This is a genomic window from Streptomyces sp. NPDC053432, from assembly GCF_055585365.1.
Genome location: NZ_JBVJKF010000026.1, coordinates 53,193 through 109,000, shown reverse-complemented (window position 1 = coordinate 109,000; position 55,808 = coordinate 53,193). Strand labels below are relative to the sequence as shown.

General features: G+C 71.8%; 51 protein-coding genes, 1 tRNA gene and 1 pseudogene (2 of these 53 cut by a window edge). 27 read left to right on the top strand and 26 right to left on the bottom strand.

Translation table 11 applies throughout. The annotated features are described in order from the left end of the window. Together ACZ6Y1_RS32270 and ACZ6Y1_RS32265 are read left to right on the top strand one after the other, a co-directional pair. Positions 1-338, top strand: the 3' portion of a protein-coding gene (locus ACZ6Y1_RS32270) for an MBL fold metallo-hydrolase (protein WP_469638167.1). 319 nt of this gene lie to the left of the window's left edge; the window shows 338 of its 657 coding nt (coding positions 320-657); its start codon lies beyond the left edge, outside the window; the stop codon is at positions 336-338. Positions 339-501: 163 nt separating this feature from the next. Beyond that, the gene (locus tag ACZ6Y1_RS32265) at positions 502-1,812 is read left to right on the top strand and encodes an MFS transporter (protein WP_469638198.1); all 1,311 of its coding nucleotides are present in this window, start codon (positions 502-504) and stop codon (positions 1,810-1,812) included. Positions 1,813-1,824: 12 nt separating this feature from the next. On the opposite strand, the gene ACZ6Y1_RS32260 is transcribed toward ACZ6Y1_RS32265, so the two are convergent. The 4 genes from ACZ6Y1_RS32260 to uvrB all read right to left on the bottom strand — a co-directional run bounded on the left by ACZ6Y1_RS32260 (position 1,825) and on the right by uvrB (position 7,819). After that, positions 1,825-2,808, bottom strand: a complete 984-nt coding sequence (locus tag ACZ6Y1_RS32260; protein ID WP_469638164.1) for a TerC family protein — start codon at positions 2,806-2,808, stop codon at positions 1,825-1,827. A 232-nt stretch (positions 2,809-3,040) separates the two neighbouring features. After that, entirely contained in the window at positions 3,041-4,963 is a 1,923-nt protein-coding gene (locus ACZ6Y1_RS32255) for a TerD family protein (RefSeq protein ID WP_469638160.1), read from the bottom strand. Positions 4,964-4,993: 30 nt separating this feature from the next. Beyond that, positions 4,994-5,572 (bottom strand): TerD family protein, encoded by a 579-nt coding sequence (locus ACZ6Y1_RS32250; RefSeq protein WP_384587249.1) that lies wholly within the window; start codon positions 5,570-5,572, stop codon positions 4,994-4,996. Between the two features lie 90 nt (positions 5,573-5,662). Then, a complete protein-coding gene (gene uvrB / locus ACZ6Y1_RS32245; RefSeq protein ID WP_469638156.1) occupies positions 5,663-7,819 on the bottom strand; it encodes an excinuclease ABC subunit UvrB in 2,157 nt (718 codons plus the stop codon). A gap of 265 nt (positions 7,820-8,084) precedes the next feature. On the opposite strand from uvrB, the gene ACZ6Y1_RS32240 reads away from it, so the two are divergent. The 3 genes from ACZ6Y1_RS32240 (at position 8,085) to ACZ6Y1_RS32230 (ending at position 11,084) form a co-directional block, all read left to right on the top strand. Then, positions 8,085-9,005 (top strand): glycerophosphodiester phosphodiesterase, encoded by a 921-nt coding sequence (locus ACZ6Y1_RS32240; protein WP_469638153.1) that lies wholly within the window; start codon positions 8,085-8,087, stop codon positions 9,003-9,005. Between the two features lie 35 nt (positions 9,006-9,040). Next, on the top strand, positions 9,041-9,604 hold the full coding sequence (locus ACZ6Y1_RS32235) for a methylated-DNA--[protein]-cysteine S-methyltransferase (protein ID WP_469638149.1): 564 nt from the start codon (positions 9,041-9,043) through the stop codon (positions 9,602-9,604). A gap of 172 nt (positions 9,605-9,776) precedes the next feature. Beyond that, complete coding sequence (locus ACZ6Y1_RS32230) at positions 9,777-11,084, top strand: MFS transporter (protein WP_469638146.1); 1,308 nt, start codon at positions 9,777-9,779, stop codon at positions 11,082-11,084. 11 nt (positions 11,085-11,095) lie between these two features. Here ACZ6Y1_RS32230 and ACZ6Y1_RS32225 read toward each other — a convergent pair whose 3' ends face one another. Further along, positions 11,096-11,473, bottom strand: a complete 378-nt coding sequence (locus ACZ6Y1_RS32225) for a cupin domain-containing protein (RefSeq protein WP_469638143.1) — start codon at positions 11,471-11,473, stop codon at positions 11,096-11,098. A 167-nt stretch (positions 11,474-11,640) separates the two neighbouring features. Here ACZ6Y1_RS32225 and ACZ6Y1_RS32220 point away from each other — a divergent pair, with 167 nt between their 5' ends. Beyond that, on the top strand, positions 11,641-12,573 hold the full coding sequence (locus tag ACZ6Y1_RS32220; protein ID WP_469638140.1) for a pseudouridine-5'-phosphate glycosidase: 933 nt from the start codon (positions 11,641-11,643) through the stop codon (positions 12,571-12,573). Next, positions 12,570-13,463, top strand: a complete 894-nt coding sequence (locus tag ACZ6Y1_RS32215; protein WP_469638137.1) for a carbohydrate kinase family protein — start codon at positions 12,570-12,572, stop codon at positions 13,461-13,463. The genes ACZ6Y1_RS32220 and ACZ6Y1_RS32215 overlap by 4 nt, the downstream gene beginning before the upstream one ends. Positions 13,464-13,503: 40 nt before the next feature. Here the strand turns inward: ACZ6Y1_RS32215 and ACZ6Y1_RS32210 are convergent, their stop codons facing one another. From ACZ6Y1_RS32210 to ACZ6Y1_RS32200, 3 genes are all read right to left on the bottom strand, one after another. Next, on the bottom strand, positions 13,504-14,187 hold the full coding sequence (locus ACZ6Y1_RS32210; protein WP_469638134.1) for a hypothetical protein: 684 nt from the start codon (positions 14,185-14,187) through the stop codon (positions 13,504-13,506). A 149-nt stretch (positions 14,188-14,336) separates the two neighbouring features. Further along, entirely contained in the window at positions 14,337-14,981 is a 645-nt protein-coding gene (locus ACZ6Y1_RS32205; RefSeq protein WP_469638131.1) for a nucleoside/nucleotide kinase family protein, read from the bottom strand. A gap of 10 nt (positions 14,982-14,991) precedes the next feature. Next, entirely contained in the window at positions 14,992-15,426 is a 435-nt protein-coding gene (locus ACZ6Y1_RS32200; RefSeq protein ID WP_469638128.1) for a cupin domain-containing protein, read from the bottom strand. A 138-nt stretch (positions 15,427-15,564) separates the two neighbouring features. Here ACZ6Y1_RS32200 and ACZ6Y1_RS32195 point away from each other — a divergent pair, with 138 nt between their 5' ends. Beyond that, positions 15,565-16,221 (top strand): DUF2293 domain-containing protein, encoded by a 657-nt coding sequence (locus ACZ6Y1_RS32195; protein WP_469638125.1) that lies wholly within the window; start codon positions 15,565-15,567, stop codon positions 16,219-16,221. Here the strand turns inward: ACZ6Y1_RS32195 and ACZ6Y1_RS32190 are convergent. After that, entirely contained in the window at positions 16,208-16,858 is a 651-nt protein-coding gene (locus ACZ6Y1_RS32190; protein ID WP_469638122.1) for a chaplin, read from the bottom strand. The genes ACZ6Y1_RS32195 and ACZ6Y1_RS32190 overlap by 14 nt on opposite strands. 166 nt (positions 16,859-17,024) lie before the next feature. Between ACZ6Y1_RS32190 and ACZ6Y1_RS32185 the strand changes: the two genes are divergently transcribed. Further along, positions 17,025-17,573, top strand: coding sequence for an HAD domain-containing protein (locus tag ACZ6Y1_RS32185; protein ID WP_469638119.1), 549 nt, complete (start codon positions 17,025-17,027; stop codon positions 17,571-17,573). Here ACZ6Y1_RS32185 and ACZ6Y1_RS32180 read toward each other — a convergent pair. Beyond that, on the bottom strand, positions 17,554-18,759 hold the full coding sequence (locus ACZ6Y1_RS32180; RefSeq protein WP_469638115.1) for an SWIM zinc finger family protein: 1,206 nt from the start codon (positions 18,757-18,759) through the stop codon (positions 17,554-17,556). The genes ACZ6Y1_RS32185 and ACZ6Y1_RS32180 overlap by 20 nt on opposite strands. Beyond that, a complete protein-coding gene (locus ACZ6Y1_RS32175) occupies positions 18,756-21,593 on the bottom strand; it encodes a DEAD/DEAH box helicase (protein WP_469638112.1) in 2,838 nt (945 codons plus the stop codon). The genes ACZ6Y1_RS32180 and ACZ6Y1_RS32175 overlap by 4 nt, the downstream gene beginning before the upstream one ends. Positions 21,594-21,734: 141 nt before the next feature. On the opposite strand from ACZ6Y1_RS32175, the gene ACZ6Y1_RS32170 reads away from it, so the two are divergent. Continuing rightward, entirely contained in the window at positions 21,735-22,001 is a 267-nt protein-coding gene (locus tag ACZ6Y1_RS32170) for a DUF6343 family protein (RefSeq protein ID WP_469638109.1), read from the top strand. Between the two features lie 3 nt (positions 22,002-22,004). Here the strand turns inward: ACZ6Y1_RS32170 and ACZ6Y1_RS32165 are convergent, their stop codons facing one another. The 4 genes from ACZ6Y1_RS32165 to rpsA form a co-directional block, all read right to left on the bottom strand. Then, positions 22,005-22,388, bottom strand: a complete 384-nt coding sequence (locus tag ACZ6Y1_RS32165) for a tetratricopeptide repeat protein (RefSeq protein WP_469638106.1) — start codon at positions 22,386-22,388, stop codon at positions 22,005-22,007. Positions 22,389-22,453: 65 nt separating this feature from the next. Beyond that, complete coding sequence (coaE, locus tag ACZ6Y1_RS32160) at positions 22,454-23,098, bottom strand: dephospho-CoA kinase (RefSeq protein ID WP_469638103.1); 645 nt, start codon at positions 23,096-23,098, stop codon at positions 22,454-22,456. A gap of 82 nt (positions 23,099-23,180) precedes the next feature. Beyond that, positions 23,181-24,119, bottom strand: coding sequence for a PAC2 family protein (locus ACZ6Y1_RS32155; protein WP_469638101.1), 939 nt, complete (start codon positions 24,117-24,119; stop codon positions 23,181-23,183). Between the two features lie 192 nt (positions 24,120-24,311). Continuing rightward, positions 24,312-25,820 carry a 30S ribosomal protein S1 gene (gene rpsA, locus ACZ6Y1_RS32150; RefSeq protein ID WP_327413389.1) on the bottom strand — a complete coding sequence of 503 codons (1,509 nt, stop codon included), beginning with the start codon at positions 25,818-25,820 and terminating at the stop codon, positions 24,312-24,314. Between the two features lie 396 nt (positions 25,821-26,216). Between rpsA and ACZ6Y1_RS32145 the strand changes: the two genes are divergently transcribed. After that, positions 26,217-27,107 (top strand): class I SAM-dependent methyltransferase, encoded by an 891-nt coding sequence (locus tag ACZ6Y1_RS32145; RefSeq protein ID WP_469638097.1) that lies wholly within the window; start codon positions 26,217-26,219, stop codon positions 27,105-27,107. A 4-nt stretch (positions 27,108-27,111) separates the two neighbouring features. Further along, positions 27,112-29,970, top strand: coding sequence for an ATP-dependent RNA helicase (locus ACZ6Y1_RS32140; RefSeq protein ID WP_469638093.1), 2,859 nt, complete (start codon positions 27,112-27,114; stop codon positions 29,968-29,970). On the opposite strand, the gene pgfA is transcribed toward ACZ6Y1_RS32140, so the two are convergent. Both pgfA and ACZ6Y1_RS32130 read right to left on the bottom strand, forming a co-directional pair. Then, the gene (gene pgfA / locus ACZ6Y1_RS32135) at positions 29,960-30,934 is read right to left on the bottom strand and encodes a cell envelope lipid trafficking protein PgfA (protein ID WP_469638089.1); all 975 of its coding nucleotides are present in this window, start codon (positions 30,932-30,934) and stop codon (positions 29,960-29,962) included. The genes ACZ6Y1_RS32140 and pgfA overlap by 11 nt on opposite strands. 15 nt (positions 30,935-30,949) lie before the next feature. Next, positions 30,950-31,090, bottom strand: a complete 141-nt coding sequence (locus ACZ6Y1_RS32130; RefSeq protein WP_469638086.1) for an SPW_0924 family protein — start codon at positions 31,088-31,090, stop codon at positions 30,950-30,952. Positions 31,091-31,335: 245 nt separating this feature from the next. On the opposite strand from ACZ6Y1_RS32130, the gene ACZ6Y1_RS32125 reads away from it, so the two are divergent. Then, positions 31,336-32,184, top strand: coding sequence for a DUF4184 family protein (locus tag ACZ6Y1_RS32125; protein ID WP_469638083.1), 849 nt, complete (start codon positions 31,336-31,338; stop codon positions 32,182-32,184). A 33-nt stretch (positions 32,185-32,217) separates the two neighbouring features. Here ACZ6Y1_RS32125 and polA read toward each other — a convergent pair whose 3' ends face one another. Then, a complete protein-coding gene (polA, locus tag ACZ6Y1_RS32120) occupies positions 32,218-34,941 on the bottom strand; it encodes a DNA polymerase I (RefSeq protein ID WP_469638080.1) in 2,724 nt (907 codons plus the stop codon). A 268-nt stretch (positions 34,942-35,209) separates the two neighbouring features. Here polA and ACZ6Y1_RS32115 point away from each other — a divergent pair, with 268 nt between their 5' ends. From ACZ6Y1_RS32115 to ACZ6Y1_RS32075, 9 genes are all read left to right on the top strand, one after another. Then, positions 35,210-37,525 (top strand): FdhF/YdeP family oxidoreductase, encoded by a 2,316-nt coding sequence (locus tag ACZ6Y1_RS32115; RefSeq protein WP_469638077.1) that lies wholly within the window; start codon positions 35,210-35,212, stop codon positions 37,523-37,525. 54 nt (positions 37,526-37,579) lie between these two features. Continuing rightward, positions 37,580-38,038 (top strand): PaaI family thioesterase, encoded by a 459-nt coding sequence (locus tag ACZ6Y1_RS32110; RefSeq protein ID WP_469638074.1) that lies wholly within the window; start codon positions 37,580-37,582, stop codon positions 38,036-38,038. A 56-nt stretch (positions 38,039-38,094) separates the two neighbouring features. Then, positions 38,095-38,484: a hypothetical protein gene (locus ACZ6Y1_RS32105; protein WP_469638073.1), complete on the top strand. Its 390-nt coding sequence runs from the start codon at positions 38,095-38,097 to the stop codon at positions 38,482-38,484. After that, positions 38,481-39,113 (top strand): Tat pathway signal sequence domain protein, encoded by a 633-nt coding sequence (locus tag ACZ6Y1_RS32100; protein WP_469638070.1) that lies wholly within the window; start codon positions 38,481-38,483, stop codon positions 39,111-39,113. The genes ACZ6Y1_RS32105 and ACZ6Y1_RS32100 overlap by 4 nt, the downstream gene beginning before the upstream one ends. Positions 39,114-39,413: 300 nt before the next feature. Then, the gene (locus tag ACZ6Y1_RS32095) at positions 39,414-40,646 is read left to right on the top strand and encodes a branched-chain amino acid ABC transporter substrate-binding protein (protein WP_469638066.1); all 1,233 of its coding nucleotides are present in this window, start codon (positions 39,414-39,416) and stop codon (positions 40,644-40,646) included. A 106-nt stretch (positions 40,647-40,752) separates the two neighbouring features. Further along, the gene (locus ACZ6Y1_RS32090; RefSeq protein WP_384746521.1) at positions 40,753-41,682 is read left to right on the top strand and encodes a branched-chain amino acid ABC transporter permease; all 930 of its coding nucleotides are present in this window, start codon (positions 40,753-40,755) and stop codon (positions 41,680-41,682) included. Positions 41,683-41,687: 5 nt separating this feature from the next. Next, a complete protein-coding gene (locus ACZ6Y1_RS32085; RefSeq protein WP_469638063.1) occupies positions 41,688-43,508 on the top strand; it encodes a branched-chain amino acid ABC transporter permease in 1,821 nt (606 codons plus the stop codon). Between the two features lie 3 nt (positions 43,509-43,511). After that, positions 43,512-44,534, top strand: coding sequence for an ABC transporter ATP-binding protein (locus ACZ6Y1_RS32080; RefSeq protein WP_469638060.1), 1,023 nt, complete (start codon positions 43,512-43,514; stop codon positions 44,532-44,534). Further along, positions 44,531-45,247 (top strand): ABC transporter ATP-binding protein, encoded by a 717-nt coding sequence (locus ACZ6Y1_RS32075; protein ID WP_469638057.1) that lies wholly within the window; start codon positions 44,531-44,533, stop codon positions 45,245-45,247. Before ACZ6Y1_RS32080 ends, ACZ6Y1_RS32075 begins: the two co-directional genes overlap by 4 nt. 75 nt (positions 45,248-45,322) lie before the next feature. Here the strand turns inward: ACZ6Y1_RS32075 and ACZ6Y1_RS32070 are convergent, their stop codons facing one another. Then, positions 45,323-45,976 carry an ANTAR domain-containing response regulator gene (locus tag ACZ6Y1_RS32070; protein WP_469638054.1) on the bottom strand — a complete coding sequence of 218 codons (654 nt, stop codon included), beginning with the start codon at positions 45,974-45,976 and terminating at the stop codon, positions 45,323-45,325. Between the two features lie 99 nt (positions 45,977-46,075). On the opposite strand from ACZ6Y1_RS32070, the gene ACZ6Y1_RS32065 reads away from it, so the two are divergent. The 3 genes from ACZ6Y1_RS32065 (at position 46,076) to ACZ6Y1_RS32055 (ending at position 48,247) form a co-directional block, all read left to right on the top strand. Further along, a tRNA-Leu gene (locus tag ACZ6Y1_RS32065) sits at positions 46,076-46,148 on the top strand. A gap of 152 nt (positions 46,149-46,300) precedes the next feature. Beyond that, positions 46,301-47,023, top strand: a complete 723-nt coding sequence (locus ACZ6Y1_RS32060) for a helix-turn-helix domain-containing protein (protein ID WP_469638194.1) — start codon at positions 46,301-46,303, stop codon at positions 47,021-47,023. A 30-nt stretch (positions 47,024-47,053) separates the two neighbouring features. Further along, positions 47,054-48,247, top strand: coding sequence for a serine hydrolase domain-containing protein (locus ACZ6Y1_RS32055; protein WP_469638049.1), 1,194 nt, complete (start codon positions 47,054-47,056; stop codon positions 48,245-48,247). Here the strand turns inward: ACZ6Y1_RS32055 and ACZ6Y1_RS32050 are convergent. Next, the gene (locus ACZ6Y1_RS32050) at positions 48,244-48,381 is read right to left on the bottom strand and encodes a hypothetical protein (protein WP_469638191.1); all 138 of its coding nucleotides are present in this window, start codon (positions 48,379-48,381) and stop codon (positions 48,244-48,246) included. The genes ACZ6Y1_RS32055 and ACZ6Y1_RS32050 overlap by 4 nt on opposite strands. Before the next feature lie 134 nt (positions 48,382-48,515). Next, positions 48,516-48,641, bottom strand: a pseudogene (locus tag ACZ6Y1_RS32045) (DUF6578 domain-containing protein); the annotation flags it as partial. A gap of 142 nt (positions 48,642-48,783) precedes the next feature. Here ACZ6Y1_RS32045 and ACZ6Y1_RS32040 point away from each other — a divergent pair. Next, entirely contained in the window at positions 48,784-49,035 is a 252-nt protein-coding gene (locus ACZ6Y1_RS32040; protein WP_469638046.1) for an EF-hand domain-containing protein, read from the top strand. Positions 49,036-49,044: 9 nt separating this feature from the next. Here the strand turns inward: ACZ6Y1_RS32040 and ACZ6Y1_RS32035 are convergent, their stop codons facing one another. The 3 genes from ACZ6Y1_RS32035 to ACZ6Y1_RS32025 form a co-directional block, all read right to left on the bottom strand. Then, complete coding sequence (locus ACZ6Y1_RS32035) at positions 49,045-49,875, bottom strand: hypothetical protein (RefSeq protein WP_469638043.1); 831 nt, start codon at positions 49,873-49,875, stop codon at positions 49,045-49,047. 95 nt (positions 49,876-49,970) lie between these two features. After that, positions 49,971-51,398 (bottom strand): pyruvate kinase, encoded by a 1,428-nt coding sequence (gene pyk / locus ACZ6Y1_RS32030; RefSeq protein WP_469638040.1) that lies wholly within the window; start codon positions 51,396-51,398, stop codon positions 49,971-49,973. Positions 51,399-51,533: 135 nt separating this feature from the next. After that, on the bottom strand, positions 51,534-52,235 hold the full coding sequence (locus ACZ6Y1_RS32025) for an SIMPL domain-containing protein (RefSeq protein WP_469638037.1): 702 nt from the start codon (positions 52,233-52,235) through the stop codon (positions 51,534-51,536). 128 nt (positions 52,236-52,363) lie between these two features. Here ACZ6Y1_RS32025 and ACZ6Y1_RS32020 point away from each other — a divergent pair, with 128 nt between their 5' ends. Further along, positions 52,364-54,181, top strand: a complete 1,818-nt coding sequence (locus tag ACZ6Y1_RS32020; protein WP_469638188.1) for a bifunctional metallophosphatase/5'-nucleotidase — start codon at positions 52,364-52,366, stop codon at positions 54,179-54,181. An 85-nt stretch (positions 54,182-54,266) separates the two neighbouring features. Here ACZ6Y1_RS32020 and ACZ6Y1_RS32015 read toward each other — a convergent pair whose 3' ends face one another. Beyond that, on the bottom strand, positions 54,267-55,676 hold the full coding sequence (locus tag ACZ6Y1_RS32015; protein WP_469638033.1) for a lysine N(6)-hydroxylase/L-ornithine N(5)-oxygenase family protein: 1,410 nt from the start codon (positions 55,674-55,676) through the stop codon (positions 54,267-54,269). Further along, positions 55,673-55,808: the 3' portion of a pyridoxal phosphate-dependent decarboxylase family protein gene (locus ACZ6Y1_RS32010; RefSeq protein WP_469638029.1), read on the bottom strand. The gene runs 1,274 nt beyond the window's last position; 136 of the gene's 1,410 nt are visible here — the last part of the coding sequence; the start codon falls outside the window, past its right edge; it ends in the stop codon at positions 55,673-55,675. The genes ACZ6Y1_RS32015 and ACZ6Y1_RS32010 overlap by 4 nt, the downstream gene beginning before the upstream one ends.

Below are 55,808 nucleotides of genomic sequence, written 5' to 3'. Positions count from 1 at the left end.
AGACCGACGTCCTGGTCGCGGACGGGGACACCGTGCGCGTCGGACGGGTCGAGCTGACCGCCCGGCACCTGGTCGGCCACACGCCGGGGTCGATCGCCCTGATCTACGACGACCCGCACGGGCACGCCCACGTGTTCACCGGGGACTGCCTCTTCCCGGGCGGCGTCGGCAACACCTGGGGCGACCCGAAGGCCTTCGCCAGCCTGATCGACGACGTGCAGCACAAGCTCTTCGAGCAGCTGCCGGACGAGACCTGGGTCTACCCCGGCCACGGCAACGACACCACCCTCGGCGCCGAGCGGCCGCACCTCGCCGAATGGCGCGAGCGCGGCTGGTAGACCGGGCCCCGCCGCCCCGCATCGCGTCAATCTCCGTACGCGGTGCACTCCTTCCGGTCGTTCGTGACCGAACGCACGTCCCGGGCCAGGGGGACGGGGTACTTGCTGCACCATGCAACAAGACCCCTCCCCCGTCTCCCCTCCCCGGACCGCCGGACCCGGCATGGTGCGGCTCGCCTCGGCCGCCCTGGCCGGCACCGCGATCGAGTTCTACGACTTCTTCGCCTACGGAACGGCCGCCGCCCTCGTACTGGGCCCGCTCTTCTTCCCCTCGTTCTCCCCGCTCGCCGGAACGCTCGCCGCCTTCGGCACCTTCGGCGTCGGCTTCCTCTCGCGCCCCCTCGGCTCCGCGGTCTTCGGCCACATCGGCGACCGCTACGGCAGGCGCCCGGTGCTGCTGGGCTCCCTGCTGCTCACCGGCCTCGCGACGGTGGCGGTGGGCTGCGTGCCCACGTACGCCTCGATCGGCACGGCGGCGCCGGTCCTCCTGCTCCTGCTGCGCTTCCTGCAGGGCCTCGGGCTCGGCGGCGAGTGGGGCGGCGCGGTACTGCTGACCGCCGAGCACGCGCCCGAGGCGCGGCGCGCCCTGTGGTCGAGCTTCCCCCAGATCGGTCCGGCGGTGGGGTTCCTGCTGGCCAACGGCATGGTCCTGGCGCTGTCGGCGTCGCTCGGCGAAGCGCAGTTCAGCGCGTGGGGCTGGCGGGTGCCGTTCTGGGCGGCCGGGCTGCTGGCGCTGGCCGGGCTGTGGCTTCGCCGCTCGGTGGAGGAGACCCCCCAGTTCCGGGCACTGGCCGACACCGGGCGCCGGGCCGAGGCACCGCTCGCCGAGGTGGTGCGCGGCCACTGGCGGCTGCTGCTGCTGACGGGCGGGGCGCTCGCCGTGGGGTACGCCGTCTTCTACGCGGTCACCACCTGGTCCCTCGCGTACGCGACCGAGCAGCTCGGTGCGAGCCGGACGGTGATGCTGGCCTGCATCATGGCCGCGGTCGCGCTCCAGGGCCTGGTGACCCCGCTGGTGGCGTTGGCCGGCGACCGCTTCGGGCGGCGGCCGCTGTGCCTGGGCGGCTCCACGGCCTGCGTGCTGTGGATGTTCCCGCTGGTGGCGCTGTTGCGCACGGCCGATCCGCTGCTGATGACGCTGGGCTTCGCCGGGGCGCTGCTGGGCATGGTGACGATGTTCGCGGTGGTGGGCGCGTACCTGCCGGAGCTGTACGACCCGCGGATCCGCTGCACGGGCGCGGCCGTCGGCTACAACCTGGGCGGCGTGCTGGGCGGGGCGCTGACTCCGGTCGTGGCGACGGCGCTGGCGGACGGCGCGGGGCCGCCCTGGGGGGTCGCGGTGTACCTGAGCGGGATCGCCCTGGTCAGCGTGGGCTGCTTCGCGCTGCTGCCCGAGACCCATCCGGTGCTCGTACGGAAGCGGGCGGGCGCGGGTACGGAGACGGGGGCGGCCGAAGCGGCCGCCCCCGCGTAGCCCTCGGAGGGATCAGGCGTCGACGCTCTCCGGGCGGGCGGCGGCCTCGGCCGCCGCCTTCTTCTTCGAGGCCATCAGGCTGGTGATCGTGGTGATGACCAGGACACCGCAGATGACGCCCAGGGAGACCGGGATCGAGATCTCCGGGACGTGCACGCCGGACTCGTGCAGGGCGTGCAGCACCAGCTTGACGCCGATGAAGCCCAGGATGATCGACAGGCCGTAGCTGAGGTGGACCAGCTTCTCCAGCAGGCCGCCGATGAGGAAGTACAGCTGGCGCAGACCCATCAGCGCGAAGGCGTTGGCCGTGAAGACGATGTACGGGTCCTGGGTCAGGCCGAAGATCGCGGGGATCGAGTCCAGGGCGAACAGCACGTCGGTGGTGCCGATGGCGAGCATGACGATCATCAGCGGGGTCAGCACGCGCTTGCCGTTGCTCACGATGAACAGCTTGGTGCCGTGGTACCGGTCGGCCACGCCGAACTTCTTCTCGACGGACTTGAGGAGACGGTTCTCCTCGAACTCCTCCTCGTCCTCGTCCTTGCGGGCCTCCTGGATCAGCTTCCAGGCGGTGTAGATCAGGAAGGCGCCGAAGATGTAGAAGACCCAGGAGAAGCTGGCGATGATCGCGGCGCCTGCCGCGATGAAGACCGCGCGGAGCACCAGGGCGATCAGCACGCCGACGAGCAGGACGCGCTGCTGGAGGTGGGAGGGCACCGCGAACTTCGCCATGATCAGGACGAAGACGAAGAGGTTGTCGACGCTCAGGGACTTCTCGGTGATGAAACCGGCGAAGAACTCCTGGGAGGCCTGGCCGTTGCCGAAGAACCACAGGCCGAGGCCGAAGAGTCCGGCGAGGGCGATCCAGACGACCGTCCAGGTGCCCGCTTCCTTGATCGATACGTCGTGCGGTTTGCGGCCGATGAAGAAATCGGCGCCGATGAGGAGCGACAGACCGAGAATGGTCAGCGCCCACAGGGTCCAGGAAACTTCCATGGTGAACACGCCTCCGGCGGATGGCTCAGCACTTCGTCAGCGTCATCGCTGCCGGAGGTCTCTTCCACCCGGGCGGCCTGGAGGCCGTGGGCCGACGCCCCGGGACAGGTCACTGTCCGTATTGACGGGCACGCCGTAGCAGGAAAGCAGGAATACTCCCCTCCGCAGGCACCAGGGTACCCGCCGAGGGGAGTTTTGGTAAAGGGAAGACCAAGGACTGGTCAGCGGGAGGTCATCGGCCGCCCCAGCGGGCGGCGGCCACGCGCTCCAGCACCTCTTCGATGACCCTGCTGCCCTGCGGCGGCAGGTTCGGCTCGAAGGTCCACTGGTGGTGCACCCACGGGTCGGCGAGGTGGTCGTCCGGCACGGGCGACAGCCGCATCAGCGAGCGCCACAGCGGGTCGAGCAGGGGCCCGTACGCGGAGGCCTCGTCACGGTCCGCGACCATCAGCAGGTGCACGCCGACCGCGGCGCCCTCGTCGGCGAGGTAGCGCAGCTGGGTGACGGCCCGGTCGTCGAAGCCGTGCGGGAAGTCGTGCACGATCAGCAGCTGCTCGGCCGTGTCCACGTCCGGCGGCAGGTCCTCGGGGGCACCGGCCCGCAGGGCCATCTGTACGAGGTCCACGCGCCGGGTCAGCTTCGCCAGGGTCTCGGTGACCCCCGCGGCTCCGGCGGCGGGCGGCCCGGCCAGCACTCCGGCGCGCACGAGCGGCGCCAGGGAGGCGGATCCGGCCCCGGCCGCGTCGATGACGTGGACGGAGTACCGGTCCGCGGGGTGCACCGCGAGCAGCCGTACCGCGTAGGCGACGGCCAGGTCCATGGCGGCCCGGCGCAGCTTGTCGGCGTCCATGGCCATGGCGGCCTCGGAGCCGGTGCGGCCGTTGTCGATCCACAGACCGCGCTCCAGCGGGACCCGGACCAGCATGGGGATCCGCAGGGCGGGCCGCTCGGGCAGGTGGAGGTCGCCCAGGCGCAGGGCCAGCGGGGGCTCCTCGGGCAGCCCGGCGGAGCGGCCGGTGTGCCAGACGGGGTTGTCCCAGCGCGCGTACGCGGCCGGCAGGGCGGGCTCGACCACCTCGGACTCGGCGGCCAGCTGCGCGAGGTCCCGGTCCAGGACGGCCTGGGCCTGGGCGACGAGCTCGTCGCGACGGGCCCGCGCGGTGTCGCGGGCGGCGTTGCCGGAGCCGCCGATGCGGTGGCGGGGGTCGGACAGGGCCTCGTCGAGCTCGCGGTCCAGGCGGGAGTCGGCGAAGTCCACGGCGCTGCGGTAGGCGGCGACCGCCCGGGCCAGGTCCTCGAACATGCCCCAGACCTGGTTGTACAGGCGCTCCTCCATGGACCAGCCGCTGGCGTCGCCCGCGACCGGCGTCGGGAACTCGCCCGGCTGCTGCGGCGGGGCCGCCTGCGGGGCCGGCTCGGGCGGCTGGGTGGTGGTGCGACGGCGCGGGTGCGCGTAGTTGATCGTGGCGTCGCCGCCGGAGACCGCGGCGCCGGGGGCGTCGGCCGGGGGCGGCGTCTGCGCGGGCGCGGGGCCCGGCGTCCCCGGGTAGGGGACTCCGGAGACCGGCACCGGGTCGGGGGCGACCGGAACCGGCTCGGACGCCACGGGGGCCGCGACGCTCGCGTGCACCCGCGCCACCAGCTCGGCGGCGGCGGGGCCGGCGAGCCCGTGGTCGGCGAACAGGGCCACGAGGCCGTCCGCGTACCCCTGGCCGACCGCGCGGACCTTCCAGGCGCCCTGGCGCCGGTACAGCTCCAGGGCCACCACCGCGGTCTCGGCGTCCAGCCCGGTCAGGGTGTACTCGGCGAGCTCGGTGCCGTCCTCGGCCGCGACCGCCACGTGCGAGGCCGCGACGGCGCCGAAGCGGGCCGGACCGCCCGGGGGGAGGGAGAGCAGGACGCCGACCCGGTGCACCTCGGCGGCCACCGCGTCGAGGTCGACGGCGAACCGGTGCGAGGCGGCCGGCCCGTCGGGTGCCTCCACCCCCGGAAGGGCACGCGCACCGGGGTGCGCGATCCCGTCCGGACCGGTCACCGCGCCCTGCTCGTCCCCGAGCGTGGCCAGCGCGAGCACCGGTGTGCCCGCCGAGACCGTGATCCGCACCTGGTGTTCGGACAGGGCATGGTTCTGCCCTCGGACCAGTTCGGCCGCCATCGTCCCGTCTCCCCCCGTTCCCTCTTCGCTTTACAGGTGCGGCAGGATCGCCGGCATCAGGTCCTGGAAGGTCCGGCCGTTGGCCGGGGTGCCCAGGGCCGTCATCTGCCAGCCGCCGCCCACGCGCGACACCTTCGCCATGATCTGCGCGGTGTACTGACCGCCGCCGTTGAGGGTGTAGCGGGCCAGTTCCTGGCCGTTGGTCTCGTCGACGATGCGGCAGAACGCGTTCTCCACCTCCTGGAACGTCTGGCCGGTGAAGGAGTTCACCGTGAAGACGATCTGGTCGATGTGGACCGGCACGCGCTGCAGGTCGACGAGGATGCACTCGTCGTCCCCGCCCTGGCCGGCGCCGCCGACCAGGTTGTCACCGGTGTGCCGGACCGAGCCGTCGTCGCTCTGCAGGTGCCGGAAGAAGACGACGTCCACCGGCTGCTTGTCGGCGAAGAGCACCGCCGAGGCATCCAGGTCGATCTCCCGGGTCCGCGAGCCGAAGAGCCCGCGGCGCTTCGCCGCCTGCCAGCCGAGGCCCATCCGGACCGCGGTCAGCGTCCCTCCGTCCGACTTCTGCAGACTGATGGCCTGTCCCTTGGTCATGTTGACCGTCACGCGTCGTCCCCTCTCCCATGGCCCGCCCCGTCGGACGGGCGCGCAGCATGTACCTGCGGCTGTGACCCAACCCTACTGACCCGCCCCGGGTCAGGCGAGGCCCGCTTCCTTCATCTGCCGCAGCTCCTTCTTCAACTCGCCCACCTCGTCGCGGATCCGGGCCGCGACCTCGAACTGGAGCTCGGCGGCCGCGGCGCGCATGCGCTCGGTCATCTGCTCGATCAGCGCGGCCAGTTCGGCGGCCGGACGGTCGGTGAGCACCTCGGCCGGCTTGCCGCCCCTGGCCGCCTTCGCGCCCTTTCCGGCCTTGGCCGCCTGGCCGGCCTTGCCGCCCAGGGCGGGCACCGGCGCCTTGAGGGCCTTGCCGTCCTTCGTCTGCCGGTAGCCGGTGCCGAGGAGCTCCTCGGTGTCGAGTTCCTCGCGGGCGATGGTGGCGACGATGTCGTTGATCTTCTTGCGCAGCGGCTGCGGGTCGATCCCGTTGGCCGTGTTGTAGGCGACCTGCTTCTCGCGGCGCCGGTTGGTCTCGTCGATGGCCTGCGCCATCGCGGGGGTGATGCTGTCCGCGTACATGTGGACCTGGCCGGAGACGTTGCGCGCCGCGCGGCCGATGGTCTGGATCAGCGAGGTGCCGGAGCGCAGGAAGCCCTGCTTGTCGGCGTCCAGGATCGCCACGAGCGAGACCTCGGGCAGGTCGAGGCCCTCGCGCAGCAGGTTGATGCCGACCAGGACGTCGTACTCGCCGGACCGCAGCTCCCGCAGCAGCTCGATGCGGCGCAGGGTGTCCACGTCGCTGTGCAGGTAGCGGACCTGGATGCCGAGCTCCAGGAAGTAGTCGGTGAGGTCCTCGGCCATCTTCTTGGTGAGGGTGGTGACCAGGACGCGCTCGTCCTTCTCCACCCGCTGGCGGATCTCGTGGACCAGGTCGTCGATCTGGCCCTCGGTGGGCTTGACGACGACCTCGGGGTCGACGAGGCCGGTGGGGCGGATGATCTGCTCGACGAAGCCGTCGGAGCGGGAGAGCTCGTACTTGCCCGGCGTGGCCGACAGGTAGACGGTCTGGCCGACCCGCTCCAGGAACTCCTCCCACTTCAGCGGCCGGTTGTCGAGCGCGGACGGCAGCCGGAAGCCGTGGTCGACCAGGGTCCGCTTGCGCGAGGCGTCGCCCTCGTACATCGCGCCGATCTGCGGCACCGTGACGTGCGACTCGTCGATGACGAGGAGGAAGTCCTCGGGGAAGTAGTCGATGAGGGTGTTGGGCGCGGAGCCGGGCTCGCGGTCGTCCATGTGCAGCGAGTAGTTCTCGATGCCGGAGCAGGACCCGATCTGGCGCATCATCTCCAGGTCGTAGGTGGTGCGCATGCGCAGCCGCTGGGCCTCCAGCATCTTGCCCTGCTTCTCCAGCTCCGCGAGGCGCACGGCCAGCTCGGCCTCGATGCCGTTGATCGCCTTCTCCATGCGCTCGGGTCCGGCGACGTAGTGGCTGGCGGGGAAGACGTAGAGCTCGCGGTCCTCGCTGATGACCTCGCCGGTCAGCGGGTGCAGGGTGGAAAGGGCCTCGATCTCGTCGCCGAACATCTCGATGCGGACGGCCAGTTCCTCGTAGACCGGGAAGATCTCGATGGTGTCCCCGCGGACGCGGAAGGTGCCCCGGGTGAAGGCCAGGTCGTTGCGCGTGTACTGGATGTCGACGAAGCGGCGCAGCAGCTGGTCCCGGTCGATCTCCTCGCCGACCTTCAGGGGGACCATCCGGTCGACGTACTCCTGCGGGGTGCCCAGGCCGTAGATGCAGGACACGGAGGCGACGACGATCACGTCGCGCCGGGTGAGCAGCGAGTTGGTCGCGGAGTGGCGCAGCCGCTCCACCTCCTCGTTGATCGAGGAGTCCTTCTCGATGTAGGTGTCGGACTGCGGTACGTACGCCTCGGGCTGGTAGTAGTCGTAGTACGAGACGAAGTACTCGACGGCGTTGTTCGGCAGCAGCTCGCGGAACTCGTTCGCCAGCTGGGCGGCAAGCGTCTTGTTCGGCGCCATCACCAGGGTCGGGCGCTGGAGCTTTTCGATCATCCAGGCGGTGGTCGCCGACTTTCCGGTGCCGGTCGCACCCAGCAGGACGACATCCTTCTCACCTGCACGGATGCGCTTCTCCAGCTCGGCGATGGCCGCGGGCTGGTCGCCGCTGGGCTGGTAGGGGCTGACGACCTCGAAAGGCGCCACCGTGCGTTCGATCTTCGATACGGGCCGCATGACTCAACCGTACGACCCCCCACTGACACTCACGCGCCCGTCCAGGGGACGCGCCGGGCGCGGGCGGCGCGGGAGGCCCGGCCGACCTCACCCGTTCTGGTCCGTTTGTCGTAGTTCGGTGGCGGCTCGGTGATCTTCAACCCCATGATCGCGGTGAAGGCCCGCCGTGAACCGCCGCCAACCGCCGTGAAGTGCATCCCACAACGTCTGCCGCCGCGCACCCGTTTGACGCAGGAACAGGGCTCACGACCCGAGGAGAACGCACATGTACGTCCGACCCGCCGCCGCGACCGCCGCCGCATTCCTGGGTTTCACCCTCACCCTGCTGGGCGGTACGGCCTCGGCCGCCGCTCCCGGCCCGGGCACCGGCTCCCCCGCCGGCCCCGCGACCCGCCGGGCGGAAGTGGGGGAACCCGTCGTGTACGCCCACCGGGGGGCTTCCGCGTACGCCCCGGAGAACACCCTCGACTCGATCGACCTGGCGAGGCGGCTGGGCTTCGACTGGGTCGAGAACGACGTGCAGCGCACCAAGGACGGCGAGCTCGTGGTGATCCACGACGACACCCTCGCCCGGACCACCGACGTCGAGCAGGTCTTCCCCGACCGCAAGCCCTGGAGGGTGAAGGACTTCACGGCGGCCGAGATCGCCCGGCTGGACGCGGGCAGCTGGTTCGGCGAGCAGTACGCGGGCGCCTTCGTGCCGACCCTGCGCGAGTACCTCGCCCGGGTGCAGCGCAACCGGCAGCGGCTGCTGCTGGAGATCAAGAAGCCCGAGCTCTACCCGGGGATCGAGGAGCAGACCCTCGAGGTGCTCGACGAGGCGGGCTGGCTCGACCGGCGCCACGTGTCGCAGCGCCTGGTCGTGCAGAGTTTCAGCGCCGACTCCGTACGCATCGTGCACCGGCTGCGCCCGGACCTGGTGACGGCCTTCCTGGGCACCCCGGCGGTGGCCGACCTGCCCAGGTACGCCGAGTTCACCGACCGGATCAACCCGTGGCACACCACGATCTCGGCCGACTGGGTCACCGCGGTGCACGGCCTGCGGGGGGCCCACGGCAAGGCGATGGAGGTCGACACCTGGATCGTCGACGACGCGGCGACCGCCCGGAAGGTGCAGGCCATGGGGGTGGACGGGATCATCACCAACGCCCCGGACGTGATCCGCGAAGCGGTGGGCGGCTTCTGAGCCGCGCTGTCGGTGGGGGCCCGTACGGTGGAGGCGTGGACAGCACCGAGCGGCCCCGCGGGCCGCACCTCGAATGGACCGTCGTCGCGAGCGGCATCGGCCCCCTCCTCCTGGCCGCGACCCCGGTGGGTCTGGTCCGGGTCGAGTTCCACGCCGCGCCGGAGCGGGCCGACGCGATGATCGGCTCGCTCGTCTCCCGGCTCGGCGCGGACTCCCGGCGGCCCGCCCCGGGCGAGGAGGTGCTGCTGGCCGAGGCGATACGCCAGCTGTCCGCGTACTTCGCCGGTTCCCTGCGGCGGTTCGAGCTGCCGCTGGACTGGCGCCTCAGCTCCGGTTTCAACCGGCAGGTGCTCCAGGAGCTGGACCGCTCCGTCCCCTACGGCGCGGTCGTCGGCTACGGGGAGCTGGCGGCCCGCGCGGGCCAGCCGGGAGCCGCGCAGGCGGTGGGCAACGCGATGGGGTCGAATCCGCTGCCGGTGGTCGTGCCGTGCCACCGGGTCGTGGAGAACGACGGGGGCATCGGCGGCTTCGGGGGCGGCGTGGAGACGAAGCGGCGGCTCCTCGCACTGGAGGGCGTCCTGCCGCAGCCCCTGTTCTGACCGGCGCCGCTCCGACCGGCGCCCGCTCCGACCCGCACCCGCTCCGACCGGCGCGCGCTTTTCCGGTTCCCCTGGGCGGTAAGGGGTGGGAAACTGCGGCGGTGACTACTTCTGCCGCCGCACCCGGCCGGATCGCGTCCCCCGTCCCGCCGCCGCGAGGGGGGTGTACCGCGTGACCGCGTCCTCCGGCACCGACCGGTCGGCCGTGCCGCTGCTGCGGACCGAGGCGGAGGTGGCCGGGCTGCAACGGCGCACGTCCGGGGTGCTCATGGCCAGCCAGGTCCTCGGTGGCCTCGGCGTGCCCATCAGCATCGCCCTGGCGCCCGTCCTGGCCACGCAGGTCAGCGGCACCGAGGCCCTGTCCGGGTTCGCCTCCACCGCCGCCGTGATCGGCACCGCCGTGGTCTCGCTCCCGCTCGCCGCCCTGATGACCGCGCGGGGGCGCCGTCCCGGGCTGGTGCTGGGGTACGGGATCGGCGCGGCCGGCGCGGCGCTCGTCGTCCTCGCCGCCGTCGTCAAGAGCTTCCCGCTGCTCATGCTCGGCATGGCCGCCTTCGGCGCGGCCTCCTCCGCCAACCTCGGAGCCCGGTTCGCCGCCGCCGACCTCGCCGCCCCGGACCGCCGGGCCCGGGCGATCTCGGTCGTCGTGTGGTCCTCCACCCTCGGCGCGGTGCTCGGCCCGAACCTCTCCGCCCCCGCCAGCCGCAGCTTCGCCGGCACCTCCATACCCGAGACGGCGGGCCCCTTCGTGTGGGCCGGCGCCGTCTTCGTACTGACCGCCGCGCTGATAGCCGTACTCCTGCGGCCCGACCCGCTGCTGACCGCCCGGGCCCTGGCCGCGCCCGAGGAGCAGTCCCGGGACGGCCGCTCGCTGCGCGCCGGGTTCGCCGCCGTCAAGGCCTCCCCCCGGGCCCGGCTCGCACTCGTCAGCGTCGCGGTGTCGCACACCGTCATGGTCTCGATCATGGTGATGACCCCGATGGACCTGGGCCACCACGGCGCCGGCCTGGAGCTCGTCGGCCTGGTGATCAGCGGTCACATCGCCGGCATGTTCGCCTTCTCGCCCGTCATGGGCTGGCTCGCGGACCGCCTCGGCCGGCTCGCCGTGATCGGCCTCGCGGCGGGACTCCTGTCCATCGCCGCGCTGCTCGCCGGTACCGCCGGGCCCAGTCACGCCCAGAGCGCGCTCGGTCTCTTCCTGCTGGGCCTGGGCTGGTCCGCCGGGATGGTGTCCGGCTCGGCGCTGCTGACCGACTCGGTCCCGCAGCCCGCGCGGGCCGCCGTACAGGGCCTGAGCGACCTCACGATGAACGCCTCCGCAGGTCTGGGCGGCGCGGCCGCCGGCCTGGTCATGTCCCAGGCCGGCTACGGCTGGCTGAACGCCATCGGGGCCGCGCTGCTGCTGCCGCTGGCCGCGCTCGCGCTGTTCACCGCGCGCCGTCACCCCGTCCCCGCGAAGGGCGCTGACCGGTCCCAGTAGCCGCCGTGGCTTCAGTAGCTGATGTGGTACGCCTTGCGGAGCGTCTCGTGCACGGTCCAGGTGGTCCTGTCGCCCTCCCGCAGGACGCAGGCGGTCCCCGGCCCCACTTCCAGGGTCGGGCCGCCCGCGACCTCGATGGTGGCGCGGCCGCTGACCACCACGAACAGCTCGTTGGCCTCGACGTCGGTGACCACGCCGGGGGTGATCTGCCAGATCCCGCGCAGCTGCTTGCCGTCCGCCGACTCCCACAGCACCTTTCCGGTCACGACGGGGTCCCCGGAGACGATCTGGTCGGGGTCGAGGTCGTCGGCTTCCAGCTCGGAGTCCGGTACGCCGGGGACGGAGACGGCGAAGGAGGCGGGGGCTGCGGGGTGATCACTGGTGCTCATGGCGCGCCAGCGTAGTCCGGCCGACCCGCACGGCACGGTGAGCGGAGCGTCCAGGAACGGCCCTGCCGACGAGTCACCCTGTCCAGTGGGGACGCTGTTCGGACAGCTTGCCGCGGGAGTGACGGCAGCGCGTTTGGGCACGCCGATCACGTGCCATGGATGGGGACATGTCACAGCACACAGCGGTTGAGCTCCTGGTCCTGTCGGAAGAGGTACGTGAGGCACTCGCCCGGCGCAGGCCCGTGGTGGCCCTGGAGTCGACGATCCTCGCGCACGGCCTGCCCCGCCCCCGCAACCTGGCGGTAGGCCTGGAACTGGAGGCACTGGTCAGGTCGGAGGGCGCCGTTCCGGCGACGGTCGCGGTCCTGGACGGGGTGGCCCACGCGGGCCTGGACAAGGCGCAGCTGGAGCGGATCGCCGGCGGGGAAGGGGTCCGCAAGCTGGGCCACCGTGATCTGGCGCCGGCCCTGGCGGCGGGCGCGACGGGGGCGACGACGGTGTCCGCCACGGCCTTCCTGGCCGCCCGGGCGGGCCTGCGGGTCTTCGCCACGGGCGGGCTCGGCGGGGTGCACCGCGAGTGGGCGCAGACGCAGGACGAGTCCGCGGACCTGTCGCTGCTGGCGCGGACGAGGATCACGGTGGTCTGCGCGGGCGTGAAGTCCATCCTGGACGTGCCGGCCACCCTGCAGCGGCTGGAGACGCTGGGGGTGGGGGTGCTCGGCTACGGGACGGACCGTTTCCCCGGCTTCTACCTGGCCGATTCGGGCGAACCGGTGGACTGGTCCGTGGACCGGCCGGAGGAGGTGGCGGCGGTGATGGCCGCCCAGGACGCGCTGGGCGGGCCGGAATCGGCGCTGCTGGTGGCCAATCCGGTGGCGGAGGCGGAGCAGCTGGATCCGGAGCTGCACGACCGGGTGCTGGCGGAGGCGCTCGCGGAGTGCCGCGCGCAGGGGATCACGGGGCAGGCGGTGACGCCGTTCCTCCTGGGGTACCTGGTACGGGCGACGGACGGAGCCTCGCTGGAGGCGAACCTGGCGGCGGTGCGGGGCAACGTACGGCTCGGTGCCAGGATCGCGGGGGCCTGGGCGGCGCGGGCGTGACGGGCGCACTGCTGGTGGTCGGGGACGTGGTGACGGACGTCGTCGCCGTGCATACGGAGGCGCTGGCCCCGGCCACCGACACGGCTGCCCGCATAAGGACCGTGCCCGGCGGCGCCGGGGCCAACGCGGCCTGCTGGGCGGCCCGTACGGGGGCCCCGGAGGTCCGGCTGCTCGCGCGGGTGGGCGCGGACTCGGCGCGCTGGCACGAGGAGGCGCTGCTCGCGGCGGGGGTGCGGCCGCGGCTGGTGGTCGACCCGGACGAGCCGACGGGGACGGTGGTCGCGCTGGTCGGCAAGGACGCCGAGCGCACCTTCCTCACCGACAGCGGGGCCGCACTGCGGCTCTGCCCGGCCGACTGGGCCCCCTCCCTGCTGGACGGGGCGGCGCATCTGCACCTGTCCGGCTACCTGTTCTTCGCCGACAGCAGCCGGGAGCTGGCGCTGGTCGCCCTGCGGGCGGCCCGGGCGCGGGGGGTCCCGGTGAGCGTGGACCCGGCGTCGGCCGGGTTCCTGGCGGCGCTGGGTCCGCGGCGGTTCCTCGACGCGGTGGCGGGGGCCGACGTACTGCTGCCCAACGAGGACGAGGCCCGGCTGCTGGCCGGGCTTCCGGGACCGGCGGGGGTGGCGCGGGCGGCCGTGGAGCTGAGCCGGCGGGTACCGCTGGTGGTGGTGACCCTGGGCGCGGCGGGGGCACTGGTCGCCGAGCGGGGCCGGATCACCGCCGAGGTCCCGGCGGAGCCGGCCGAGGCGCTGGACTCCACGGGCGCCGGGGACGCGTTCACCGGCGGCTTCCTGTCGGCCCGGCTCGCGGGCGCGACCCCGGCGGACGCGGCCCGCGCCGGGTGCCGCGCGGCCGCGCGGGCGGTCGCCCGGCTGGGCGGGCGGCCGTAGCGGAGGCGGGCGACCGCGGCGGGGAGCGGCGGCCGCGCCGCTACGGCGTGTACTCCTCCTGGCCGAGGGTATCGATGATGCCCCTGTGGTTCACGTTGTAGTGGAACACCAGGCCCTTGTCCGGGTGGGACTCCAGCCAGGACGTGAGCTCGTGCAGGGTGATCGGCTTGCTCACGGTGCCGGGCAGGATCGGGCTGAGGGCGGTGATCCTGGCGTTCTCGGCGATCGGGACGGCGGTTTCCGCGCCGACCGTCACGAAGGGCGTTCGGCCGTCCTTGACGGCGCAGCCCCAGTTCCCGTGCTTGACGATCAGATGGGCGGACCCGCCCTCGGGGGTCCAGCGGTAGACGGCGATCTCGTCGTCGGCGACCGGGGGCTTACCGCACGCGGGGGTGGGCGCGGGGCCGGGCGGCGCCGGCTTGCCGGTCGGGGCGGCTGTCGGGGCCGGAGCCGGCTTCTTCGTGGACCCCGGGGAGCCCAGGGAGCCCGAGCCCGTGGAGCCCGGGGAGCCCGTGGAGCCGGACGGTGCTGCTCCGCCGGCCGTGGCGCCGGCCGGCGGCTTCGCCGGGCCGGCTGCCGGGGGCGTACCGGCGGCTCCCGCGTCCCCGCTGCCGTCGTCGCCGTTGCACGCCGTGAGGACCAGGGTCCCGCACAGCACCAGCGCGGCGCCCGCCTGCCGCCGCTGCCGTCTCCGACCCGTGACCGCCCTACCACGTCCGTCCATTGCCGTCCCCCTCTGTCAGGGCCCCACCGGGTGGCCGCCGCCGAAGTCCGGCGTCAACGTAGCGCGGGGTCCCGGCCGGGACGACGGCCGGAACCGGTTCGTCGCCGGGCGCGGACGCCGCTGTGACGGATCCCGGACCTCCGGGACCGTCAGGGGGCGGTGGGGCGCAGTCCGGTCCAGGCCGGATGGCGTGGGTCGTCGGCCCGGACCACCGCGTCGGCCCCGGCCGCCGGGTCGGTCTCCGCCTCGTAGCGGGCGAAGGCGGGCAGGGTCCAGCGCGCCGACTCCTCGGTGCGCCGGGCCAGCGCTCCCGCCGACAGCCTGACGTGGACGCTGAGGTCGAAGGGGAACCAGTGCCCCAGCAGCAGCGGCCCGTGCACGATCAGCACGCCGCCGGGCGGGAGTTCGACGTACGGGCTGCGGGTGGCGCGGTCGGTCACCGGGTCCCACAGGTCGGGCAGCACCCGCCCGGTGCCGCCGGGGTCCGTCGGGCCGAACACCTCCCGCCAGAGCGCGGCGGTGTCGTACCAGCCGCCGAGGTACGAGTCCACGTCCTCGCGCCCGAACTCGAAGCGCAGGGAGGCCGGCCGCAGGAACCCCTCGGCCGCCACCACCAGCGCGGGCCGTGAGCGCAGACGCAGTTCCTCCGCGAGGTGCCGGGCGAGCACGCCGGTGTCGGCGGCGGGCGCCCCGTCGATGCCCACGCGCTGCCAACTCCCCTGGGCGGGGGTCTCGTCGAGGTGACCGGCGAGCCGCTCGGCCATCCGCTGCCAGGTGATCGCTTCGAACTGCACCGGTCCATTGTCAACGGCAGCAGACCGGCCCGGGCACTCCGGGCGGGGGCGGGGTGGGTATGGCGAAGGGGATGCCCGCCGGGAGGGCGGGGGTGATGTGGAGGACGACCGGTTCGGAGCCGAGGTTGTGGCCCAGGTGTATGTGGTCGATGCCGGCGGGTTCCTCGAAGGAGGTCCCCTCCGGGTGGGTCTCGACCGTGCCGTCGGCCAGGACCCGGGTCAGTGTCCCCGCCAGGACCACGGCGTCCAGCGGGACCCGGTGGAAGTGCCAGCCGGTGCAGCCGCCGGGCGGTATGACGACCTCCCGGCCCTGCCCCGCCCGCTTCGCCCTGGCCTTCGACCGGGGATTCGCCGTCACCTTCGGCTGCTGCTTCGGCTTCGGCTTCGGTCCGGGTCTCTGGGTGGTGGCGCGGGACGGTGCGGCCCTCACCTGCAGTGCGCGCATGTACCCCTCCTCCGTGGACCTCTGGTGGCCACCGCATCACGTTAGGAGGGCGGCACGGAGTCGAGGAGAAGTTGCGGAAACATCAACCGCCGTCTCCCGTCAGGTGATATGGGGACCCAACGGCGGTATCACACCTGCATGAGCCTGGTGGTGTTCGAGTCCGCGAAGCAGATCCACTGTGCGGAGTGCCGGCAGGGCCCGCTGCGGCACCTCGTCCGGGAGGTCGGCGTGCCGCGCTGCCTGGACTGCGCGGACCTGGGGCACCTGGTGTACCTGCCGCGCGGGGACGCCGCGCTCACCCGCCGCTCCCGCGAGGCCAGTACGCTGTCCGCCGTCGTCGTCCGCTTCAACAAGCGCCGGCGCCGCTACGAGCGCCAGGGCCTGTTCGTCGAGGACGCCGCGCTGGCACACGCGGAACGCGCCTGCCTCGCGGACTCGGAGGCGCGGGCCCGGCGTCGGGAGCGCGACCGGCTGCGGCGTACGGCCGAGGACACGCGGTTCACGGCGGCCTTCGCCGCCGAGATCGTGCGGCTGTTCCCGGGCATCCCGGCCGACCGGGCCGTCGCGATCGCCACGCACGCCTCGCTGCGCGGCAGCGGCCGGGTGGGCCGCACCGCGGCCGGCCGGGCCCTCGACGAACTGGCGGTCACCGTGGCGGTACGGGCCGCCGTGCGGCACACCGACACCGAGTACGACGCCCTGCTGATGGCGGGGGTACCGCGGTTCGCGGCCCGGGCCCGGCTGGCCCCGCGGATCGACGCCATCCTGGACGGCTGGCGGATCAGGCCCGGTTGAGACGGAAGCGGCGGTAGAGGAGCACACCGCCGAGGAGCAGGCCCCCGCCGCCGGGCAGCAGGTAGCCCACCCCGTCGGAGCCGGTGTGGGCGAGGGCCCCGCTGTGGCCCGCCAGTACCGGCGCGGCAGGTGACGTCACGGGCGGCTCGGTCACGGGCGGCTGCGGGGCCGGCGGGACCGGCAGGGTGGGGCCGGGCGTCGCGCCGTTGACGGAGGTGTTGCCGTGGGCGGAGTTGCCGACGCCCACGACGTTCACGGAGTTGCCGCTGACGTTCAGCGGGAGGTCGACCGGCAGCTGGATGCCGTTGCCGGAGAGCACACCCGGCGAATCCTTTCCGCGTCCGTCGGCCGAGGCACCGCCGCCGGACGCGGCCCCGGGTTTCGATGGATGTGAGGGCCGCGGCTCCGGATGTCCGCCTCCGGGCGCGCCGTTGGCACAGCTGTTGCCGGCGGCGGAGTCGAGTACCCCGACCACGCTCACGGTGTTCCCGCACACGTTCACCGGAACGTGCACGGGGAGCTGTACCAGGTTCCCGGACAGCAGCCCCGGCGAGCCCTCGGCCCGGCCGCCCGCGTCCGCGTCGGCGTGGGCGAAACCGCTCACACCCGCGACCGCCAGCCCACCTCCCGCGACCACCGCCGCGATCAAGCCATTCCGACGACTGTGACGCATCATTCGTTCCCTGCCTTCCCGGAGGAGTTCGCGGGCGCTGCACCCACACCGGAGACAACGCTCCGAACCCATACGGGTTATAGAGCCGGTAGGCATTTCACTCCATCGTGTACTGGGTAGTGCGTACTTCATGACCGATCGCCCCGTGCTCCTCCTCGATGTGGACGGCCCCCTCAACCCGTTCCGTTCACTCAGCGCCGGCCTGCGCGGCTACACGACCCACCGGATGCGCCCGGACGTCTGGCTCGCCTACCGCGACCCCGATTCCCGCAAGGCCCGCCGCGGCGCCCGCGTCCGCCTCCACCCCGCCCACGGGGCCCGGCTGTTGGCCCTGCCCTTCGAGCTCACCTGGGCCACCGCCTGGACGCACCAGGCCAACACCCTGATCGCACCGCACATCGGACTGCCCGGTGATCTGCCCGTGGTCGAGTGGCCGGAACTCTTCGCGGACGACCCGGACGGCCTCTCCTGGAAGACCCGGGCCCTCGTCGACTGGGCGGCCGGGCGCCCCTTCGCCTGGGTCGACGACATGATCACCCCCCGCGACCGCGCGTGGGTCGCCGCCCACCACCCGGCCCCGGCCCTGCTCCTGCGCATCCACCCGCGCCACGGCCTGCGCGAGCGCGACTTCGCCACCCTGACCCGCTGGGCGGCGGGACTCAGCGCAGCAGGGCGGTGACCGGGTCCGCCGACGGCGGGCCCATCGGCCACCAGTCCTCGCCGGCGAGGCGGGACTCGTAGGGGTACCAGAGGGCGTCGCGGCCGAGGCGGAGCTGGCGGTTGCCGCTGGTGAGGCGGTTGCGCTCGGGGCGGAAGGAGCCCTGGGCCGCGGCGAGGAGGGCGGGGCGGGCCCGGTCGAAGGGGCCCGCCGGCGGGTCCCAGGGCTCTTCGAGGGCGGCGAGGGCCGGGCGGCCGCCCTGACGCCAGGCCGCGGCGGCCCGCGCGAGGTCGGTGGTGGTCCGGCCGGTGGCGCGGGCCAGCTCCCGGTAGAGGGTGCGGGCGGCGCCCGTGAGGCCGGCCGTGGGGTGCGCGGAGGCCAGCCGGACGGCGTCCTGCCACAGGGTGAGCCCGGCGATGGGGTCCTCCCCGGTGGTGAGCAGGGCCAGGGCGCGGGCGGCCGCGTCGGCGGCGAGCAGGTCCAGGGCGAGCGGGTCCGGGCAGCCGGGCTCGGCCGGGTACGCGGGCGGGAGCCCCACGGCGGCGGGCGCGGCCGGCGGCGCGGGCAGCGGCGGCAGGACGGTGCGCACCAGCACCTCCCGGGCCGGGACGCCGGGGAAGTCCGGGGCGGAGCCGGGCTGTTCGCGCGCCGCATGGGCGGCGCTGCGGCGGCCGAGCTCGTCGAGCAGCTCCCGCTCGCCCCGGCCGCGCAGGAGCAGCAGCACGAACGGGTCCTCGTCGAGGAGCCGGGCCGCCCGGTAGCAGAGGGCCGCCGCGTGCTTGCACGGCGGACGTCCGTGGTCCGGGCAGGAGCAGCGCGGGCCCAGTTCGCGCGCCGCGGGCAGCACGGAATCCGCGAGGGACTGCGGCACCTCCCGTTCGAGCAGCGCGGCGAGCGCCGCCGGATCGGCCGCGACGGTCTCCAGGAGCTCCCGCCACCGCGCGTCGTCGAGGGCGGGCAGGGCCAGCTCGGTGCGGTAGGGGCGGGCCCTGCTGCCCCGCACGTACGCCACGATCCTGCCGGGGGTGACGGTGACGGCCTCGACGTGCCCCTCCTCCGCGTAGATACGGCCCCGGGCCAGACGGGCCGCGTCGGCGGAGCTCCCTTCGAGGGCCGACACCCAGGCCCGGCCCCACCAGCTGACGGCTTCCACCCCGGCGGGCACCGTCTCGAAGGTGCGGCGGCGGTCGTCGCGCGCGGTGATCATTCCGGCCTCCGGAGGGACACGAGGTCGGCGAGCTCGCGGTCGGTCAGCTCCGTCAGCGCCGCCTCGCCCGAGCCGAGGACGGCATCGGCCAGTGCCCGCTTCGCCTCCAGCATTTCGGCGATCCGGTCCTCGACGGTGCCCTCGGCGATGATCCGGTGGACCTGCACGGGCTGGGTCTGGCCGATCCGGTAGGCACGGTCGGTGGCCTGTTCCTCCACGGCCGGGTTCCACCAGCGGTCGAAGTGGATGACGTGCCCGGCGCGGGTGAGGTTCAGCCCGGTGCCCGCCGCCTTCAGCGAGAGCAGGAAGACGGGGACCTCGCCCGCCTGGAACCGGTCCACGAGCTCCTCGCGGCGCGCGACCGGGGTCCCGCCGTGCAGCAGCTGGTGCCCGATCCCCCGGGCCGTCAGGTGCCGCTCGATGAGCCGGGCCATCGTCACGTACTGGGTGAAGACCAGCACGGAACCGCCCTCGGCGAGGATCGTGTCCAGCAGTTCGTCCAGCAGGGCCAGCTTTCCCGAACGGTGCGGGATCCGGGGCTGTTCCTCCCTCAGGTACTGCGCGGGGTGGTTGCAGATCTGCTTGAGCGAGGCCAGCAACTTCATGATCATGCCGCGGCGTTCCATGCCCTCGCTCGCCCCGATCACGGCCATCGCCTCATCCACCGCCGCGCGGTACAGCGAGACCTGCTCACGGGTGAGCGAGACCGGATGGTCGGTCTGCGTCTTCGGCGGCAGCTCGGGGGCGATGCCGGGGTCGGACTTCTTGCGGCGCAGCAGGAAGGGGCGCACCAGCGCCGCGAGCCGGGCGACCGCCGCCTCGTTTCCGCCGTCCTCCTCCTGCTGGTGCTCCACCGGGCGGGCGTGGCGGGCGCGGAACGTGGTGAGCGGACCGAGCAGTCCCGGAGTCGTCCAGTCGAGCAGCGCCCACAGCTCGGACAGGTTGTTCTCCACCGGGGTGCCGGTGAGCGCCACCCGGGCCGGCGCCGGAACGGTGCGCAGGGCCTTCGCCGTCGCCGAATGCGGGTTCTTGACGTGCTGGGCCTCGTCGGCGACGACCATCCCCCACCGCTGCTCTGCCAGCAGCGGCGCGCTGGCGCGCATCGTCCCGTACGTGGTCAGCACGAACCCGCCCTCGGGCGCGGTCAGATCGTCGAGGCTGCGACCGGCGCCGTGGAAGCGGCGCACGGGAGTGCCGGGGGCGAACTTCTCGATCTCCCGCTGCCAGTTGCCGAGCAGCGAGGCCGGGCACACCACCAGCGTCGGCTCGGGGCGGTCCCGGTGCAGGTGCAGCGCGATCAGCGTGACGGTCTTGCCCAGGCCCATGTCGTCGGCGAGGCAGCCGCCGAGGCCCAGGGAGGTCATCAGGTCCAGCCAGGCCAGGCCGCGCGCCTGGTAGTCGCGCAGGGTGGCCTTGAGCGCGGCGGGCTGCGGCAGCGGGGCCGGCTCCCCCGTCAGCCGCTCCCGCAGGGCGGCCAGCGCCCCCACGGGGACGGCCTCCACCGGCTCCCCGTCGACCTCGGCCGTCCCCGTCAGTACGGTGGCCAGCGCGTCGACCGGGTCGAGCAGGCCGAGCTGCCGTTTGCGGGCCTTGCGCACCAGCTCCGGATCGACCCGCACCCACTGGTCGCGCAGGCGGACGACCGGCCGGTGCGCCTCGGCGAGGGCGTCCATCTCCCCCGGGGTCAGCCGGTCCCCGCCCAGCGCCAGTTCCCAGGAGAAGTCGAAGAGGTGGCCGGCGTCGAAGAAGGCGGTGCCGTCGGTCGCGGATCCGGGCGCGGTGGAGCGTACGACGGCGGTCGCGGACAGCGTACGAGCCAGTTCGCGCGGCCAGTGGACCAGGACCCCGGCGGCCGCCAGGCGGCTCGCGGCCACCCCGAGCAGGTCTTCGAGCTCCGGGTCGGACAGGGCGAGGGAGTCGGGAGCGGGCTGTTCCAGCAGCCGCAGCAGCGGCGGCCACACGCGGGCGGCCCGGCGCAGCGCGAGCACGGCGTCGATCCGGGCGCGCGACCCGAACCCCGCGGCCGCGGTGCCGGCCCACAGCTGCGAGGCGTCGGTGACCAGGGTCGGGTCGGCGAGGCTGTGCACCTGCACGACGGCCGCTCCGGCACGGCGGGTGTCCTCCCCCTCCGCCTCGTCGAAGAGGGCGAAGGAGGAGAGGTCGAGCCGGAGCGAGATCCCGACGCCCGTGTCGGCGCCGGCCGCGACCTGCGCGGCCCACTCCGCCATCCCGGCCACCTGCTGCGGCTCGCGGGCGGCGAAGGGCCGGCCGGCGGCCACGGCGGCCGCCGGGGTGCGGGGCAGGCTGTCGGCGACGGCGTCGAGGAAGGCGCGGAGCAGGGCCTCCGGCTCGGGCAGCTGCAGCGGGCGCCGGCCGGCCAGCGGCGTCGCGCACCCCTCCCACGGCAGGGCGGCGGCGACCGCGCGGAGGTGGTCGACATCGGCGGCGTCGAGCGGCCCGGCACGCCACGCGTCGACGCCCTCTGGGGTGAGCCCGGGCAGCAGACGGCCGCGCGCCACCAGCGAGAGGGCCTGCACGGCGGCGGTGCCCCAGGCCCGCGTGGCGGGATGGGCGGCCCGGCTCCGGGGCGCGGGCGCCAGCAGCGGCAGGGCGGCCGCCACGGAGAAGGTCACCGCGGGTACCGTCCGGCTGCGGGCACCGCCACCGTGCGGGCCCACCACACCGAGCGGTGCGGGCGTGCCCGTGGCGGGCAGGGGATCGCCGTCGGGCGCCCAGAAGGCGATCCGGCCCTCGCGCGGGACGGCGGCGGGCAGGAAGACGGCGGCATGGCGGAGCAGCGCCTGCGCGGCCTGCGCGGATGCCTGCGGCGTCACGGCGTCCCCTCCTCCCCCGGTCGAGCTCCAGACGGACCCCTCTGCCGTCGAGTCTAGGCACGACCACTGACAACGCCCCGGCCCGCGGATCCGCGGGGAACCCGCCCGCGGTGGGACCATGGAACCGAGAGGCGATGAGCGATGGTCGTGCGTTCCGGGAACGAGCCGGTGACCGCCCGCAGTCCGCTGCGGCTGCGGTTCTGGCTGAGCCTGTGGGGGCTGCTCTGGAGCGCCGCCGGCGCGGCCGCGTTCTCGCTGGTCGGCCGTCCCGGGTGGGCGGCGGCCTGCGCCGTGGTCTTCGTCCTGGCGGCGGTGGACATGGCCGTGGTCCTGCGGCACATCCACCAGGGCCCGCACTACCAGCCGGGCCGGGACATCCCCCCGTACGAGCCGCCGCGCGAGCGCTGAGGCTCAGTCCTCGAAGCGGGCCGCCCGCAGGTACTCCGGCTGCGGGTCGAGGGCCGCCGCCAGCCGGAAGTGTTTGCGGGCCCGGTCGTGGCGGCCGGAGCGCTCATGGGTGCGGGCGAGCGCGAAGTGCGCGAAGGCGTTGTCCGGCTCACGCTCCAGCACCAGCTCGAACTCCAGCTCCGCCGCGCGCAGTTGGGCCGCGGCGAAGAAGGCGCGGGCCCGCAGCAGCCGGGCCGCCGTGTTCTCCGGGTGGGCGGCTATGACCGAGTCGAGCAGCTTGACCGCGCCGCGCGGATCGCGGGCGGCGAGCAGCTGCTCGGCGGCCCGGTAGTCGATGACGTGGGTCTCGGGGCTGGCGGGCGGCGTGGGGCGCGTGGACTCGGACACGGATGGATCCTTCCCTCTACGGGCGCGTTCAACGCCCCCGCCCCGACCGCTATTCCATGCACACGTCAGGCGTTGCCGTCCGCCGCCGCCCCGCGCGGGCCCTGCCCGGCCGCAGCCGCCGCCCGTTCCGTGAGTTCCTCCCACACCTTGCGCACCTGCGGTTCCAGCGCCTCCAGCGGCCCGTCGTTGTCGATCACGAGGGTCGCCACCGCCAGCCGCTGCTCACGGGTGGCCTGTGCGGCCATGCGGGCCTCGGCCTCCGCTTCGGGCATTCCGCGCAGGCCGGTGAGCCGCGCCAGCTGCGTCCGGGGTGCGGCGTCCACCACGACCACCAGGTCGTAGAGCGGGGCCAGCCCGTTCTCCGTGAGCAGGGGTACGTCGTGCACCACGATCGCGTCGGACCCCGCGGCGGCCTCCAGCTCGGCCGACCGGGCCCCGACCAGCGGGTGGACGATCGCGTTCAGCGTCCGGAGCTTTGCCTGGTCGGCGAAGACCACGGAACCGAGCTTCGGCCGGTCCAGCGTGCCCTGCGGGGTCAGCACCGACTCCCCGAAGGCCTCGACGACGGCCGCGAGCCCGGGCGTGCCCGGCTCCACGACCTCCCGTGCGATGCGGTCGGCGTCCACGACGACCGCCCCGTACCCCGCCAGCAGTCGAGAGACCTCGCTCTTGCCGGCACCGATTCCGCCCGTCAGGCCCACCTTCAGCATGCCCGAAGCCTAGCCCCCGCCGGCGGCGGGCCCACAGCCCCCCGCGCCACCCCGTCCGGCGCCACCGCCCCCGGCGGCCCGCTCAGCCTTCGCCCTCGCGCTCGGCAAGGAACCGCTCGAACTCGCGGCCGATCTCCTCCGCCGACGGGATCTCGGCCGGCTCGGCGATCATGTTGCCCCTGGTCTCGGCGCCGGCGGCCGCGTCGTACTGGTGCTCCAGCCCCTGCACCAGGTTGACGAGCTCCTCGTCGCCCTCGCGGATCTGCCGGTCGATCTCCGTCTGCGTACGGTGCGCCTCGGTCCGCAGCGCGTGCGCCACCGCCGGCAGGACCAGCCCGGTCGCCGCGGTGATGGCCTCCAGCGCCGTCAGCGCCGCGTCGGGGTAGGGGGAACGGGCCACGTAGTGCGGTACGTGCGCGGCGACGCCCAGTACGTCGTGCCCGGCCTGCGACAGCCGGAACTCCACGAGCGACTCGGCGCTGCCCGGGACCTGCGCCTCGTCGAAGGGGCTGCGGTGGCCCGGCATGAGGTCGGTCCGGTTGCCGTGCGGTGTGATGCCCACGGGACGGGTGTGCGGGACGCCCATCGGGATGCCGTGGAAGTTGACCGAGAGCCGCACGCCGAGCCGCTCGACGATCTGCCGGACGGCGACGGCGAAGCGCTCCCACTCCACGTCCGGCTCGGGGCCGGAGAGCAGCAGGAAGGGGGCTCCGGTGGCGTCCTGGACGAGCCGGACCTCCAGCTCGGGCGCCTCGAACTCGGTCCAGTGGTCGCGCTTGAAGGTCAGCAGCGGGCGGCGGGCCCGGTAGTCCACCAGCCGGTCCGCGTCGAAGCGGGCCACCACCTGGTGGGGCAGGGTGTCCAGGAGCCGCTCGACGATCTGCTCGCCGGTCTCACCCGCGTCGATGTACCCCTCGAAGTGGTACAGCATGACCAGCCCGGCCGAGTCCTGGGCGAGCGCCAGGTCGGCCACCGCCAGGCCCTTGGCGTCCCATTCGTACAACCCCTGTGGATCAAGCACCGTCACCACTCCTCCCTCGCTGCGTTCTCTGGAAGGAACGCCCAAGAGGGCCCCGCCATTCCCGAGTTGGCAACAGTCCGTAGAAGAGGGGAACGGTCGGCGACGAAGTGAGGCCCGCCCCCCGAAGGGGACGGGCCTCACTTTTCAACTCAACCGGCTCGGCTCACGCCCGGAGGCGTGTGCGCACTGCGATCAGCTCTGGCCGCCGGCCAGCTTCTCGCGGAGCGCGGCCAGGGCCTCGTCCGACGCCAGGGCGCCGGAGGTCTCGTCCGACTCCGAGGAGTAGGAACCACCCGAGATGCCCGCACCGGCGTTGCCACCGGCGGCCGGGGCGGCAGCACCCTCGGCGGCAGCGGCCTCGTCGGCCTCGCGGCTCTTGATGACCTGGGCCTGGTGCTGCTCGAAGCGCTGCTGCGCCTCGGCGTACTGGGTCTCCCAGGCCTCGCGCTGCTTCTCGTAGCCCTCGAGCCAGTCGTTGGTCTCGGGGTCGAAGCCCTCGGGGTAGATGTAGTTGCCCTGGTCGTCGTAGGACGCGGCCATGCCGTACAGGGTCGGGTCGAACTCGACCGACGCCGGGTCGGCACCGAAGGACTCGTTGGCCTGCTTCAGCGACAGCGAGATCCGGCGACGCTCGAGGTCGATGTCGATGACCTTGACGAAGATCTCGTCGTTGACCTGGACGACCTGCTCCGGGATCTCCACGTGGCGCTCGGCCAGCTCGGAGATGTGGACCAGGCCCTCGATGCCCTCGTCCACGCGGACGAACGCACCGAACGGAACCAGCTTGGTGACCTTACCCGGGACGACCTGACCGATCTGGTGGGTCCGGGCGAACTGCTGCCACGGGTCTTCCTGCGTCGCCTTCAGCGACAGGGAGACGCGCTCGCGGTCCATGTCGACGTCGAGGACCTCGACGGTGACTTCCTGGCCGACCTCGACAACCTCGGACGGGTGGTCGATGTGCTTCCAGGACAGCTCGGAGACGTGGACGAGACCGTCGACGCCACCCAGGTCCACGAAGGCACCGAAGTTGACGATCGAGGACACGACGCCGGAGCGGACCTGACCCTTCTGCAGGGTGGTGAGGAACGTCTGGCGGACCTCGGACTGGGTCTGCTCGAGCCAGGCACGGCGGGACAGGACCACGTTGTTGCGGTTCTTGTCCAGCTCGATGATCTTCGCCTCGAGCTCCTTGCCCACGTAGGGCTGGAGGTCGCGGACACGGCGCATCTCGACGAGAGAGGCCGGGAGGAAGCCGCGGAGGCCGATGTCGAGGATGAGACCACCCTTGACGACCTCGATGACGGTACCGGTGACGATGCCGTCTTCTTCCTTGATCTTCTCGATCGTGCCCCAGGCACGCTCGTACTGAGCGCGCTTCTTGGACAGGATCAGACGGCCTTCCTTGTCCTCCTTCTGGAGAACAAGCGCCTCGATCTCGTCGCCGACCTTGACGACCTCGTTCGGGTCGACGTCGTGCTTGATCGAGAGCTCACGGCTCGGGATCACGCCTTCGGTCTTGTAACCGATGTCGAGCAGGACCTCGTCCCGGTCGACCTTCACGATGACGCCGTCGACGATGTCGCCGTCGTTGAAGTACTTGATCGTCTCGTCGATCGCGGCGAGGAAGGCTTCCTCGTTACCGATGTCGTTGACCGCTACCTGCGGGGTGGTAGAGGTGGTCTCGGTGCTGCTCGTCATGTGGGAAAGGGCTCCGGTTACGGACAGAAAGTCGTAGGTACTGCTACGCCGGGAGCCCTTATCGGCATCTGCCGATGAAGCCGGACAGCCAAGGAAGCCCTTGATCCGCGAGAAGCGGGGAGGGCCTCGAAAACCGAGGGGACATCAACAGATGCAAGCGCAGCCTGCTAGGTCTGAGGAGCACAGGCTCGCAGCGCAACTTGTAGCATACGGGGGCCGCCGGACAGGGTCAATGCGCGAAGGCGCACACCCCCGGCGGATCGCCGCATATCCGGCACAATTCGTGTGCGGGGAGGGCGTGATGACCCTCCCGACACGTTTGCAGCAGTCACCCGGCGACGTCCGCCGCATACCACGGACGTCCACCGACATCCGCACACTACGACGACGGGCCCCATGAACCAAGAGGACTACGCCCCCGAAGACGCGTACGAGGCCGATCCGGGCTCCGCCGACGGCCTCGCCGACGACCTCCCCGACGCCTTCGACGCCTTCGACGAGGCCGAGGCCACGCGCCGCGAGGCCGGGGAGGCGGAGAGCAGCCGGGCCAGCCGGGGCTGGTGGGACCGCAACGCCGACGAGTACCAGAGCGAGCACGGCGCCTTCCTCGGCGACGACCGCTTCGTGTGGGGCCCCGAGGGCCTGGACGAGGCAGAGGCCGCCCTGCTCGGCCCCGCCGCCTCCCTCAAGGGCAAGGACGTCCTGGAGATCGGCGCCGGCGCCGCCCAGTGCTCGCGCTGGCTCGCCGCTCAGGGCGCCCGCCCGGTGGCCCTGGACCTCTCCCACCGCCAGCTGCAGCACGCCCTGCGCATCGGCGACGACGTCCCCCTGGTCGAGGCCGACGCCGGGAACCTGCCCTTCCGCGACGGCTCCTTCGACCTCGCCTGCTCCGCGTACGGGGCCGTCCCCTTCGTCGCCGACCCCGTCAACGTCATGCGCGAGGTCCACCGCGTCCTGCGCCCGGGCGGCCGCTGGGTCTTCTCCGTCACCCATCCCATCCGCTGGGCCTTCCCCGACGAGCCGGGGCCCGAGGGGCTCTCCGTCGCCGCCTCCTACTTCGACCGGACCCCGTACGTCGAGCAGGACGAGCGGGGCCGCGCCGTGTACGTGGAGCACCACCGCACCCTCGGTGACCGGGTCCGCGACGTGGTGGCGGGCGGTTTCCGCCTGGTCGACCTGGTGGAGCCGGAGTGGCCCGCGTGGAACAGCCAGGAGTGGGGCGGCTGGTCCCCGCTGCGCGGGAACCTGATTCCCGGTACGGCGATCTTCGTGTGCGAGAGGGCCTGATCCGTTGAACGGCCGGCTGCGCCAGTCCGCGCTCGACGCCCTTCCCGTACGGGAGGCCGTGCCCGCGCTCACGTCCGCCCTGGACGGCCACGGCGCGGCCGTGCTCTGCGCGCCGCCCGGCACCGGCAAGACCACGCTGGTGCCGCTGGTGCTGGCGGGCCTGGCCGGCGGCGGGCCGCGGCGGCGGGTCGTGGTCGCCGAGCCCCGGCGGATCGCCGCGCGGGCGGCGGCGCGGCGGATGGCGTGGCTGCTGGGCGAGGCCGTCGGCGGGTCCGTGGGGTTCACGGTGCGCGGGGAGCGGGTCGTGGGCCGCGACGCCCTCGTGGAGGTGGTCACCACCGGTGTGCTGCTGCAGCGGCTCCAGCGGGACCAGGAGCTGGCCGGCGTGGACGTGGTCGTCCTGGACGAGTGCCACGAGCGGCACCTGGACGCCGACACCGTCGCCGCGTTCCTGGTGGACGTACGGGAGACGCTGCGCCCGGAGCTGCGGCTCGTGGCGGCTTCGGCGACGACGGACGCGGCCGGATGGGCCCGCGTGCTGGGGGGCGCTCCGGTGGTGGAGACGCCCGGCGTCTCGTACCCGGTGGAGACCGTGTGGGCGCCGCCGGCCCGGCCGGTGCGGCCGCCGCACGGGATGCGGGTGGATCCCGCGCAGCTGACGCACGTGGCGTCGGTGGTGCGGCGGGCGCTGGCGGAACGTTCCGGGGACGTCCTGTGCTTCCTGCCCGGCGTCGGTGAGATCTCCCGGGTCGCGGGTCTGCTCGGCGGGGTGGACGCGGAGGTGCTGCAGCTCCACGGCCGGGCCCCGGCGGCGGTGCAGGAGGCGGCGCTGACCGCCTCGGAGCGCCGACGGGTGATCCTGTCCACGGCGGTGGCGGAGTCGAGCCTGACCGTGCCCGGGGTGCGGGTGGTCGTGGACTCCGGGCTGGCCCGCGAGCCGCGCGTGGACCATGCGCGGGGGCTGGGCGCGCTGGCGACGGTGCGGGCTTCGCGCGCGGCGGGCCGCCAGCGGGCCGGGCGGGCGGGGCGCGAGGCGCCGGGGGCGGTGTACCGGTGCTGGGCGGAGGCGGAGCACGGGCGCCTGCCGGCGTTCCCGTCCCCGGAGATACGGATCGCGGACCTGACGCAGTTCGCCCTGCAGGCCGCGTGCTGGGGGGACCCGGACGCGACGGGGCTGGCACTGCCGGATCCGCCGCCGGCCGGCGCGATGGCGGCCGCGCGCGAGGTGCTGGTGGCGGTCGGCGCGGTGGACGGTGCGGGGCGGCCGACCGGGCGTGGGCTGCGGATGGCGCGGCTCGGGCTGCACCCGCGGCTGGCGCGTGCGCTGCTGGACGGCGCCGGGGCGGTGGGCGCGCGTCGGGCGGCGGAGGTGGTGGCGCTGCTGAGCGAGGAGCCGCCGCGGGAGTACGGGGACGACCTGGCCGCCGCGTGGCGCGCGGCCCGGCGGGGCGGTGACGCGTACGCCGCCCGCTGGCGTGCGGAGGCCCGTCGCCTGGAGCGCGCGGCGCTCGGTCCCCCGGCCCCCGAATCGCCGGCCGCCGGCCTCGCGGACCCGTCCGGCCCTGCGGCCATGGCCGCCGCGCCGGGCCCGGACCCCCGACCGCGCGCCTCGGCCCGCCCGGGCACCGCTGCGCGGGGCCTCACCCCCACCCCGCCCCTTCCCGAAACCGTGGGCGGCGCCCCCAGCCCCCCGTCCCGGGGCTCCGCCCCGGACCCGGCGGGGGCCCCGCCCCCGGACCCCCGCGCCTCAATCGCCGGCGAGGCTAAATGCGCGGACGGCAGCGGCCGAAATCCAGCCCCGACAGGGGGTCCCCCCGGACGAGGTCTGGGGGAGTTTGAGGAGCGGGGTGCGGGGCGGAGCCCCGGCCGCGGAGCGGCACCGGACGACCTCGTGGCCGGGCTCGTCGTCGCGCTCGCGTTCCCCGAGCGCGTGGCCCGGGCCAGGAACGAGACGGCCTTCCTCATGGCCAACGGGACGGGGGGCGAGATCCCGGACGGGAGTCCACTGCGCGGCACGCCCTGGCTGGCCGTGGCCGTCGCCGACCGGGCCCCGCACTCCGCCTCGGCACGGATCCGGCTCGCCGCGGCCGTCGACGAGGCCACCGCCCGGGCCGCGGCCGCGCATCTGCTGAGCGAGGGCGAGGAGGTCCGCTGGGAGGACGGGGACCTCGTCGCCCGGGCCGCCGAGCGGCTGGGGGCGATCGAGCTGGCCGTACGCCCGCTGCGCGAGCCCGACCCGGCGCTCGTCCGGGCCGCCCTCCTCGACGGCCTCCGCGCCGAGGGGCTCGGACTGCTGCGCTGGTCCGAGGACGCGCACGCGCTCCGGGCCCGGCTGGCCTTCCTGCACCGCACGCTCGGCGGCGGCTGGCCCGACGTGGCGGACGACGCCGCCCTGCTGGAGCGGGCCGACGACTGGCTGGAGCCCGAGCTGTCCCGCGCCCGGCGCCGCGCCGACCTGGCGCGGATCGACGCCGGGCAGGCCCTGAACCGGCTGCTGCCCTGGGCCACCGGTGAGGCCGCCCGTCTGGACGAGCTGGCACCGCAGCGCCTGGAGGTGCCCAGCGGGTCCCGGATCCGGGTGGACTATTCGGCGGAGCACGGGCAGCCGGTGCTCGCGGTGAAGCTCCAGGAGCTGTTCGGGCTGGCCGAGACCCCCGAGGTGGCCGGCGTGCCGGTGCTCGTGCACCTGCTGTCACCCGCCGGGCGGCCCGCCGCCGTCACCGCCGACCTCGCCTCCTTCTGGCAGGGCGGCTACCGGGCCGTCCGCGCCGAGCTGCGCGGCCGCTACCCCAAGCACCCCTGGCCGGAGGACCCGGCGACCGCCGAGCCCACCCGGCACACCAACGCCCGGCTCAGGCGCTGACCAGGCAGTCCCGGGTCCGCCGGCCCCGGGCCTCCAGCCACAGGGCGAGGCCGAGCAGCACGAGCCCGCCGGCCGCCAGGCCGACCGGCGCGTACGTGTGGAGCGCGAGGACCTTCGTACGGTTGGCGCCGACGAGGTCGACCGTGTACTTCGCGTAGTCCTCGCGGATGGTCACGTGCCCGGCGAAGGCGGTGAGCCTGCCGTCGGGGCCACCGGCGGCGATGCCGCCGCGCATCTCCTGCTGGATGTCCTGCTCGGCGTTGACGGGCGCCCCGGTGACCGGGTCCACCCAGAACCGGGCCTTGACCGTGTACCAGAGGGTGGTGCCGGTGGCGGCCTCGATCGTGCTGGGGTCGATGCCCTCGATCGGCATCTTCTTGGGCATGGGGACCTTGGTCCACGGGACGGTCTGCTCGAAGAGGTAGACGTCCATGCCGCGGTAGGTGCGGGGGCCCACGTAGTGCATCGGCGACGCCGTGCGGGTCTGCGCGTCGAAGTAGAGGTAGTCGCGCGGCTCGGTGAAGAACGGCCACTTGAACTCGATGCCCTCGCGCTTGACCGGGTCCCCGTCGACCATCTCGCCGGTGGCGTGCACCGGGTCCTGGGTGTGCGCGTCGAAGATGTAGCGCTCGGGGATCTGGGAGACCATCTTCCCGTCCGGCCCGATGATGTAGGACAGCGTGTCCCAGACGACGACGTCCCTGCCCGCGCTGGCCTCGATCTCCTTCGAGGCCTCGACGTTGCCCTTGAGGGTCTGGACGATGGTGACCTTGTCGACCTTCTTCGGCTGCATCCCGCCCGTGTAGTCGAGCAGGGTCGCGTCCTTCGCCTCCAGGACCATCTCCTGGTACTGCTCCGGCGGGATCTTCGCGAGCCGCGGGTACGCGTACCAGCGCAGCAGCGGTGCGAGGGCCGCGAAGAAGACGGCCAGGGCCAACAGGACAAGGCTCGCTCTGCGTCGCACGGCCGGGCCCTCCTCTTACTTTCCGGGCGCCGCGGGCGCGGTGGTGAGCAGCGGCTTGGGTGAGGTCTCGCCTTCGGGCGCCCCGAACGCCGTGACGGCGAGGACGAGGAGCACCGCGAGGACCAGACCGCTGGCGGCGGCGATGAATGCGCGCATGCCGGGCCTCCGGAATCTGATAGGGCGTCAGGGCTGGGGCACCGTAGCAACGCGGACCCGAGATGAGAACCGTTCGGCCGGGGCGGCCTGTTGGACCCCGCCCGGCCCGGCCTGCCGGTCCGGCCCGGGAGTGTGACGTGGCCCATGGCGCTCCCGGGAGCCCCACGGGCCCCGGACGCGTCCTTCCCGGTGTCACGGACGGGCCGCCGCATACTGGCCGGGCCCACGAACCGAGGAGACGCGCCATGCCGTTCACACTGAGCCACGCGGCCGCCGTGCTGCCGGCCGTCCGCCGGACCGGGCGGGCACGCGGCCCGCTCGTCGGCTCGGCGCTGGTCCTCGGATCCTTCGCCCCGGACACCTTCTACTTCGCTGCCACGCTCGTCGCGCGCCTCAGGCCGTACGGCACCTTCGCGCACTCCCTGCCCGGGATCGTGACCGTCGACGCGGCGCTCACCGCCGTCCTCGCGGCGTGCTGGCTGCTGCTGCGCGAGCCGCTGCTCGCCCTGCTCCCCCGCGGCCGGCGCGGCCAGGTGCACGCCTTCGTACGGGGCGAGGACTGGCGCGGGCGCCGACCGGCCCCGCTGGCCCTGTGGTTCTGCCTCTCCTCCGTCATCGGGTCCTGCACGCACGTGCTGTGGGACAGCTTCACGCACCTCGACCGGTGGGGCACCAACGCGCTGGACCTGGGCAGGCCCCTCGCGTTCGGCTTCCCCCTCTACCTGTACCTGCAGTACGGCGGGTCGGTGATCGCGGCCTGCGTCCTGGTGTGGTTCACGGCCACCGCGCTGCGGCGGCTGCCGGCCTCCCCGCAGCCGCCTTCCGTCCCCGTGCTCGGCCGGGCCGAGCTGTGGGGCGCTCTCGCGCTCATCCTCCTGTGTACGGCCGTCGGGATCGTGCTGCGCGTACTGCGCTTCTTCACCTTCTTCGACGCGATCCACACGCCGCTCGACATCATCCCGACGATCTGCTTCGGCGCGGGCGGCGGCCTCACCGTGGGCCTGCTGCTGTACGGGGTCCTCGTACGGCTGCGCCACCGCCCGGCCCGGCTCCGGTCGCAGGAGGAAACGCGGACGCCCGTCCCCACCGCGTAGGCGGGAACGGGCGCCCGGCAGTCCGTACGACGATCAGTGCGCGGCGGACTCCCAGTCGGAGCCGACGCCCACCGACACGTCCAGCGGCGCCCGGAGGTCGACGGCCGCGCCCATCTCGCGGCGCACCAGCTCCTCCACCCGCTCCCGCTCGCCCGGGGCGACCTCCAGCACGATTTCGTCGTGGACCTGGAGCAGCATCCGCGACGACAGCCCCGCCTCGGCGATCGCCTTGTCCACGCGCAGCATCGCGACCTTGACGATGTCCGCAGCGGTGCCCTGGATCGGCGCGTTCAGCGCCATCCGCTCGGCGGCCTCACGGCGCTGGCGGTTGTCGCTGTTGAGGTCGGGCAGGTAGCGGCGGCGGCCGAAGACCGTGGCCGTGTAGCCGGTGGCGCGGGCCTCGTCGACCACGCGCTGCAGGTATTCGCGGACCCCGCCGAACCGCTCGAAGAAGGTCTCCATCAGGCCGCGCGCCTCGGCGGGCTCGATGTTCAGCTGCTGGGCCAGGCCGAACGCGGACAGCCCGTACGCGAGACCGTACGACATCGCCTTGATCTTGCGGCGCATCTCGGCGTCGACCTGCGAGCGCTCCACGCCGAACACCTGCGAGGCGACCGTGGTGTGCAGGTCCTCACCGGAGGCGAACGCCTCGATCAGGCCCTCGTCCTCGGAGAGGTGGGCCATCACGCGCAGCTCGATCTGGCTGTAGTCGGCCGTCATCAGCGACTCGTAGCCCTCGCCGACGACGAACCCGCGGCGGATCGCCCGGCCCTCGTCCGTGCGCACCGGCACGTTCTGCAGGTTCGGGTCCGTGGACGACAGGCGGCCGGTCGCGGCGACCGTCTGGCTGAAGTTGGTGTGCACCCGGCCGTCGGCGGCGATCGTCTTGACCAGGCCCTCGACGGTGACGCGCAGCTTGGCCTGCTCCCGGTGGCGCAGCATGATCACCGGCAGTTCGTGGTCGGTCTGCGTGGCGAGCCAGGCCAGCGCGTCCGCGTCCGTGGTGTAGCCCGTCTTCGTCTTCTTCGTCTTCGGCAGGTCCAGCTCGCCGAAGAACACCTCCTGCAGCTGCTTGGGCGAGCCGAGGTTGAACTCGTGCCCGACCGCCGCGTGCGCCTCCTTCACGGCCTGCTGCACGGCGCCCGCGAACTGCTGCTCCATGGCCTCCAGGTGGTCGCGGTCGGCGGCGATGCCGGCCCGCTCCATCCGGGCCAGCAGCTCGGAGGTCGGCAGCTCCATGTCGTGGAGCAGCGCGGCCGCACCCACCTCGTCGAGCTTCCCGGTGAAGGCCTCGCCGAGGTCCAGGACCGCGCGGGCCTGCGCCATCAGCGCCTCCGCCTCGGCGGTGTCGTCGGCGCCGAAGGCCAGCTGGCCGTCGGCGGCGGCCGGCGCCAGCTCGCGGTGCAGGTACTCGTTGGACAGCACGTCCAGCGCGAAGGACCGGCGGCCCGGCTTGACCAGGTACGCGGCGAGCGCGGTGTCCATGGTGACGCCGCGGAGGGACCAGCCGTGCTCGGGGAACACCCGCATCAGGCCCTTGGCGTTGTGCACGACCTTCGGCTTCGCCGCATCGGCGGCCCAGGCCGCGAACGCCCGCTCGTCCGCCTCGTCCAGCCCGGACGGCTCGAACCAGGCGGCCGCGCCGCCGGCCGCGGCCAGCGCGATCTCGCTGACGTTGCCCTGGCCCAGCGCCCAGCTGTCGACGGTCGCCACACCGAGCGGCCCGCCCGCGTGCGCCTCCAGCCACGGAGCCAGCTCACCCGCGCCCAGCACGGAGGCGTCGAGCTCCACGCCCGCCGCCACCGGGGCCGGGGCCTGCTGCTCGTCCGCGCCCGGGTCCACCGCGAGCAGCCGCTCGCGCAGCGAGGCGTTGCGGATCTCCAGCACGTCCAGCACACCGGTCACGGCCGACCGGTCGTAGGGCGCGCGGGCCAGGTCGGCCGGCGTCTTCGGCAGCTCCACGTCCTTGACCATCTCGGTCAGGACCCGGTTCAGCTTGACGGCCTCCAGGTGGTCGCGGAAGTTCTGCCCGGCCTTGCCCTTGACCTCGTCCGCGCGCTCCACGAGCTGCGCGAACGACCCGAACTGGGTGATCCACTTGGCCGCGGTCTTCTCGCCGACGCCCGGGATGCCCGGCAGGTTGTCGGACGGGTCGCCGCGCAGCGCCGCGAAGTCCGGATACTGCTGCGGCGTGAGACCGTACTTCTCCTGCACCTTCTCCGGGGTGAAGCGGGTCAGCTCGGAGACGCCCTTGGTGGGGTACAGCACGGTGGTGTGCTCGGAGACGAGCTGGAAGGAGTCCCGGTCGCCGGTGACGATCAGCACCTCGAAGCCGAGCGCCTCCGCCTGCGTCGCCAGCGTCGCGATCACGTCGTCGGCCTCGAAACCGTCGATCGCGAACCGCGGCACCTTCATCGCGTCCAGGAGCTCGCCGATCAGCTCGACCTGCCCCTTGAACTCGTCCGGCGTCTTGGAACGGTTCGCCTTGTACTCGGGGAACTCCGTCGAACGCCACGTCTTGCGGGACACGTCGAACGCCACCGCGAAGTGGGTGGGCGCCTCGTCGCGCAGCGTGTTCGCCAGCATCGACGCGAAGCCGTAGATGGCGTTGGTCGGCTGGCCCGTAGCGGTCGTGAAGTTCTCCGCGGGCAGCGCGAAGAACGCCCGGTACGCCAGGGAGTGCCCGTCCATGAGCATCAGGCGGGGGCGGTCCGCTGCGGTCGTCTGGTCGGTCTTCTTCGATGCTGAATCTGCCACGCCCCCGATCCTAGGGCGCCGCACTGACAATTCCGGCGCCGGAGGTCACCCCCTCGGTGGAGACGAGGGCTGACGCCAGGGCGGGCGCGGCCCCGCACCGGAGTCCCCGGCCGGCCCACGCGGCGCATCCGCCCCACCGGCCGCCCCCGGCGCACGGGCCCGGACCCGTACGCGCCCCGGACCGCTCTCCCCTCTTCCCCGCGGCCGTGAAAGGATCCGAGTGCGGCAAAACATGCTGCACCCGTACGTACGCTCGAAGGGGAGCGACATGGCCACCAAGCCGCCCGCAGGTGATCCCGTACAGGACGCGCCGCAGGTCGCGCCCCCCAAGCACGCCGCCGCCGGCCTGCCCGCCATCGGGCACACCCTGAAGATCGCGCAGCAGCAGATGGGCCTGGCCCGCACCGCCCGCACCCTGCTCAAGGTCAACCAGAAGGACGGCTTCGACTGCCCCGGCTGCGCCTGGCCCGAGGGCGACAAGCGGCACACCGCCGAATTCTGCGAGAACGGCGCCAAGGCCGTCGCCGAGGAAGCCACCCTGCGCCGGGTCACCCCCGCGTTCTTCGCCGCCCACCCGCTGTCCGACCTCGCCGGCCGGTCCGGCTACTGGCTCGGCCAGCAGGGCCGCATCACCGAACCCGTGTACCTCGCGGAAGGCGCCGACCGGTACGAGGCCGTCACCTGGGAGCGGGCCTTCGCGATCATCGCCGAGGAGCTGACCGCCCTCGACTCCCCCGACGAAGCCCTCTTCTACACCTCGGGCCGCACCAGCAACGAGGCCGCCTTCCTCTTCCAGCTCTTCGCCCGCGAGTTCGGCACCAACAACCTGCCCGACTGCTCCAACATGTGCCACGAGTCCTCGGGCTCCGCGCTCACCGAGACCATCGGCGTCGGCAAGGGCAGCGTCAGCCTCGAAGACCTCCACCAGGCCGACCTGATCATCGTCGCCGGACAGAACCCGGGCACCAACCACCCGCGCATGCTCTCCGCCCTGGAGAAGGCCAAGCGAGCCGGCGCGAAGATCATCTCGGTGAATCCGCTGCCCGAGGCCGGTATGGAGCGGTTCAAGAACCCCCAGACCCCCGTCGGCATGCTCAGGGGCACCGCCCTGAACGACCTCTTCCTCCAGATCCGCATCGGCGGCGACCAGGCCCTCTTCCGCCTCCTCAACAAGCTCGTCATCGAAGCGTCCGAAAGCGCCTCCGGCGCGGGCTCCGGCGCCGTCGACGAGGCCTTCGTCCGCGAACACACCCACGGCTACGAGGAACTCGCGGCAGCCGCCGAGAAGGCCGACTGGGACGAGACCCTCACCGCCACCGGCCTGACCCGCCCCGAGATCGAACGCGCCCTGGCCATGATCCTGGCCTCCGAGCGCACCATCGTCTGCTGGGCCATGGGCCTCACCCAGCACAAGCACGGCGTCGCCACCATCCGCGAGGTCGTCAACCTCCTCCTCCTGCGCGGCAACATCGGCCGCCCCGGCGCCGGCGTCTGCCCCGTCCGCGGCCACTCCAACGTCCAGGGCGACCGCACCATGGGCATCTTCGAACGCCCCGCCCCCGCCTTCCTCGACGCCCTCGACCGCGAATTCGGCATCACCTCACCGCGCGAGCACGGCTACGACGTCGTCCGCTCCATCCAGGCCCTGCGCGACGGCAGGGCCAAGGTCCTCTTCGCCATGGGCGGCAACTTCGTCGGCGCCACCCCCGACACCGACGTCACCGAAGCCGCGATCCGCCGCGCCTCCCTGACCGTGCACGTCTCCACCAAACTCAACCGCTCCCACGCCGTCACCGGCAGGCGCGCCCTGATCCTGCCCACCCTCGGCCGCACGGACAAGGACGTCCAGGCCACCGGCAAGCAGTTCGTGACCGTCGAGGACTCCATGGGCATGGTCCACGCCTCCCGCGGCAACCTCGCCCCCGCCGGCCCCCACCTGCTCTCCGAGCCCGCCATCGTGGCCCGCCTGGCCCGCGCCGTCCTCGGCGACACCTCCCGGACCCCCTGGGAGGAGTTCGAGAAGGACTACGCCGCCATCCGCGACCGCATCGCCCGCGTGATCCCCGGCTTCGAGGACTTCAACACCCGCATCGCCCACCCCGGCGGCTTCCGGCTCCCCCACGCCCCCCGCGACGAACGCCGCTTCCCCACCAGGACCGGCAAGGCCAACTTCACCGCCGCCCCCGTCGAATACCCGCGCGTCCCCCAGGGCCGGCTCCTCCTGCAGACCCTGCGCAGCCACGACCAGTACAACACCACCATCTACGGCCTCGACGACCGCTACCGCGGCATCACCGGCGGCCGCCGCGTCGTCATGGTCCACCCCGACGACGCCGCCGAACTCGGCCTCACCGACGGCTCGTACACCGACCTGATCAGCGAATGGAACGACGGCGTCGAACGCCGCGCACCCGGCTTCCGCGTCGTCCACTACCCCACCGCCCGCGGCTGCGCCGCCGCCTACTACCCCGAGACCAACGTCCTGGTCCCCCTCGACTCCACCGCCGACACCAGCAACACCCCCGCCAGCAAGTCCGTCGTCATCCGCTTCGAACCGGCCCGACCCGCCCCCGACCGGGCCTGATAGAACGACCCCAGGACAATCGGGTTAACGAGCGTTGACGAACGGAGCCGGCCCATGGGTCACGACCACGCAGTGAAGTTCCCCCAGGACGTACTCGACCAGTACTCCGCCAAGGGCATCGACCTGCCCGCGCTGTTCTCCGCCGGAGCCCTCGGCCAGCGCATGGAGATCCGCATCCTGGAGGCCTCCGCCGAGCGCGTCGTGGCCACCATGCCCGTCAAGGGCAACACCCAGCCCTACGGACTCCTCCACGGCGGAGCCTCCGCCGTCCTCGCCGAGACCCTCGGCTCCGTCGGCGCCATGATGCACGGCGGCATCGACAAGATCGCCGTCGGCGTCGACCTCAACTGCACCCACCACCGCGGCGTGCGCACCGGCACCGTCACCGGCGTCGCCACCCCCATCCACCGCGGCCGCTCCACCACCACCTACGAGATCGTCATCAGCGACGAGGAGGACCGCCGGGTCTGCACCGCCCGCCTCACCTGCCTGCTGCGCGACACGGAGTCTTAACAACCAAGCCGACACGAGCAGTTGTGCAGCCCCCGGCGCCGGTCTAGCGTTCCCGCATGGGATCGGGACCGGCGCCGCGGCGCGCCACGGCCACCTGCGCGGCGACGGCACTCCTGGCCGCCGCGCTCCTCTCCTGCACCCCCCGCACCCCCGCCTCCCCGGCGCCCCGCACCACCTCGCCCCAGGACCTGTGCACCACCCTGATCACCCACTGGGCCGGGGTCATCCTCGACGCCGGCCAGGACCAGGACGCCGTCCACCTCGACTACCAGGCCATGGGCCTGTCCGGCGGCCAGAACGAGATCCTGCGCACCGTCCTCGACGGCGCCCGGACCGAGCAGCGCACCAACGGCGCCGCCGCCGCACACCGGTACACCGCCCGCGAGGCCGCCCGCCACTGCGCCGACCGCTACCGCGCGGGCACCCCCACCGGCGGGCCCTGGTGAGCGGCATAGGCCCCGTCGAGCCCGGCGAGGGCACCGAGGGCCGCGAGCGGCCGCCCGCTGCGGCCCGTACGCCCGCCGCCCGCGGAGTGCGGTGGCTGCGCACCCGGTACGCCCGCCACCGCCGGGCCGTCCTCACCGTGGCGGCCACGGCCGTGCTGGCCGCGGGCGCCGCCCGCTGGTACACGACGCGGCCGCTGCCCGTCGCGGCCCCTCAGCCGCCCGCCCCGTCGCAGTCCGTGTCCCTCACCTATCTGGAACCGCTGGAGCCCACCCCCGAGGGCAGCGCGTTCGCGCTCACCGTCCGTATGCGCAACAGGGCCGGCAGCCCCGTCACGGTGGAGCGGATCGGCCAGCCGTCGCGAGCGCTGAGCGTGACCGTCCGGCCACCACTGCCGGTCACGATCGGCGCCGGGGAAGCGCGCGACCTCGCGGTGCTCTTCCGGACAGAAGACTGCGTGCATGTGGCACGGAATTCTGGACTCCCATTCCTTGAGGTAACCCTCAGTAATGAAATCCAGAAAGAGGATCACAGTTACATCCCCGGTGACCGTTATGCCAGAGATCTTTCCGCCGCCCTGACCAGGGCGTGTCCCGAAGATCGAGACACCGCCCCCACCGGACCGTCATGACCAAAAACCGCCAGAGTCCTGGCAGGACAGCAGCTAAACCGAGGTTTGATCCTCACCTGTCTCAGAATATGGACAAGACGAAACGGCCTGAATTCCCCCGTTCCACCCGCACACATCCGCTATGCATTACGCCGTGGCATAACAAGAGAGTCACATCCTTGGCCTAAGCCCTCCATAACCCGCGATCCGCCGCCTAGAGTCACCGCCAGTTACCGCGACCGCCGGATTTCCTTCAGTTCGGTTCCCCGCGTTCGACTCGACGCGTCCCACGGGGGACGCGGCGCCAGGAAAGGACTGATCGTGCGTCATCGTCAGCTCATCGCCGTGACCGCCGCCCTCGCTGCGGGCGCCCTCACTCTCACCGCCTGCGGCTCCCGCGACGACAAGGGCGGAGCCACCGCCGACGGCGGGAACACCACGGTCGTCATCGGCGTCGACGCCCCCCTGACGGGCGACCTCTCGGCCCTCGGCCTCGGCATCAAGAACTCCGCCGACCTCGCCGCCAAGCAGGCCAACGAGAAGGGCTACGTCAAGGGCATCACCTTCAAGATCGAAGCCCTCGACGACCAGGCGCAGGCCTCCTCCGGCCAGCAGAACGCCACCAAGCTCACGGCCAACAAGGACGTCCTCGGCGTCGTCGGCCCGCTGAACTCCTCGGTCTCCGAGTCCATGCAGAAGGTCTTCGACGACGCCAAGCTGGCCCAGATCTCCCCGGCCAACACCAGCCCGTCCCTGACCCAGGGCCCCAAGTGGGCCGAGGGCACCAAGACCCGCACCTACAAGAGCTACTTCCGCACCGCCACCACGGACGCCATCCAGGGCCCGTTCGCGGCGCAGTACCTCTTCAACAAGGCGGGCAAGAAGAAGGTCTTCATCATCGATGACAAGAAGACCTACGGCGCCGGCCTCGCCGGAACCTTCAAGGGCGAGTTCACCAAGCTCGGCGGCGCCGTCGCCGGCGAGGGCCACATCGACCCCGAGTCCAAGGACTTCTCGGCGATCGTGACCCAGGTCAAGAGCTCCGGCGCCGACGTCGTCTACTACGGCGGCGAGTACCCCGCGGCCGGCCCGCTCTCCAAGCAGATCAAGGCCTCCGGCACCAACATCCCGCTCGTCGGCGGCGACGGCATCTACGACAAGAAGTACGTCGAGCTCGCAGGTGAAGGCGCCGCCGGCGACCTCGCCACCTCCGTCGGCGCCCCCGTCGAGAGCCTGCCCTCCGCCAAGGACTTCGTCGCCAACTACCAGAAGGCCGGCTACAAGGACCCGTTCGCGGCCTACGGCGGCTACTCCTACGACTCCGCCTGGGCCGTCATCGAGGCCGTCAAGAAGGTCGTCGAAGCCAACAACGGCAAGCTCCCCTCCGACGCCCGCGCCAAGGTCCTCGAAGCCGTCCAGGGCGTCTCCTTCGACGGCGTGACCGGCAAGGTCTCCTTCGACGAGTACGGCGACGCCACCAACAAGCAGCTCACCGTCTACAAGGTCGAGGGCAGCGACTGGAAGTCCGTCGAGTCCGGCACCTTCGGCGGCTGAACCCCCACGGGCTAACCCCCTAGCCTCACACCCCTCTGCCGCGCGGGGCGCGCACCATTGCGCCCCGCGCGGTGTCACATCCGTCGAAAGACTCGGAGGACCTGCGGTGCACGAACTGCCGCAACAGCTGGTCAACGGCCTGCTACTGGGATCCATGTACGGGCTCGTCGCCATCGGCTACACGATGGTCTATGGCATCGTCCAGCTCATCAACTTCGCCCACGGCGAGATCTTCATGACCGGCGGGTTCGGAGCCCTCACGGTCTGGCTGATGCTCCCCGGTGGCACCACCATGTGGATCGCCCTGCCCCTCATGCTCATAGGCGCGATCCTCGTCGCCACCCTCATAGCCGTAGGCGCCGAACGCTTCGCCTACCGCCCACTGCGCTCGGCCCCCCGCCTCGCCCCGCTCATCACCGCCATCGGCCTCTCCCTCGCCCTCCAGCAGGCGGTATGGGCCTGGTACCCCGACGCGAAGTCCTCCATCGTCTTCCCCGAGATCCCCGGCGGACCCTTCCACATCGGCAGCATCACCATCCAGACCGGTGACGTCTTCCTCCTCCTCGCCGCCCCCGTCTCCATGGCCTTCCTCGGCTTCTTCGTCAAGAAGACCCGCACCGGCCGCGGCATGCAGGCCACCGCGCAGGACCCGGACACCGCCAAGCTCATGGGCATCAACACCGACCGCATCATCACGGTCGCCTTCGCCCTCGGCGCCGCCTTCGCCGCCATCGGAGCCGTCGCCTACGGCCTCAAGTACGGCGAAGTCAACTTCAAGATGGGCTTCCTGCTCGGCCTCAAGGCCTTCACCGCAGCCGTCCTCGGCGGCATCGGCAACATCTACGGCGCCATGATCGGCGGCATCGTCCTCGGCCTCGCGGAGACCCTCACCACCGCGTACGTCGCCGACGTACCCGGCATGCAGCAGCTCGGCGGCCAGTCCTGGGGCAACACCTGGGCGTTCGTACTCCTCATCCTCGTGCTCCTCTTCCGGCCCCAAGGCCTGCTGGGTGAGCGCGTGGCGGACAGGGCGTGAGAAACATGACGACCACCACCGCAGCAACCACGGACACCGTGACCACCACCCCCGTCCGAGGCCTCATAGCCCTCCCCGAGAAGACGGGCCGCGCCCTCGCCACCGCAGGCGGCGCCCTCACCGTCATCTCCTGCTTCCTCTCCTGGACCTGGACCGCCGCCTACCCCGGCAACCTCACCGTCATCGGCTACCCCGGCGGCCTCCAGTGGCTCGTCCTCGTCGGCGGCGTCCTCACCACCCTCTTCGGCCTCGCCTCCTACGGAGTCAAGGGCCTCGGCTGGCTCGCCCCCGCCGGCACCGACGCAGCGCTCAAGCTCGCCGCGCTCGCCGCCTTCGCCACCGCCTGGTACACGGTCATCTCCATCACCACCACCCTCGGCGGCATCGTCAACCTCGAGCCCGGCGGCTTCGCCGTCGCCGCCACCTCCCTCCTCGCCGTCGTCGGCGCCTTCGCCCTCCCCTTCGAGCACCCCGTCCTCGAAGGACCCGACCCCGACGACAGCGCCTGGGAACAGCGCAAGCACCACCTCGGCAACCGCTGGACGACCTTCAAGGCCGCCCTCGCCGCCGGCACCCCCCGGCCCGCCAAGCCCCTCCCGGCCTGGACCGAGATCCTCCTGATCACCGCCGTCCTCGCCCTCACCCTCGGCGTCTTCACCTACGGCATCACCACCCCGTACCAGGAACTCTTCATCGGCTTCCTGATCACCGCCGGCTTCGGCTTCGCCGCCCTCAACAAGGCCGGCCTGGTGGCCCGCTTCACCGCACTCACCGCCAAGCACCGCAACGTCGCCCTCGTCGGCGCCTTCGTCGCGGCCGCCGCCTTCCCGCTCACCCAGACCGACGACCAGTACGCGACCCTCGGCGTCAACATCCTCATCTTCGCCACCGTCGCCCTCGGCCTGAACATCGTCGTCGGCCTCACCGGCCTCCTCGACCTCGGCTACGTCGCCTTCCTCGGAGTCGGCGCCTACACCGCGGCCATGGTCTCCGGATCCCCCAACTCCCCCTTCGGCGTGCACCTCCCCTTCTGGGCCGCACTCCTCATCGGCGCCGGCGCATCCATGATCTTCGGCGTCCTCATCGGCGCCCCCACCCTGCGCCTGCGCGGCGACTACCTCGCCATCGTCACCCTGGGCTTCGGAGAGATCTTCCGCATCTCGATGAACAACCTCGACGGCACCTCCGGCCCCGACATCACCAACGGCCCCAACGGCATCGCCGGCATCCCCAACGTCGACCTCTTCGGATTCGACTTCGGCGCCAGCCACGTCATCGCCGGATTCACCATCGGCCGCTTCGCCAACTACTTCCTGCTGATGCTCCTGGTCACCCTCATCGTGATCATGGTCTTCCGCCGCAGCGCCGAATCCCGCATCGGCCGCGCCTGGGTCGCCATCCGCGAAGACGAAACCGCCGCCGAAGCCATGGGCATCAACGGCTTCCGCGTCAAGCTCATCGCCTTCGCCCTCGGCGCCACCCTCGCCGGCCTCGCCGGAGCCGTCCAGGCACACGTCAACTACACGGTCACCCCCGACCAGTACGTGTTCGCCAACGCCGTCCCCCCGAACTCCGCCTTCCTCCTCGCCGCAGTCGTCCTCGGCGGCATGGGCACCATCAGCGGACCCCTCGTCGGCGGCTCACTGCTCTTCCTCATCCCGAACAAGATGCAGTTCCTCGGCGACTACCAGCTCCTCGCCTTCGGCATCGCGCTCATCATCCTGATGCGCCTGCGCCCCGAAGGCATCATCCCCAACCGGCGCAACCAGCTCGAGCTCCACAAGGACCTCGAAGCGCCCACAGTCCTCAGCAAGACAGGGGCCTGACCCATGACGACCACCACCACCGCCGTCGCGGCGGAGACCGTCCTGGACGCACGCGGCGTCACGATGCGCTTCGGCGGCCTCACCGCCGTCAAGAACGTCGACCTGACCGTGCGCAGCGGCGAGATCGTCGGCCTCATCGGACCCAACGGCGCCGGCAAGACCACCTTCTTCAACTGCCTCACCGGCCTCTACATCCCCACCGAGGGCGAAGTCCGGTACAAGGGCACGGTCCTGCCCCCCAAGTCCTTCAAGGTCACCGCGGCCGGCATCGCCCGCACCTTCCAGAACATCCGTCTCTTCAACAACATGACGGTCCTGGAAAACGTCCTCGTCGGCCGCCACACCCGAACCAAGGAAGGCCTCTGGTCGGCCCTCCTGCGCCTGCCCGGCTTCAAGCGCGCCGAAGAGGCCAGCCGCGAGAAGGCCATGGAACTCCTGGAGTTCATCGGCCTGGCCCACAAGGCCGACCACCTCGCCCGCAACCTCCCCTACGGCGAACAGCGCAAGCTCGAAATCGCCCGCGCCCTCGCCAGCGACCCCGGCCTCATCCTCCTGGACGAGCCCACCGCCGGCATGAACCCGCAGGAGACCCGGGCCGCCGAAGAACTCATCTTCGCCATCCGGGACAAGGGCATCGCCGTCCTCGTCATCGAGCACGACATGCGCTTCATCTTCAACCTCTGCGACCGCGTCGCCTGCCTCGTCCAGGGCGAGAAGCTCATCGAAGGCACCGCCTCCGAAGTCCAGGGCGACGAGCGCGTCATCGCCGCCTACCTCGGCGAACCCTTCGAAGGCGCCCCCGGCGCCGAAGAAGCCGCCGAGGTCGAGGCCGCCGAGGCCGTCGCCGCCGACGCGGAGGCCGCCGAGGCCCCCGCCGACGAGGTCGCAGCCGACGAGGCCGCAACCGACGAGGCCGAGGCCGCTCCTGCCGACGAGGCCGAAGCCGCCGAGCCCCAGGCCGAGGCCGAGGCCGCCGACACCGCCGAGGCGGACAGCACCACCAGCACGGACGGAGAAGCCAAGTGACCGCACTCCTCGAGGTCGAAGACCTCCGCGTCGCCTACGGCAAGATCGAAGCCGTCAAGGGCATCTCCTTCACCGTCAACGAGGGCGAGATCGTCACCCTCATCGGCACCAACGGCGCAGGCAAGACCACCACCCTGCGCACCCTGTCCGGCCTGATCAAGCCCAAGGGCGGCCAGATCAAGTTCCAGGGCAAGTCGCTCAAGAAGGTCGCCGCGCACGACATCGTCCAGCTCGGGCTCGCCCACTCCCCCGAGGGGCGGCACATCTTCCCGCGCATGACGATCGAGGACAACCTCCTCCTCGGCGCCTTCCTCCGCAGCGACAAGGACGGCATCCAGAAGGACGTCCAGCGCGCCTACGACCTCTTCCCCATCCTCGGAGAGCGCCGCAAGCAGGCCGCCGGCACCCTCTCGGGCGGCGAACAGCAGATGCTCGCCATGGGCCGCGCCCTCATGTCCCAGCCCAAGCTGCTCATGCTCGACGAGCCCTCCATGGGCCTCTCGCCGCTCATGATGCAGAAGATCATGGCGACGATCGCCGAGCTCAAGGCCACCGGCACGACCATCCTCCTGGTCGAGCAGAACGCCCAGGCCGCGCTGTCCCTGGCCGACCAGGGCCACGTCATGGAGATCGGCAAGGTCGTCCTGAACGGGGCCGGCCGCGACCTCCTCGTCAACGAGGACGTCCGCAAGGCCTACCTCGGCGAGGACTGACCCTCCCCTGTTGAACGCGTGAGGCCCGTCTCCCCTCGGGGGGAGACGGGCCTCACGTCGTTGTGATCCCGGCGCTTACTTCCCGCTTTCCTTCTTCTTCGCCTCGGCGTCCTCGATGACCACCTCGGCGACCTGCTGCATCGACATCCGGCGGTCCATGGAGGACTTCTGGATCCACCGGAACGCGGCGGGCTCCGTCAGCCCGTACTGCGTCTGCAGGATGCTCTTGGCGCGGTCCACGAGCTTGCGGGTCTCCAAGCGCTGCGAGAGGTCCGCGACCTCCTTCTCCAGCGCCTTCAGCTCCGCGAAACGGGACACGGCCATCTCGATGGCGGGCACGACGTCGCTCTTGCTGAACGGCTTCACCAGGTACGCCATCGCACCGGCGTCCCGGGCCCGCTCGACGAGGTCGCGCTGCGAGAACGCGGTGAGCATCAGCACCGGGGCGATGGACTCCTCCGCGATCTTCTCGGCCGCGGAGATGCCGTCCAGTACGGGCATCTTCACATCGAGGATGACCAGGTCGGGACGGTGCTCGCGGGCGAGCTCGACGGCCGTCTGCCCGTCGCCGGCCTCGCCGACGACGGCGTAGCCCTCTTCTTCGAGCATCTCTTTGAGGTCGAGACGGATGAGCGCCTCGTCCTCGGCGATGACGACGCGGGTCGTCAGCGGAGGGACGTGCGACTGGTCGGCGTCGGGGGCGGGCGTCGACTCGTGCTCGGCGGTCACGGGGGCTCCTTGTTGCAAGGCGATTCAGCTCCCCTGAGCCTACCTAGCTCCTGTATGTTTGTGGCACGGAGGGTCTTAGGTATCCTTCGTTTCAAAGGGGCCCCGGTAGCCCAGCGGTAGAGGCGATGGATTCAAAACCCATTCAGCGTCGGTTCGAATCCGACCCGGGGTACTTCTCCTTCTTTTCCAAGGTCGCGCAAAGGTTTCGCGATCTTCACTCGTCACGGTGAACGAAACTTCGAATCCCGGTCAACCGGACGAACGGCGACGAAGCTCCCGAACATGGAGCACAATCCTTCGATACGCGAAGAAGCCATCCTGCTCATGCGTCGGGGTGTAGCGAACCGCGTGGTGGCAGAGCACCTTGGCGTGCCCCGCGGCACGATCGGCTGGTGGCGCTCCGAGGACCGTAGACATAGGGGCGAGGCGTACATCCAGCCGACCGATTGCCCACGATGCACGGGCCGCGCAGTCGATCAGCGCGCCTACGCCTACCTCCTCGGCCTTTACCTCGGTGACGGGCACATCATCTCCAAGTACAAACAGCACCATTTGTCCATCTTTTGCAACGCAGCCCAGCCTGGGCTCATCGACGCCGCCGAAGCAGCGATGCACCACGTCATGCCCTTGCCCTCGGTGGGCCGCGTGCAGAGGCAGGGGTGTGTGGAGGTCAAGTCCTACACCCGGCACTGGACGTGCATGTTCCCCCAGCACGGGCCAGGCAAGAAGCACGAACGCAAGATCGCGCTGGAACCCTGGCAGCAGGAGATCGTTGACGCCTACCCCTGGGAGTTCATCCGCGGTCTGATCCACTCCGACGGATGCAGGATCACCAACTGGACCGTCCGCAACGGCAAGCGCTACGAGTACCCGCGGTACTTCTTCACCAACAAGTCCGACGACATCCGGAAGCTCTGCACCGACACCCTCACCAAGGTCGGCGTGGAGTGGACCATCACCGCCCGCGGCAGCGATCCGTTCAACGTGTCCATCGCGCGCAAGGCGTCCGTCGCTCTTATGGACGAACACGTCGGGCCGAAGCACTAGAGACGATCACCGGGGCCCTACGTTCGGCCCATGAACCGACCACGTCTCGCCGTGACCGCCGCCCTGCTCGCCGCCGTATGGGCCGGGGCCATCCCGACCGCCGCTGCCGCCGACCCCTCCCCCGTGACCCAGGCCCTGCAAGCCGCCATGACCGCCGGCGCCCCGGGAGCGATGGCCCGGTTCAGTGAGCCCGGCGGGGTGCGGACCGAGGTGGTGGGGGTGCGGGACCGGCGGACGGGGGTGGCCATGGATCCCCGGGCGCGGTTCCGGATCGGGAGTGTCACCAAGACCTTCTCCGCCGTCGTGGTGCTGCAGCTGGTCGGTGAGGGGAAGGTGCGGCTGGATGAGCCGGTGGTGACGTATCTGCCCGGGGTGTTGCCCGACCGGCGGATCACCGTGCGGCACCTGCTGAGCCACCGCAGCGGGCTGGCCGATTACACGGACGCGATGTTCGAGAAGACCGTGCCCGGTTTCGAGGCGGTGCGGAAGCGGGTGTTCGGGTACCGGGAGCTGGTGGAGCTGTCGCTGCGGGAGCCGAGGACGACCGAGCCGGGGGTGGCGTACTCGTACTCGAACACCAACTTCGTCGTGCTCGGGATGCTGATCGAGAAGGTGACCGGGCGGCCGGTGGGTGAGGCGTATGCCGCGCGGGTGTTCAAGCCGCTGGGGCTGCGCGGCACCTCGTACGTGCATCCGGGGACGAAGATCGCGGGGCGGCACGTGCGGGGTTATCTGCATCCCGATGAGGAGGGGGCGGCTCTGGTCGACTCGACCGAGCAGACCGTCTCGTGGGCGCAGTCGGCGGGGGCGGTGATCTCGACGGTTGCGGACCTGAACACCTTTACGTCGGCGTTGTTGGGTGGGCGGTTGTTGCCGGCTCGGATGTTGGATCTGATGGTGACGGTGACGCCGGTGGATGCGGCGGGGACGCGGTTCTACGGGTTGGGGCTGCGTCGGTACGACCTGTCGTGCGGGACGTCGGTGTATGGGCACACGGGGACGGTGCAGGGGTTCTACACGTACGCGTTTTCCACGCGGGACGGCCGGCGGAGTCTGGCGGCGGTGGCGAACACCTCGAACCGGGGTTCTGTGAACGTGGCGCTGGGTGGGACGCTGGAGGCGGCGTTCTGTGGTGTGGCGCCGGCGGTGCGGAGTGAGGCGGTGCGGGGGTTCGGGGCCGGTCCTGCGGATGTCGATCTTCCGGAGCGGCGTGGGTGGTCCTAGCGTGTGCGGAGGGGCGGAGCAGCTGTACCTTCCGGCTCGTCGGTGGCGGGCCGGGCGGTGACGAGGTAGCCGGTGAAGCGGACGTCGGGCCTCTCCTTGGCCCATCCGTCGGCCTTCGTGACCGGGACCAGCACGGTCGTGCCCGGTACGGGGTGGTGCACCCTGCCCGTGGCGCCGGGGGGGGTGTCCCGTAGCGGCAGTGCGCCTCCTCGATGGTGAGCACCTGCAGTCGGGTCGGTTCGGCGTCCTGTGCCTGGAGGTGGTGTTCTTCCCGGAAGTCGATCCCGGCCGCGCGTTCGCTGCCGATGACGTCGGCGTAGTCGTCCGGGTCGGTCTCCAGCAGGGTCCAGGAGACGACGTCTCCTGGTGCGAAGCCCTCTCCGCAGCATTGCATCTGCCAGTCGTCCACCCAGATGGTCAGCGTCATGGCGTCATTGTCCACCGGGCGACCTGAAGTCGTCGGGGGTGATGGCGGGGCTGTGTTCATGGGGGTGGAGTTAGGTTGAGGTGATGGCTGGTCCGGAAGGGGACGTGTGATGAGTGAGAAGGCCCGGAAGCTGTTCGATGCGCTGGATCTGAACCATGACGGGCAGCTGACCCGGCTGGAGGTGATCACGGCTTTGCGGTCGAAGGGGCCGACGCTGGCGGCTGAGGGGGATCTGCCGTTCTGGGCGGTGGGGGATGCGGATGCGTCGTCGGCGTTGTTCGATGCGGCGGATGCGAACGGGGATGCGGTGTTGAGTTTCGAGGAGTTCGAGGCCGTGGTGGACCGGCGGTTCGGCTGGTAGGGCCGGCTGTCAGATGGTGCGGCCGATGTGGATCATCAGCCAGATGAGGCCGGCCGTCGCGCCCCAGAGGAGCAGGGACGAGAGGGCGACCAGTACGCGCGCCGGGATGGGGTAGACGCCGATGTTCGTGGTGGGGTCGTTCGGGTCGTAGCTGATCTCGATCTCGTCGGCGTATGCCTGCCGGGAGTAGTGGTGGGTGGTGCCGCTCTGGTCTGTGTACTGGTATGTCCCTGATTTGCCGATGGGGCTGGTGCGCACTGCCCTCACGGTGATGCTGTGTCGGGGGAGGCGCCACATCAGGTAGGCCCGTTCGAGTGTGACGGCGCTCATGATGTTGAGGATCAGCACGATGACCCCCATCAGGACGGAGAGGATGAGGGCTGCCGGTTGTCCGTTCGTGACGACGAGCACGCTCATGGTGATGAGTGCGGTGATGCCGGGGCCCAGGGCGACCGTGGCCCAGGCCAGGCCTCTGGCCTTTTCGCCGCTGCTGGTGGGTGTGCGGGGGGTGCGCAGGGAGCGTGTGGTGACGAGTGCGGCGCCGTCGAGGGTCGGGTCGGGGGTCGGCAGGTCGGTGAGGGTTTCGGCCAGGGCTGTGGCGAAGAGGTGCGCGGCTGCCGTGCTGACGCCTTCGATTCGGTGGGCCTCGGGCTGAGCGCCTTCTGGTGCGCGCAGTTCGACCGTGACGGTCTGGCCGTCGGTCTGGACGGCGCGGATGGCTTGCAGGGGTATGTGTGTCTCTTCGTCCCTGCGGCGGAGTGTGAGTGCTCCGTCTTCGTGGCGCAGTACGGCTCCACTGCGGCCGTGCAGTACGGGAGTTGAGGGGGGTGTGGTCGGCATGGGCTTGATCGTAGGGCGTGGTCAGGGCGGCGGACGGGTGTGCGCCGCGTCGGGCTGTGGTGCCCGACGCGGTGGGTGTCGTTCGTGTCGTCGGGTCAGCGGACGGGGTCGCCGATGTGGTGGATGCGGACCATGTTGGTGGAGCCGCTGACGCCGGGGGGTGAGCCGGCGGTGATGACGACGGTGTCTCCGGGGGCGCAGCGGCCGATGCGGAGGAGTTCTTCTTCGACCTGGGCGACCATGGCGTCGGTGGAGTCGACGTGGGGGCCGAGGAAGGTTTCGACGCCCCAGGTGAGGTTGAGCTGGGAGCGGGTGGCGGGGTCGGGGGTGAAGGCGAGGAGGGGGATGGGTGAGCGGTAGCGGGAGAGTCGGCGGACGGTGTCGCCGCTCTGGGTGAAGGCGACGAGGAATTTGGCGTCGAGGAAGTCGCCCATTTCGGCGGCGGCGCGGGCGACGGCTCCGCCTTGGGTGCGGGGTTTGTTGCGGTCGGTGAGGGGTGGGAGTCCCTTGGCGAGGATGTCTTCTTCGGCGGCTTCGACGATGCGGGACATCGTCTTGACGGTTTCGATGGGGTATTTGCCGACGCTGGTTTCGCCGCTGAGCATGACGGCGTCGGTGCCGTCGATGATGGCGTTGGCGACGTCGGAGGCTTCGGCGCGGGTGGGGCGGGAGTTGTCGATCATCGAGTCGAGCATTTGGGTGGCGACGATGACGGGTTTGGCGTTGCGCTTGGCGAGTTTGACGGCGCGCTTCTGGACGATGGGGACTTGTTCCAGGGGCATTTCGACGCCGAGGTCGCCGCGGGCGACCATGATGCCGTCGAAGGCGGCGACGATGTCGTCGATGTTGTCGACGGCTTGGGGTTTTTCGATTTTGGCGATGACGGGGAGGCGGCGGTCTTCTTCGTCCATGATGCGGTGGACGTCTTCGATGTCGCGGCCGCTGCGGACGAAGGAGAGGGCGATGACGTCGGCGCCGGTGCGCAGGGCCCAGCGGAGGTCTTCGATGTCCTTGTCGGAGAGGGCGGGGACGGAGACGGCTACGCCGGGGAGGTTGAGGCCTTTGTGGTCGGAGACCATGCCGCCTTCGATGACGGTGGTGTGGACGCGGGGGCCGTCGACGGCGGTGACTTCGAGGGTGACGCGGCCGTCGTCGACGAGGATGCGTTCGCCGGTGGTGACGTCTGCGGCGAGGCCTTTGTAGGTGGTGCCGCAGGTGTGGCGGTCGCCTTGGTGGTCTTCGACGGTGATGGTGAATTGGTCGCCGCGTTCAAGGAGTACGGGGCCTTCGTGGAAGCGGCCGAGGCGGATCTTCGGGCCTTGAAGGTCGGCGAGGATGCCGACGCTGCGGCCGGTCTCGTCGGAGGCCTTGCGTACGCGCTGGTAGCGCTCCTCGTGTTCGGCGTAGGTGCCGTGGCTGAGGTTGAGGCGGGCGATGTCCATTCCGGCTTCGACCAGGGCTTTGATCTGGTCGTATGAGTCGGTTGCGGGGCCCAGGGTACATACGATTTTCGCTCGGCGCATGGGGCGAGCGTATTCCCCTACTTAGGAGTAGGTAATCGCTTCCGGGTGTCCACTCAACAACCGTTGGGCAAAAGGTTGTTGACAACTGTTGAATGTGCATGGGGGTGCTCTGATGAGCACCCCCATGGGGTGATTTCAGAGTTGTGGCGGGGTCATCGTGAAGCGTGCGTTGACCTGTGCGTGGACGGTCTGTCGCTGGGGTTCGAGGTCGAGGGGCGGGGGGCCGGCGTCTTCGGTGGCGGTGAAGGCCATGGTGCGCATTCCGGCGCCGGGGGCGGCCTGGTAGGGGGTGGCGTTCTCGGCGCCGAGGTCGGCGAGTTCGACGAGGGCGGCGAGGCGGGCGCCGAGGGCTTCGGCGTATTCGCGGGCGCGCTGGACGGCTTCGAGTACGGCTTGGCGGCGGGCCTCGCCGTGGGCGGGTGAGGTGGGGCGCAGGGCCCACCAGGGGCCGTCGACCTGGGTGAGTTCGAGGTCGGCGAGGCGGGTGGTGAGGTCGCCGAGGGTGGTGAAGTCGCTGAGTTCGGCGGTGATGTGGACGCGGCCGTGGTAGGCGCGGATGCGTTCGGCGCGGCCGTGGCGGGTGAGTTCGGGGGTGATGGAGAAGGAGCCGGTTTCGAGTTTTTCGACGGGGTCGCCGTAGCTCTTGATGAGGTCGAGGACGGTGTTGTTGCGTCGGGTGAGGTCTTCGAGGGCGGTGCGTCGGTCGGTGCCGCGGGCGCTGACGGTGATGCCGATGCGGGCGATTTCGGGGTCGACTTCGAGGCGGGCTTCGCCGCGGACTGCCACGCGGGGGACTTCGGGGGTTCCGTAGGGCTGGTGGGGTGCGTCCTGGGTCATGGTTTCACTGTCGCACCGCGGCCTGTGGGGGTGTGGTCATCGGATCGAAACCTGGTGGGGGTGTTGCGGCTTGTTGCCTGTGGGTCAGAATCTACGCGCGTTGTTCACGCCTCAAAAGGGGAGATGGCATGGCGTTCGACCGCAGGACTTTTCTGGGGACCACGGCTGCGACGGGTGCGGCCGTGGCGTTGGCGGGGGCCACGAGCTCCCCTGCCGCCGCTGCCGGGCCGGCCGCGGCGGCCGCGCCGACGGGTTCGGCCGGTGCGCGTACGTACTCGTTCACGGTGATGGGTACGACCGACTTGCACGGGAATGTCTTCAACTGGGACTACTTCACCGACAAGGAGTTCGACGACAAGGCGCACAACGACGTGGGTCTGGCGAAGATCTCGACGATGGTGGAGCAGGTGCGTGCGGAGAAGGGGCGCTGCAACACGCTGCTGATCGATGCGGGTGACACGATCCAGGGCACGCAGTTGTCGTACTACTACGCGAAGGTGGATCCGATCACGGCGCGGCGGGGTCCGGTGCACCCGATGGCGCAGGCGATGAACGCGATCGGGTACGACGCGGCGGCGCTGGGGAACCACGAGTTCAACTACGGGATTCCGGTGCTGCGGAAGTTCGAGGAGCAGTGTCGTTTCCCGCTGCTGGGGGCGAACGCGCTGGATGCGAAGACGTTGCGGCCGGCGTTCGCGCCGTACAGCATGCACCGGTTGCGGACGCCGCACGGGCGGGATGTGAAGGTGGCGGTGCTGGGGCTGACGAATCCGGGGATCGCGATCTGGGACAAGGCGAACGTGCAGGGGAAGATGACGTTCCCGGGTCTGGAGGAGCAGGCGGCGAAGTACGTGCCGCGGCTGCGTTCGATGGGTGCCGATGTGGTGATCGTGTCGGCGCATTCGGGGTCGAGCGGGACGTCTTCGTACGGGGACCAGTTGCCGTACATCGAGAACGCGGCGGGTCTGGTGGCGGAGCAGGTGCCGGGGATCGACGCGATCCTGGTGGGGCACGCGCACACGGAGATTCCCGAGTACCGGGTGAAGAACAAGGCGACCGGCAAGGACGTGGTGCTGTCGGAGCCGTTGAAGTGGGGGCAGCGGCTGACGCTGTTCGACTTCGAGCTGTCGTGGTCGCGGGGCCGCTGGTCGGTGGAGAAGGTCTCGGCGAAGGTGCTGAACTCGAACACGGTCGCGGAGGACCCGAAGATCACGGGGTTGCTGGAGGACGAGCACCGCAAGGTCGTGGCGTACGTGAACCAGGTGATCGGTACGTCGACGCAAGGCATGTCGTCGGCGGAGGGCCCGTACAAGGACGTCCCGATCATCGATCTGATCAACCACGTGCAGGCGGAGACGGTGAAGGCGGCGCTGGCGGGCGGGGAGTACGCGGCGCTGCCGGTGCTGTCGCAGGCGTCGTGCTTCTCTCGGACCGCTTCGATTCCGGCCGGGCAGGTGACGATCAGGGACGCGGCGGGTCTGTACCCGTTCGAGAACACCCTGGAGGCGCGTGTGATGACCGGTGCGCAGCTGAAGGACTATCTGGAGTACTCGGCGAAGTACTACGTCCAGACCGCGCCGGGTGAGGTGGTGGACCCGGCGAAGCTGACGAATGCGGAGGCGACGCCGGACTACAACTACGACGCGGTGTACGGGCTGTCGTACGACATCGACATCGCGCAGCCGAAGGGTTCGCGCATCGTCAACCTGGCCTTCGGCGGGAAGCCGCTGGATCCGGCGGCGCGGTTCGTGCTCGCGGTGAACAACTACCGGGCTTCGGGTGGCGGCAACTTCCCGCACGTGCCGGGTGCGAAGCAGGTGTGGGCGAATTCGGACGAGATCCGGAACACGATCATCGGGTGGGTGAAGGCGAAGGGGACGGTGGATCCGTCGCAGTTCGCGTCGGTGGACTGGCGGCTGACGCGGGCGGGTACGCCGGTGTTCTAGGCGTTGGTGGTGTCGGTGCGGGGCCGGGGTTCGCTGGGGCGGGCTCCGGCCCCGTCCGCGTTGTGGCGGGGGGGGGTGGCCGGGGTCAGGGGTGGTCGACCAGGGGGAGCAGTTCGACGGTGGGGCGGGGGCGGGTGTGTTCGCGTTGTTCGAGGCCGAAGGTGGTGAAGGCGGTGCGGGTGGGCTGGGGGTAGGGGTCTTTGCCGGTGAGGGTGTTGAGGATGGCGGAGCTGCGCCAGGCGGCGAGGCCGAGGTCGGGGGCGCCGACGCCGTGGGTGTGGCGTTCGCCGTTCTGCACGAAGATGCTGCCGGTGACGCTGGGGTCGAGGACCATGCGGTGGTGGTCGTCGATGCGGGGGCGGCCTGAGGAGTCCTTGCGCATGTACGGGTCGAGGCCTGCGAGGAGCCTGGTGAGGGGCCGTTCCTTGTAGCCGGTGGCGAGGACGACGGCGTCGGTGGTGAGGCGGGACCGGCTGCCCTGTTCGATGTGTTCGAGGTGGAGTTCGACCTTGGTGGTGGCGACGCGGCCGGCGGTGCGGACGTTGACGCCGGGGGTGAGGACGGCGTCGGGCCAGCCGCCGTGGAGGGTGCGGCGGTAGAGCTCTTCGTGGATGGCGGCGATGGTGGCGGCGTCGATGCCCTTGTGGAGTTGCCATTGGGCGGGGACGAGGCGGTCGCGTACGGGTTCGGGGAGGGCGTGGAAGTAGCGGGTGTAGTCGGGGGTGAAGTGTTCGAGGCCGAGTTTGGAGTACTCCATGGGGGCGAAGGAGGGGGTGCGGGCGAGCCAGGTGAGGCGTTCGCGGCCGGCGGGGCGGGCGCGCAGGAGGTCGAGGAAGACTTCGGCGCCGGACTGGCCGGATCCGATGACGGTGACGTGGTCGGCGCCGAGGATGCGCCGGCGGTTGTCGAGGTAGTCGGCGGAGTGGATGACGGGGACGGTGGGGGCTTCGGCGAGGGGGCGCAGGGGTTCGGGGACGTAGGGGGCGGTGCCGATGCCGAGGGCGAGGTTGCGGGTGTGGGTGCGGCCGAGGGCTTCGGCTTCGCCGTCGGCGTCGAGTTGGGTGAAGTCGACTTCGAAGAGGTCGCGTTCGGGGTTCCAGCGGACGGCGTCGACCTGGTGGCCGAAGTGGAGTCCGGGGACGCGTTCGGCGACCCAGCGGCAGTAGGCGTCGTATTCGGCGCGCTGGATGTGGAACTGCTCGGCGAAGTAGAAGGGGAAGAGTCGTTCCTTGTGCTTAAGGTAGTTGAGGAAGCTCCAGGGGCTGGTGGGGTCGGCGAGGGTGACGAGGTCGGCGAGGAAGGGGACCTGGAGGGTGGCTCCGTCGATGAGGAGTCCGGGGTGCCAGCGGAAGTCGCGGCGTTGGTCGTAGAAGGCGGTGGAGAGTTCGCCGGCGCCGTGGTGCGGGAGGCCGTGGGCGAGGGCGGCGAGGGAGAGGTTGAAGGGTCCGATGCCGATTCCGACGAGGTCGTGGGGCGCATCGAGCTGGGCGGTCATCGGTGGGTGCTGCCTTCCAGGAGGGTGATGAGGGTGTCCAGGTCCCTCGCCGTGGTGTGGGGGTTGAGGAGGGTGGCCTTGAGCCAGAGGCGGCCGTCCGTGCGGGTGCGGCCGAGGACGGCGCGGCCTTGG

What these genes read in the sequence shown, in the direction of transcription:
- ACZ6Y1_RS32265 (WP_469638198.1), top strand. Translation starts at nt 502, where the DNA reads ATGGTGCGGCTCGCCTCGGCCGCCCTGGCCGGCACCGCGATCGAGTTC.
- ACZ6Y1_RS32260 (WP_469638164.1), bottom strand. Translation starts at nt 2,808, where the DNA reads ATGGAAGTTTCCTGGACCCTGTGGGCGCTGACCATTCTCGGTCTGTCG.
- ACZ6Y1_RS32255 (WP_469638160.1), bottom strand. Translation starts at nt 4,963, where the DNA reads ATGGCGGCCGAACTGGTCCGAGGGCAGAACCATGCCCTGTCCGAACAC.
- uvrB (WP_469638156.1), bottom strand. Translation starts at nt 7,819, where the DNA reads ATGCGGCCCGTATCGAAGATCGAACGCACGGTGGCGCCTTTCGAGGTC.
- ACZ6Y1_RS32240 (WP_469638153.1), top strand. Translation starts at nt 8,085, where the DNA reads ATGTACGTCCGACCCGCCGCCGCGACCGCCGCCGCATTCCTGGGTTTC.
- ACZ6Y1_RS32225 (WP_469638143.1), bottom strand. Translation starts at nt 11,473, where the DNA reads ATGAGCACCAGTGATCACCCCGCAGCCCCCGCCTCCTTCGCCGTCTCC.
- ACZ6Y1_RS32220 (WP_469638140.1), top strand. Translation starts at nt 11,641, where the DNA reads ATGTCACAGCACACAGCGGTTGAGCTCCTGGTCCTGTCGGAAGAGGTA.
- ACZ6Y1_RS32210 (WP_469638134.1), bottom strand. Translation starts at nt 14,187, where the DNA reads ATGGACGGACGTGGTAGGGCGGTCACGGGTCGGAGACGGCAGCGGCGG.
- ACZ6Y1_RS32200 (WP_469638128.1), bottom strand. Translation starts at nt 15,426, where the DNA reads ATGCGCGCACTGCAGGTGAGGGCCGCACCGTCCCGCGCCACCACCCAG.
- ACZ6Y1_RS32195 (WP_469638125.1), top strand. Translation starts at nt 15,565, where the DNA reads ATGAGCCTGGTGGTGTTCGAGTCCGCGAAGCAGATCCACTGTGCGGAG.
- ACZ6Y1_RS32185 (WP_469638119.1), top strand. Translation starts at nt 17,025, where the DNA reads ATGACCGATCGCCCCGTGCTCCTCCTCGATGTGGACGGCCCCCTCAAC.
- ACZ6Y1_RS32180 (WP_469638115.1), bottom strand. Translation starts at nt 18,759, where the DNA reads ATGATCACCGCGCGCGACGACCGCCGCCGCACCTTCGAGACGGTGCCC.
- ACZ6Y1_RS32170 (WP_469638109.1), top strand. Translation starts at nt 21,735, where the DNA reads ATGGTCGTGCGTTCCGGGAACGAGCCGGTGACCGCCCGCAGTCCGCTG.
- coaE (WP_469638103.1), bottom strand. Translation starts at nt 23,098, where the DNA reads ATGCTGAAGGTGGGCCTGACGGGCGGAATCGGTGCCGGCAAGAGCGAG.
- rpsA (WP_327413389.1), bottom strand. Translation starts at nt 25,820, where the DNA reads ATGACGAGCAGCACCGAGACCACCTCTACCACCCCGCAGGTAGCGGTC.
- ACZ6Y1_RS32145 (WP_469638097.1), top strand. Translation starts at nt 26,217, where the DNA reads ATGAACCAAGAGGACTACGCCCCCGAAGACGCGTACGAGGCCGATCCG.
- ACZ6Y1_RS32130 (WP_469638086.1), bottom strand. Translation starts at nt 31,090, where the DNA reads ATGCGCGCATTCATCGCCGCCGCCAGCGGTCTGGTCCTCGCGGTGCTC.
- ACZ6Y1_RS32125 (WP_469638083.1), top strand. Translation starts at nt 31,336, where the DNA reads ATGCCGTTCACACTGAGCCACGCGGCCGCCGTGCTGCCGGCCGTCCGC.
- ACZ6Y1_RS32115 (WP_469638077.1), top strand. Translation starts at nt 35,210, where the DNA reads ATGGCCACCAAGCCGCCCGCAGGTGATCCCGTACAGGACGCGCCGCAG.
- ACZ6Y1_RS32110 (WP_469638074.1), top strand. Translation starts at nt 37,580, where the DNA reads ATGGGTCACGACCACGCAGTGAAGTTCCCCCAGGACGTACTCGACCAG.
- ACZ6Y1_RS32105 (WP_469638073.1), top strand. Translation starts at nt 38,095, where the DNA reads ATGGGATCGGGACCGGCGCCGCGGCGCGCCACGGCCACCTGCGCGGCG.
- ACZ6Y1_RS32085 (WP_469638063.1), top strand. Translation starts at nt 41,688, where the DNA reads ATGACGACCACCACCGCAGCAACCACGGACACCGTGACCACCACCCCC.
- ACZ6Y1_RS32080 (WP_469638060.1), top strand. Translation starts at nt 43,512, where the DNA reads ATGACGACCACCACCACCGCCGTCGCGGCGGAGACCGTCCTGGACGCA.
- ACZ6Y1_RS32060 (WP_469638194.1), top strand. Translation starts at nt 46,301, where the DNA reads ATGCGTCGGGGTGTAGCGAACCGCGTGGTGGCAGAGCACCTTGGCGTG.
- ACZ6Y1_RS32055 (WP_469638049.1), top strand. Translation starts at nt 47,054, where the DNA reads ATGAACCGACCACGTCTCGCCGTGACCGCCGCCCTGCTCGCCGCCGTA.
- ACZ6Y1_RS32040 (WP_469638046.1), top strand. Translation starts at nt 48,784, where the DNA reads ATGAGTGAGAAGGCCCGGAAGCTGTTCGATGCGCTGGATCTGAACCAT.
- ACZ6Y1_RS32035 (WP_469638043.1), bottom strand. Translation starts at nt 49,875, where the DNA reads ATGCCGACCACACCCCCCTCAACTCCCGTACTGCACGGCCGCAGTGGA.
- pyk (WP_469638040.1), bottom strand. Translation starts at nt 51,398, where the DNA reads ATGCGCCGAGCGAAAATCGTATGTACCCTGGGCCCCGCAACCGACTCA.
- ACZ6Y1_RS32025 (WP_469638037.1), bottom strand. Translation starts at nt 52,235, where the DNA reads ATGACCCAGGACGCACCCCACCAGCCCTACGGAACCCCCGAAGTCCCC.
- ACZ6Y1_RS32020 (WP_469638188.1), top strand. Translation starts at nt 52,364, where the DNA reads ATGGCGTTCGACCGCAGGACTTTTCTGGGGACCACGGCTGCGACGGGT.
- ACZ6Y1_RS32015 (WP_469638033.1), bottom strand. Translation starts at nt 55,676, where the DNA reads ATGACCGCCCAGCTCGATGCGCCCCACGACCTCGTCGGAATCGGCATC.